A 57222-nucleotide genomic window follows, 5' to 3' on the forward strand; every position below is an offset into this window, starting at 1 on the left:
CCGCGGCCAGTCCGACGTACCCGTCCGGACGGATCAGGAACAGCCCCGGCCCGTAGGCCCGTGCCAGGTGCCCGTCGGCGTCCGTGAGCCGCGCGATCCGCACCAGCGGCCCGGCGACATCCGCCGGAAGCTCGTCCTCCGCCGCACGTCCGACCGCGAACAGGGTGAAGTGCCCGGTGCCGAACAGGTCGAAGAGGCGCACCGGTTCGCCGGTTTCCGTCGCACACGGCGCGTCCGGCGCCCGGTCGCCGGCGTGCGGCGCGTCCTCGGCCGGGGCGGTGCGCGCCTCGCGGCTGAGCGGGCTCTGCCGGTAGTGCAGATCGAGCTGGTGCGCCTCCTTGCCCCGCTGTCCGCTGAGCTTCAGTCCCTCCCGCCCATTGCTCCGGTGGATGCGGGTGCTGAGGCCGAGGACGCCCGCCGCGACGGGCAGCCGCTCCGCCTCGTACGAGTCGAGGAGCGCGTCCGGCGCGCCGTGCCGCAGCACGTGCCCCAGCTTCCAGCCCAGGTTGTACGCGTCCTGGACGCTGGTGTTCAGCCCCTGGGCGCCGGCGGGGGAGTGCACGTGGGCGGCGTCGCCGGCGAGGAACACCCGGCCGTCGCGGAACCGTTCCGCCATGGCCGCCCGGGCGCGGAAGACCGAGGCCCAGTCCACTTCCCGGGCCGTCAGCCCGGTCCGCTCCGCGACCAGCGCCCGGACGGCCTCCGGCGACGGGTCCGGCTCGCCGTCCTGGAAGGCGGCGATCAGCTGGAAGGCGTCCGTCGCGTGCAGCGGGCAGAGGACGAGCATGCCGGCGGGGTGGTCCTGCCAGGTGTGCCAGTGCGTCCGGGGCAGCCCCTCCACGTGGACGTCGGCGACCAGCATCGGCGTGGGGTCGACCGTCTCACCGGTGAACGGGGTGCCCAGCAGGTGTCGTACGGTGCTGCGGCCGCCGTCCGTGCCGACGAGCCAGGAGGCGCGGACGGCGGACGTCGCGCCGCCCGCGGTCTCCAGGTGCGCGGTGACGCCGGCCGCGTCCTGCGCCAGCCCGGTGAGCCGGGTGCCGAACTCGACCGTCCCGCCGAGTTCTCCGAGCCGTTCCCGCAGGATCTCCTGGGTGCGCCACTGCGGCAGCAGCAGCGGCTGCCCGTAGGGCGCGTCGGGCGTGGGCTCGTTCCGGGTGAACATGTCCCACTCGGCGACCATCTTTCCGTCCCGCCAGCTGCTCATCATCGGCGCCGGGCCGCCGTCCGCGAGGAAGCGGTCGACGATGCCGAGCACGCCGAAGAGCTCCAGCGTCCGCGGCTGGATCCCCTTGCCGCGCGACCCGGCGAACCCCCCTTCCCCGGCGTCGATCAGGCGGAACGGGACGCCCTGCTCGGCGAGGACGCAGGCCAGGACGAGGCCGGACGGCCCGGCGCCGACGATCAGCACCTCCGGACCCTCGACGGTCTCCGAGCCGGACGCGACGGACGCGATGGGTGTGACGGACATGGCGCAGCCCCCTTAACGGCGTTCAATTTAACGTTGTTAAGCGTGGCCTGAACGGCGTTAAGCTGTCAAGGTGGGAAATCGACTGGACCGTGAGCAAGTGGTGAGCACCGCGCTGGAGCTGCTGAACGACGTGGGCCTGGAAGGGTTGACCCTGCGCCGCATCGGCAAGGAACTCGACGTCCAGGCGCCCGCGCTCTACTGGCACTTCAAGAACAAGCAGGACCTGCTGGACGCCATGGCCACGGAGATGCTGCGCCGCTTGAACGCCCGGCAGGAGGCGGAGGGCGGATTCGCGACGGCGACGTGGCAGGAGACGCTGGCCGGCAGCCACCGGGTGCTGCGGCAGGTGCTGCTCGGCTACCGCGACGGCGCGAAGGTCTACAGCGGCACCCGCTTCACCGACACGTCGTACGCCGTCCCGATGGAGCGGTACCTCGCGTCGCTGGTCCGGGCCGGTTTCACGCCCCGGGAGGCCGCCCGCGCGTACTACACCGTGTACTGCTTCACGATCGGGTACGTCATCGAGGAGCAGTCGGCGGCGGATGATCCGGGCCGGGGCGTCAAGGGCATCGACGTGAGCGAACGCGCGGAACGGCTGGCGGAGTTCCCGCTCGCCGCCGCGGCGGGGCCCGAGCTGTTCGGGAACGCGGACGCCGGGTTCGAGGCGGGGCTGGCCGCGGTCGTCGCGGGAATCGCGGCGACGCGGGAGCGGGTGGACTGACCCGGGGAGGGCCTCAGCGTCCGTCCGCCGCCGCTTCCCGCGGGGGCGCTTCCAGCCCCCTCCGCAGCAGCGGCGTCAGGCGCCGCTCCACCCCCACGTGCAGCACCCAGGCCAGGGCCAGCATCAGCCCCACCGTCAGCGCCAGCACCCCGTACGACGGGATCCCCAGCCGTCGGTGCAACACCTGCACCACGAGCCACCCCAGGTGCTCGTGGACCAGGTAGAAGGGGTACGTCAGCGCCCCCGCGACCGTCAGCCAGCGCCAGGACGGCCACCGGGCTCCCCGCACCGCCACGGCCGCGACCGCCGCGTACCCGAGGGCGAGCACCGCGATGATGACGACGGGGGAGCGGTACGAGAAGTGGTGCGGGCCCGGCGGGTGCCACAGGCCCGCCACCGCGTAGTGCTGACCGATCAGGAAGCTCACCGCGACGATGCCCCAGGCCGTCAGCGAGTGGCCGTACCGGTGGACGAGGTAGAGGCCGATGCCGCCGATGAAGAACGACGAGTCCTCCGGCATCACCACCACCTTGAGCGCCTCGGCGTGCGCGGCCGTGGTGAGCGCCGACGCGAGCGTCCACACCGCGCAGAAGAGGACGACGCGGTGGCGGGTCGCGCCCGGCAGGACGACGAAGAGCGCGAACAGGGCGTAGAAGCGGACCTCCACCCAGAGCGTCCAGCACACCCCGAGCACCCGCTCGGCGCCTACGGGCTGTTGCAGCATCGTCAGGTTGACGAGGGTGTCGCTGGTGGACACCGAGCCGTAGTGCCGCGCGAACGGGAGCGCGAATGCGGCGGTGACCAGCAGGATCGCCGCCCAGTAGGCGGGGTAGAGGCGGGCGGCGCGGGAGGCGGTGAAGGAGCGGAGGGAGCGGCCCCAGCCGCTCATGCAGATGACGAATCCGCTGATGACGAAGAAGAGTTGGACGCCTAGGCAGCCGTAGGCGAACGCCTGTGACAGGTGGGGGAACTGGTGGCGTGGGGAGCTGCCCCACGCCGTGGATATCTGGCCGCCGCGGCCGCCGTAGTGGTAGAGGGCGACCATGAGGGCGGCTATGAGGCGGAGGCCGTCGAGGGCGGTGAGGCGGGGGTGGCGGCGGGGGGTGGGGCGCCCCGGTCCCTCCCCTTCTCCCCCAGCTACCGCTGGGAGGTGCCCCCAGCTTCCTGGGGCTGCGCCCCAGACCCCCTTTTCGCGGCTTCGCCGCTCGTCCTCAAACGCCGGACAGGCTGAATAGTCAGCCCGTCCGGCGTTTGAGGACAACCGCGCGAAGCGCGGCACTCCGGGCCGGCTCACTTGCGCCCCTTTCCGCGCAACCGCCGCTGAACCGACCGCGCCCTACGCGCGAGCCGACGCACCGCCGGGTTACGGGGGAGGAAGGCGAGGCGGGCGGGAAGGGCGCCGGGCAGGGCAAGGGCGGTGAGGCGGCGGCGTCTGAAGTAGCGGCGGGTGCGGGCGTTCAGGTGGTGCGTGAGGTAGCGCTCGGCGGCCGGCCGCAGGTCGGGGTTGATGCGCGGCTGCATCGCGTAACCGACCGCCGCCAGCAGGTCGTTCGGTCCGGCCGCGTCCGGCGGCGCGGCGTCGCCGGAGGAATCCTCCAGCGCGGGCAGCAGCGCGTCGACGATCGTCACCGGCACCCGGTTGCTGTTCTCGTACGGCGAGAGCCGGTCGAGCAGCAGGTCCGTGCCGGTCCGGGCGGCCGGGAGGCCGTAGAAGGCGCCCGCCGTGACGAGCGCCGTCGAGAAGCAGCCGGCCACCAAGGCGGGTCGCAGCCGCTGGAACAGCGCCTCCGCCAGGGCGGTGCCGTCCAGCACGGTGAGGCGGACGCCGAGCCGGCCGGCCTCGTCCTCCAGCAGCCGCGACCAGCGGGCGGGGGCCGTCGGGTGCGGCTTGAAGACGACGTCCCGGTGACCGCGCCCGGCCGCGCCCCGCAGCATGCGGACGTGCAGCCGCTCCTCCTCCTCGGGGTGAGGATGTCCAGCGCGGAGAGGTACTGGCCGAGGAGCAGCGCGGCGCCTTCCGGGGCGGGCGGCAGCGGGGTGGCGTCGGCCAGTTCGGCCAGCACCTTGGTGACGACGTCGCCGGGGACGATCTCCGGCCGGACCCCGAACTCCCGTAGCAGCAGCGGGCGCAGGCCGGGTACGAGGTCGAGGTGGAGCAGCCGGCGCACGCGGGTGCCGACGAGCGGGTCGAGCTTGTCGCGCGTGGGGCCGTAGCTCATCAGCCCGTCCGCGTAGACGTCCAGCGGGGCGTCGGGGAAGATCCGGGCCACCGCGAGCGCCGGGTCGACCTGGAGGGATTCGAGGACGAGCGAGACGTCGTCCGTCCCGAGGTCCCACAGCAGCCGCAGGTGCCGCTCCCACAGCGGGACGTCGTCGGGGCGTGGCGACCAGCCGCCGGGGTGGAACGGGCTGATCGTGTCGTTCCAGGAGAGGACGTCGTCGAAGCGGGTGCGCAGCCGGTCGAAGCCGGGGGCCAGGTCGAGGCCGGGGCTGGTCTCGGGGACGGCGGCGTTGTCGGCGACGAGCAGCAGCCGGCGGCCGGCGGCGGGGAAGAGGCCGGCGTCGAGGGCGGCGGCGAGGGTCGCGGCACCGTAGAGGGTGGAGGCGAGGAAGATTTGGACCGTGCGCGGGTGGCCGGGCATCAGGCGGGCACCCCCGCCCGGGGCGCGGGGACGGGCCGGCGGCGCAGTCGGCGCAGCCGGGCCGCCCGGTCGGCGTCCATGGCGTTCAGGGCGTCGTTCAGCAATGCCGGGGGCATCCGTTTCATCGCGGCGGCACTCATCGACCGCAGGGCGCGGGCGACTTCGGGTTCGAAGCGTTCGATGGAACCGAGGTGGTGGGAAATGATCGCGCAATAGGTGCGCACGGCTTTCGGCAGCAGCGCGTCGGCGTCGCGGTCCCGCCACGTTTCCTCGATCACCTGGTCGAATGAGCGCAGGAAATCGAGTTGCCGCACATCGCCGATCTGGGTGAGCGAGGAGGCCACTCCGCGGCGGTAGAAGACGCCGAGGAGTCCGATGATCGCGAAACTGCGGGCCTCGCGGTGCAGCCGCCAGATCCAGGGCCGGTCCTCGGCGGTGCGCAGGCCGTCCGGGAAATGCAGGAGTCCGTCGTCCAGCAGTCTGCGGTGGTAGATGCCGGCCCAGGCGTACGGGTAATCGACGGCCGTGGAGCGGTCCGCGGGGAGTATCGCGTCGCGCGGGTCGAGGACGACGCCGCGCCGGCCGTCCGGAACGCGGTGGAGGGTGCGGTTCCGGCCGGTGCACCGCACATGGTCGGTGCGCACGAAATCCACCCCCATGTCCTCGATGACCTGCACCAACCGCGCGTAGTGGCCGGGTGCGAGCCAGTCGTCGCCGTCCAGGAAGGTCACGTACTCGCCGCGGGCCGCGTCCAGTCCGGTGTTCCGCGCGGTGGCCAGGCCGCCGTTCCGTTCATGGCGCTTCAGCACCACTCCGGGTATGTCGTCCCGGGCCCGTTCCAGAAGCGCGGACGTACCGTCGGTGGAACAATCGTCCACGAAAATGAATTCGAAATCCTCGCGAGAGTTCGCTTTCAGGCTGCGCAGCGCGTCCGAGGCATACGTCTGCACATTGAAGAACGGCACGATGACGGAGAGCTTGACCACCCGTGTCACGTTAGGTGACGACCCGGCATTCGTTCTGTCCGATGTCGTAAGCCGGGGTGAACGAAGTGCGGCGGAACGATGAACCGGGTGCGCGCGTCAACCGCTTCGCCGGGTGTCGGCGCGCTGTTTACCGAGTGTTGTGCCCGCGTTGGTCAGCCAAACCGGATCGATTCCTATCGTCGGTCCCGTGCCCTCAGCGCCTTCAGAGCCCGCAGCGTTCCCGACGAACCCACGTCCCGAATCCCCGCCGCGCGTCGCCGTGCTCGCGGACTCCGACACCCGGTGGAAATGGGGAGCGCTCACCGCGCACCGGCTCGTGCCCGGCGCCCGGCTGGACGGCTTCCTGCTGCGCGGGCGGGCCACCCCCACCCGCCGGCAGCTCACCGAAGTCGGCGTGCGGGCCGACGCGTTGCGCGAGGTGACGGCGGCGGAGTTCACGGAAGCGGCCGGCCGGCCCCCGTACGACGTCGTCCTCCTCGCCTGCGTCGGCGGCACCGTCCAGGCGATGCTGCACGCGCTCGCCCGGGCCTGGTCCGACGCCGAGCGACGCCCGGTCGTCGTGACCGGGTACGTCGGCGTGGTCTACGAAAAGCTCGCCGACGGGCTGCTGTTGCGGCACGGCGCCGACGTCGTCCTCGCCAACTCCCGGCATGACGCCGAGCGTTTCCGAGCGGTCTACGAGGGGGTCGGTGCCCCGGCGGACGGTGTCGTGGAGTGCGCCCTCCCGTTCCTCGGGGGGCGCCCGTACGAGCCCGCGCCCCGCGAAGTACGCCCGTACACCGTCGTGTTCGCCGCCCAGCCGTCCGTCCCGGAGAGCCGCGCGGACCGGCTGTACCTGCTGCGGAGAGCCGCCGGACACGCCCGCGCGCACCCCGGCCGGGACGTACTGATCAAACTGCGCAGCAAGCCCGGCGAGCACACGACGCACGTCGAGGAGCACCCGTACCAGAAGCTCGCCACCCGGCTGCCCGGCGGCCTCCCCGCCAACTGCCGCCCGGTGTACGGCAACATGGGCGCGGTCCTCGACCGCACCGACCTGCTGGTCACCGTCAGCTCCACCGCCGCCCTGGAAGCCCTGCACCGGGCTATCCCCACGGCGGTCCTCGCCGACCTCGGCGTCCGCGAACGGCTCGGCAACCACCACTTCCTGGGCTCCGGCTGCCTCACCTCCTGGGACCACCTGGACGCCGGGCGGCTGCCGAAGGCCGAGCCGGAGTGGCTGGCCCGGCAGGGGGTGGCAGCCGACCGGCCGTACGAGCGGGCGTTCGACGCGGCCCGGCGGCGCGTCGCGGACCTCGTCGCCCGCGACCGGCTGCCGTCCCCGAGCCCGTACTACACACCCGAGACGGCCCCCGGCTACCTGCCCGCCGTCCTCGCCCGCCACGGCTTCGGCTCCGACGGGCGCCCGCTGCCCGGCCGCGCCGCGCCCCCGCCCGGCGGGAGCGCCCTGCGCCGCGCCGGCCGCGACGTCCTGCGCGGGGCGGCCCGCGGGGCCTACCGGCACGGCGTGCAGCGGGTGGCGCCCGTCATCCGGCGACTGGGGGAGCTGTGAACCCGCCGGCCGGCCCCCGCCGCCCCGCGCCGGACGGCGCGGCCGGAGCACCCGAACCCGAGGAGTCCCCGATGCCCTCCGTCCTCGCCGTTGTCCCCGCCCGGGGCGGATCCAAGGGGGTGCCCGGCAAGAACCTGGCACCCGTCGGCGGGATACCGCTCGTCGCCCGCGCGGTACACGCCTGCCGGGCGGCCTCGCTCGTCACCGACGTCGTCGTCTCGACCGACGACCCCGCCGTCGCCGCCGCGGCCCGCGCGGCCGGCGCCGAGGTCGTCGAACGGCCCGCCGCGCTCGCCGGGGACACGGCGACCAGCGAGGCGGCGGTGCTGCACGCCCTGGACGCGTACGAGACGGCGTCCGGCCGGGCGGTGGACACCGTCCTCCTCGTGCAGTGCACCAGCCCGTTCGTCACCGCCGGGGACGTCGACGGCGTGGCCGCGCCCGTGCTGCGGCGGGAGGCGGACTGCGCGCTGACGGTGGCGGCGTTCCACGGCTTCCTGTGGCGGGAGGGGCGGGGCGAACGGGAAGTGCCCCCGTCCACCGGCGCCCGGGGCGTCAACCACGACGCGTCCCACCGCCCCCGCCGCCAGGACCGCCCGCAGGACCTGCTGGAGACGGGAGCCGCCTACGCCATGCGCGCCGACGGGTTCCGCGCCGCGCGGCACCGCTTCTTCGGCCGCGTCGAACCCGTCCGCACCGATCCCGCGCGCGTCCTGGAAGTGGACGACCCCGCCGACCTGGCGCGCGCCCGCGCCCTCGCGCCCCTCCTGGACGCCGACGCGCCCGGCACGCACTCCGCACGACACCCCGCCGCGTGCGCTCCCGCCGGCACCCCCGACGCCGCCTCCGGCGGCTTTCCCGGGCGGGACGACATCGACGCCATCATCCTCGACTTCCACGGCCCGCGGGCCGACGGCCGGGTCCCGGCGGACGCCGAGGGCCACGAGTTCGCCGCCGCCCGTCCCTCCCTGCGCGTCCCGCGGCCCTGACAGACCACCGCCGTACCCCGCGTCCGCGCACGCGGAGCCCCGCGGACGCGCGCCTGTACACCCCCGGCCCCGGGCCCGGCGGAGAGGTCCGGGCGCCCCGCACCGCCCGCGAACTCCGCGCCCGTGCACGGACCGTACGACCCGAGGGCCCCGCGCCCAGCGGCCCGCACCACCGTCCCCACACGAAGGAAAACGTCCCCATGGCCTCCACCGCCACCCTCACCAGCCCCGCCGCCCGCACCCGTCACCTCGGTGACCGCCCCGTCGGCCCCGGTCACCCCGTGTACATCACCGGCGAGATCGGCATCAACCACAACGGCGACCTCGGTACCGCGCTCGCCCTCGTCGACGCGGCGGCGGACGCGGGCTGTGACGCGGTCAAGTTCCAGAAGCGGACCCCGGAGGTCTGCACCCCGCGTAGTCAATGGGCACTCGAACGGGACACCCCCTGGGGCCGGATGACGTACATCGACTACCGCCATCGGGTGGAGTTCGGTGAGGACGAATACCGCAGGATCGACGAGCACTGCCGGGAGCGCGGCATCGCCTGGTTCGCCTCGCCCTGGGACGTCGAATCCGTCGCCTTCCTGGAGAAGTTCGACCTCCCGGCCCACAAGGTGGCCTCCGCCTCGCTCACCGACGACGAACTCCTGCGCACCCTGCGCGCCACGGGCCGCACGATCGTGCTGTCCACCGGGATGTCGACGCCGAAGCAGATCCGGCACGCCGTCGAGGTGCTGGGCAGCGAGAACATCGTGCTCTGCCACGCCACTTCCACCTATCCGGCGCGGGCCGCCGAACTCAACCTCCGGGTCATCCACACCCTCCAGGCCGAGTACCCCAACGTCCCCATCGGCTACTCCGGTCACGAGACCGGGCTGCAGACCACCCTGGCCGCCGTCGCGCTCGGCGCGGCCTTCGTCGAGCGGCACATCACCCTCGACCGCGCCATGTGGGGCTCGGACCAGGCGGCCTCCGTCGAACCCGGCGGCCTGCAGCGGCTGGTGCGCGACATCCGGGTGGTCGAGGAGTCCCTGGGGGACGGGGTGAAGCGGGTGTACGACAGCGAACTGGCCCCGATGCGGAAGCTCCGCCGGGTGCCGGGCGTCGTCGCGCAGGCGGACGAACGGGCCGAGGGGGCCGCCGAGGCCGGTGGGAGCGGCCGGACCGACCCCGCCGGCGACCGCGCGCCGGCCGCGGTCTGACGGGCGCCGGCCGATGACCGAACCCGCCGACGACGCGGTGGACCCGGAGCGTTCCCGGCCGCCCGGAGACCCCGCCACCGCACCGGGCTCCGCGCTGGGCTCCGCGCTGGGCTCCGCACCGGGTTGGGGCCCGGATTCCGGCCCGGCCGAGACGCTGGCCTTCGTCGAGAGCCCCGTTCAGCTCCTCAACGTCCTGGAGTGGGCGCACTCTCGCGCCGGCGCGCCCCCAGCACCGCCCCCGCCCCCGCCGGCCTCCTCAGCGCCGGCGTCCCCCGCCAGACCGACCGTGAGGCCGCCGACCGAAACGCCGCCGGCCGCCGCGCGGCGGACCAAGACGCCACACACCGAGACGCCACACACCGAGACGCCACACACCGAGACGCCACACACCGAGACGCCGCGCACCGAGACACAGCCGACCGCCCCGCCGCCGACCGCCCCGACGGCCGAGACGCCGCCGACCGGGACGCCATCGACCGCCGCGCCGCGGACCGAAGCCCCGCCCACCGCCACGCCACCGGCGGCCCCGCCCCCATCGACGCCGTCCGCGGCACCGTCATCGTCGTCCTCGCCCCCCACGACCCCATGACCCGCGGCCAGCTCCGCCGCATGGCCGAGCTGGCCCGCGAGCAGGGGTACCGGCTGCGCTGGGAGGAGGCGCGCGGCGGGGCCGGGGCGCCGGTGCAGACGATCGGCGGGCTGGCCGGACCGCTGCGCGCCGCCCGCCGCGTCGTCATCGGCGACCCGTTCTCGCGCTATGTGCAGCTGTTGCTCACCCTCACCCGGGCCAGGGAGCTGGTGGTGGTCGACGACGGCACGGCCACCATGGAGTTCGTCGGTCAACTCGCGCGCGGGGAACGGTTCGTACGCTGGCACCGCCACCGGGGCGGACGCGGTGGCTGGGGAGCGCGTGACGTCGTCTTCGCGCCGGTGTCCGCTTCGGCGCGCCGGATGCTCACTCCGAACAACCGCCGAAGTGTGGAGTTGTTCACGTCGATGCCGGTCGAACCGCCCCCGGGCGTGGCCGTCACGGCGAACGCCTTCGCGTGGACCCGCGCGGCCTTCGGCCCGCCGCGCCTCACCCGGAGCACGGACCTCGTGGGAACGTCACTGGTCGAGACGGGGATCGTGGACGCGGAGCGCTATCTGGAGGCCGTCGCCGCGCTGGCCGGGGAACACGGCGCCACCCGCTACTTCGCTCATCGCCGCGAGAGCACCGACAAGCTGCGCCTCATATCCGGACGGCTCGGCCTGGAGGTCGTCCGGCCCGCGCTGCCCCTGGAACTGATCGCCCGTCGGGGGCCGATAGGGCGTACGGTGCTGAGCTTTCCGTCCACCGTCGTGCACACGCTGCCGCTCGCGCTGGCCGGCACGGGGGTGACCGTCGCCGTCTGCGACGTCGACCCCGGCTGGCTCACCGCCGACGCCTCGCCGCGTGCCGAGGGCTTCCTCTCCCGCGTCACCGGCAGCGCCCGCGGAGTGCGCCGCCTACCGCGGATAGCGGTCCAGCCGAGTACCACGTGACGGTGTCTCGCAAAGGTACGCCGTAAATACGGGTCATACCCCCCTGGCGACCCATCCATGCGGCTGAACTTTTCATGATCGGAGGGCAGTTGCCCCGTGCGGGGCTCTACTCTTCAAAGGGTGAATCACCTGATGCCCTGCGAAGCCGCACCCGAAACCCCTGTCGACGATCTTGAAGGCGACCTGGCCGGCGCGCTGCCCGGCCGTCTTCCGGCCGATCTGCGCGCCGAACTCATCGCCTTCAGGCGTGACTTGCACATGCACCCCGAGCTGGGGCACCGCGAGTTCCGCACCACCGCGGCGGTCAGGGCCAGACTGGAGAAGGCCGGGCTGCGGCCCCGGACGCTCGCCTCCGGCACCGGGCTGATCTGCGACATCGGGCGGTCCCGGCCGGGCGCCGCGCGCCGTCCGGTGCTGGCCTTCCGGGCCGACCTCGACGCGCTCCCCATCCCCGACACCAAGCAGGTCCCGTACCGCTCCACCGTCCCGGGCGCGGCCCACGCCTGCGGGCACGACGTGCACACCACCGTCGTCCTCGGCACCGGCCTGGTGCTCGCCGCGCTGGCCGAGGAGGGGCTGCTGCCGCACCCCGTCCGGCTGATCTTCCAGCCCTCCGAGGAAGTGCTGCCCGGCGGCGCCCTGGACGCGATCGAGGACGGCGCCCTGGACGGCGTCGGACGGATCGTGGCGGTGCACTGCGACCCCAAGGTCGAGGTCGGCAGGATCGGTCTGCGGACCGGGCCCATCACCTCCGCCTGCGACAAGCTGGAAGTGGCGCTGGACGGCCCCGGCGGCCACACCGCCCGCCCCCACCTGACCACGGACCTGGTGACCGCCGCGGCCAAGGTGGCCACCGAGGTGCCCGCCCTGCTCGCCCGCCGGATCGACACCCGGGCCGGCCTCGCCGTCACCTGGGGGCGGCTGGAAGCCGGGCACGCGGCCAACGTCATCCCGCAGCGCGCCGAGCTCTCCGGGACCGTCCGCTGCCTGGACATCGACGCCTGGCGGGACGCCCCCGACCTGGTGCACGCCGCCGTGGACGAGGTGGCCACGATGCACCGCGCCAAGTCGCAGATCACCTACGTCCGGGGAGTCCCCCCGGTGGTCAACGACGGGGAGATCGCCGGGCTGCTGGGCCGGGCCATGAGGGCGCGGCGCGGGGCGGAGGCGGTGGAGGACACCGAGCAGAGCCTCGGCGGGGAGGACTTCTCCTGGTACCTGGAGCGGGTTCCAGGGGCCATGGCCCGGCTGGGCGTCCGCCCGGTGGGTGACACGGCGCGCCGTGATCTGCACCGCGGTGACTTCGACGTGGACGAGGGGGCCATCCAGGTCGGAGTGGAGCTGTTCACGGCCGCGGCTTTGCTTGATCGGAACCAAATGTAGGTTTGGCGGTCGAGTTCGGTTCGCGACGATCCGATAACGGCTTGGGACTAGCCCTTTTCAGGCCATCTACGCGCGTTACGATCCCTCCGAACCAGCGCCAATGGAGGCGCTTCGAGTGAAGGGGCCCTCGTGCGCCGGGTATCCACCATCACTGTCGCGGGCATTGCCACCGCGGCTCTCGCATTCACCCTCACCGCCTGTGGCGAGTCCTCGACGGAGTCGAGCGGCAAGAAGGACAAGGGCCTCGGTCTCGCCTTCGACGTCGGCGGCCGGGACGACCACTCCTTCAACGAGTCCGCCGCTCGCGGCGCCGACAAGGCCGAGAAGGAGCTGGGCGTTCCGAACCGCCTGATGACGGCCAAGAACGGCGAGACGGAGGCGGAGCGGGAGCAGCGGCTGAACTCGCTGGCCGAGGCCGGGTACAACCCCGTCATCGGCGTCGGCTTCAACTACCAGAAGTCGATCGAGAAGGTCGCGAAGGACCACCCCGACACCACCTTCGCCGTGATCGACTCGGTGGCCCAGGGCAAGAACGTCGCGAGCATCACCTTCGGCGAGCACGAGGGCTCCTACCTGGCGGGCGTCGCCGCCGCCCTGAAGTCCAAGACCCACAAGGTCGGCTTCATCGGCGGTGTGAACAACGCCCTCATCCAGAAGTTCCAGGCCGGGTTCGAGCAGGGCGTCAAGGACACCGACCCCAAGGCGCAGGTGACCTCGCAGTACCTGTACCCGAACAACGACAAGGGCTTCAACGACCCGGCCGCGGCCAAGGACAAGGCCAAGGGCATGCTCGACTCGGGCATCGACGTGATCTACACCGCGGCCGGCCTCTCCGGCAACGGCTCCATCGAGGCCGTCGCGGGGCAGAAGGACGCCTGGGCGATCGGCGTGGACTCCGACCAGTACCAGCTGCCGGGCCTCGCCCAGTACAAGGACCACATCCTCACCTCGGTGGTGAAGAACGTGGACGTTGCCGTCTTCGACCTGGTCAAGAGCGTCAAGGACAAGAAGCCGATCACCGGCCCGAAGACCTACCTGCTCAAGGACGGCGGCGTCTCGCTGGTGACCTCGGGCGGCTTCATCGACGACATCAAGGACAAGATCGAGGCCGCGAAGAAGAAGATCGTGGACGGTCAGGTCAAGGTCAAGACCCAGCCGTGACCGCCGGCCGGCTCCGGCCGGCCGACCGGTTGACCGGGCCCGGCGGGGAACACCCTCGCCGGGCTCGCACATACGCGCCAACGCTACGCGCGTAGCGTCCCGTTGTCGCGTGTAGCGTCACCCCCGCCCGTCCGGAGATCTCCACCGTGCCCCCACCCGGTGGACACCCCGGTGTCACCCCCGCTCCCTTTCCCCGAGGAGAGTGCGCCATCAAAGCGTCCAGCAAAGAGTCCGGCAGCGGCACCGCTCCCGCGGTGGAACTGCAAGGCATCACCAAGCGGTTCCCCGGTGTCGTGGCCAACCACGACATCTGCCTCACGGTCCGCCGCGGCACCGTCCACGCCCTGTGCGGCGAGAACGGCGCCGGCAAGTCCACCCTGATGAAGATCCTCTACGGCATGCAGAAGCCGGACGAGGGCACCATCACCCTCGACGGCGAGCAGGTCAGCCTGCACAGCCCGGCCGACGCCATCGCGCGCGGCATCGGCATGGTGCACCAGCACTTCATGCTCGCCGACAACCTGACCGTCCTGGAGAACGTCGTCCTCGGCGCCGAGAAGCTCCACGGCATCGGCGGCAAGGCCCGCAAGAAGATCAAGGAGATCTCCGACGCGTACGGCCTCGGCGTCCGCCCCGACGTCCTCGTCGAGGACCTCGGCGTCGCCGACCGCCAGCGCGTGGAGATCCTCAAGGTCCTCTACCGCGGCGCCCGCACGCTGATCCTCGACGAGCCGACCGCCGTCCTGGTCCCGCAGGAGGTCGACGCGCTCTTCGACAACCTGCGCGAGCTCAAGGCCGAGGGCCTGACGGTCATCTTCATCTCCCACAAGCTCGGCGAGGTGCTCTCCGTCGCGGACGACATCACCGTCATCCGCCGCGGCACCACCGTCGGCACCGCGGTCCCCAGCGAGACCACGCCCAAGCAGCTCGCCGAGCTGATGGTCGGCGAGGAACTGCCCTCGCCGGAGACCCGTGAGTCCACGGTCACCGACACCCCCATGCTCACCGTCGAGGACCTGCACCTGTCGGCCACCGACTCCGACGGTGTGGTCCGGACCGTCCTCGACGGCATCGGCTTCACCATCCACAAGGGCGAGGTCCTGGGCCTCGCGGGCGTGGAGGGCAACGGCCAGGCCGAACTGGTCGAGACGATCATGGGCATGCGCGACCCGGACCGCGGCAGCGTCGGCCTCGACGGCGCCGAGATCACCCACGCGCCGACCCGCAAGCGGCGTGAGGGCGGCATCGGTTACATCCCCGAGGACCGGCACCGCCACGGCCTGCTGCTGGAAGCCCCCTGTGGGAGAACCGCATCCTCGGCCACGTCACGGAGAAGCCCAACAGCAAGGGCGCGTTCCTCGACAACAAGGCCGCCCGCGCCGACACCGAGCGCATCGTCCGCGAGTTCGACGTCCGTACGCCCGGCATCGAGGTCACCGCGGCCTCGCTCTCCGGCGGCAACCAGCAGAAGCTGATCGTCGGCCGCGAGATGAGCCACAAGCCGAAGCTGCTCATCGCCGCCCACCCCACCCGCGGTGTGGACGTCGGTGCGCAGGCGCAGATCTGGGACCAGATCCGCGAGGCGCGCCGCGAGGGACTCGCGGTGCTGCTGATCTCCGCCGACCTGGACGAGCTCATCGGGCTCTCCGACACCCTGCGGGTGATGTTCCGCGGCCGCCTGGTCGCCGACGCGGACCCCGCCACCATCACCCCCGAGGAGTTGGGCTCGGCCATGACCGGCGCCGCGACCGGGCACCTCGAGCACGCCGAGAACCCCGAGACCCCCGAAGAGCCGCCGGCCCCGGCCGACGGCACCAACGACGACAGCGACAGCGCGGAAGGAGGCGACTCCAAGTGAAGAAGTTCGACAAGAACAAGATCATCCTGGGGATCGCCGCGCCCCTGCTGGCGATCGTGGCCGCCGTCGCGATCACCTCGGTCATCATCGCGGCCACCGGCAAGGACCCGTTCCACGCCTACCAGGTGATGGTCGACTTCGGCTCGAAGAGCGACAGCCAGGTCTGGATCATCAACAAGGCCACCCCGTACTACCTGTCCGCGCTGGCCGTCGCCATCGGCTTCCGGATGAACCTCTTCAACATCGGCGTCGACGGCCAGTACCGCATCGCGGCCTTCTTCGCCGCCGTCGTCGGCGGCGCGCTCACGCTGCCCGGCATCATCCAGATCCCGATCATCATCATCGTGGCGATGGCGGTCGGTGCGGTCTGGGCTGGCATCGCGGGTCTGCTGAAGACCACCCGCGGTGTCAACGAGGTGATCAGCACGATCATGCTGAACGCCATCGGCGCCTCGGTGATCGGCTACTTCCTCCAGGACGGCCGGCTGGCGAAGAAGGAGGGCAACCTGATCCACACGCCCTACCTGCCGGACTCGTCGCACTTCTTCGAGATCCCGACCACGCCCAAGCCGATCTACGGCTTCGTGATCATCGCGGTCGTCGCGGGCCTGGCCTACTGGTTCATCCTGGGCCGCACCCGCTTCGGCTTCGACCTGCGCACCGTCGGCCAGTCCGAGTCGGCCGCCCAGGCCAGCGGCGTCAGCGTCAAGCGCATGATCGTCACCTCGATGCTGCTCTCCGGCGCCGTCGCCGGCCTCGTCGGCATGCCGACCCTGCTCGGCGTCTCGTACAACTACGGCACCGACTTCCCCACGGGCATCGGCTTCACCGGCATCGCCATCGCCCTGCTCGGCCGGAACCACCCCGTCGGCATGGCGCTCGGCGCCCTGCTCTGGGGCTTCCTGGACCGCACCGGCACGCAGCTCGAATTCGAGGGCTACGCCCAGGAGATCGTCGGCGTGATCCAGGGCGTCATCGTCCTCTGCGTCGTCATCGCCTACGAGATCGTGCGGCGCTACGGCCTCAAGACCCAGCAGCGCAAGGTCGGCGAGGAACTCGCCGCCCAGGCCCGCAAGAGCGACAAGGCGGAGGTTTCCGCGTGAGTACCACCTTCACCTCCGGGCTCGCCGACCGGCTGAGCGGCAGGAACAAGGGCGACGGCGGAAAGCGGAAGCTCTCCTACCCCGTCATCATGCTGGGCGTGGCGGGCGCGCTGATCCTGCTCTCCGCGCTGCGCGCCATCACCGGCGCCAACGACCTGACGGGATCCGGCCAGTTCGGCTCGGCGCTCGCGGCCGCGGTGCCGATCGGTCTCGCGGGCCTCGGCGGCCTCTGGTCCGAGCGGGCGGGCGTCGTCAACATCGGCCTCGAAGGCATGATGATGCTGGGCGCCTTCTCGGCCGGCTGGATGGGCTGGCAGCACGGCCCCTGGGCCGCGGCCGCGGCCGGCGTCGTCGGCGGCGCGCTCGGCGGCCTGCTGCACGCGGTGGCCACCGTCACCTTCAACGTGGACCACATCATCTCCGGTGTGGCCATGAACATCCTGGCGCTGGGCATCACCCAGTACTTCGCCAAGCTGTGGTTCGGCGCCGAGGGCAGCGCCGCCCAGCAGGCGGGCGGCAACGACAAGCAGTCGCCCGTCATGAGCAACATGGGCGACTTCTCCGTCCCCGGCCTCGCCGACTGGCTCCACACCGTGGAGAAGCACCACTGGTTCCTCGTCTCGGACGCCGCCGGCATCGTGCGCGGCTTCGTCTCCGAGGTGGACTGGCTGACGATCGTCGCCGCGCTGCTCTTCGTCGGCACGTTCTACGTGCTGTGGCGCTCGGCCTTCGGCCTGCGCCTGCGCTCCTGCGGCGAGAGCCCGGTGGCCGCCGAGTCGCTCGGCGTCAACGTCTACACGTACAAGTACGCGGCGGTCGTCGTCTCCGGCGCCCTCGCCGGCCTCGGCGGCGCGTTCCTCGCCATCGGCACCCACATGTACTCCGACGGCCAGACCGGCGGCCGCGGCTACATCGGCCTCGCCACGATGATCTCCGGCAACTGGCGGCCGGGCGGCGTGGCCATGAGCGCCGGCCTGTTCGGCTTCATGGACAGCCTCCAGCTGCGCTCCGGCGGCCCGACCGTCCACGCGCTGCTGCTGCTGATCGCCGTGCTGCTGGTGGGCTTCGCGGCCTGGCGGTTCAAGGGCGGCAAGATCCGCGCGGCCGTCGCCGCCGCGGTCGTCGCCGTGGCGCTGTTCGTCTGGTTCGCCCTGACGGACACCGTGCCGCTGGAGTTCGTGGACGCCACGCCGTACGTGGTCACGCTGCTGGTGCTGTCCCTGTTCTCGCAACGGCTGCGGATGCCCAAGGCGGACGGCAAGCCCTACCGAAAGGGTCAAGGAAAGTGACCTCTCCCGTCATCTGGGAGGAGCTGCGCGCGCAGGCCCGGGACGCCATGTCCCGGGCCTACGCCCCGTACTCCGAGTTCCCCGTCGGTGCCGCGGCCCTCGTCGACGACGGCCGCGTGGTCACCGGCTGCAACGTGGAGAACGCCGCCTACGGCGTCGCCCTCTGCGCCGAGTGCGGCCTGATCTCCGCCCTCGTCGCCTCCGGCGGCGGCAAGCTGACCGCCTTCACGTGCTGCGACCGCAACGGCGACGTCCTGATGCCGTGCGGCCGCTGCCGCCAGCTCCTCTGGGAGCACGGCGGTCCGGAGCTGGCCGTCGACACGGCCTCCGGGATCCGCCCGCTGGCCGAGCTCCTCCCGGACGCGTTTGGGCCCGCCGACCTCGATCGATGAAGATGTCCTCAAGCTCCCCCAGCTACCGCTGGGAGGGGCCCCCAAGACGGGCTGACGCGTCAGCCCGTCCGGGTCACTTTCCGGCCCCGGGAAGACCTGAGGACGCACAAAAGTAAGGAAAATGTGCTGATGGACGCCATCTCCGTCATCCGCGCCAAGCGCGACCGCGGCCGTCTGACCGACGAGCAGATCGACTGGATGATCGACGCCTACACGCGTGGCGAGGTCGCCGACGAGCAGATGTCCGCACTCGCCATGGCGATTCTGCTGAACGGCATGGACCGTGCGGAGATCGCCCGCTGGACGGCGGCGATGATCAAGTCCGGCGAGCGCATGGACTTCTCCTCGCTGCCCGTGCCCACCGCCGACAAGCACTCCACCGGCGGCGTCGGCGACAAGATCACGCTGCCGCTCGCCCCGCTGGTCGCCGCCTGCGGCGCGGCCGTCCCGCAGCTCTCCGGCCGCGGCCTCGGCCACACCGGCGGCACCCTCGACAAGCTCGAGTCAATCCCCGGCTGGCGGGCGCTGCTCTCCAACGACGAGATGATGGACGTCCTGCGGAACGTCGGCTCCGTCATCTGCGCCGCCGGCGACGGCCTGGCTCCGGCGGACAAGAAGCTGTACGCGCTCCGCGACGTCACGGGCACGGTCGAGGCGATCCCGCTGATCGCCTCCTCCATCATGTCGAAGAAGATCGCCGAGGGCACGGGCTCGCTCGTCCTCGACGTCAAGGTCGGCTCCGGCGCGTTCATGAAGAACATCGAGGACGCGCGCGAGCTCGCCTCCACGATGGTCGGCCTCGGCACCGACCACGGCGTCAAGACCGTCGCCCTGCTCACCGACATGTCGACCCCGCTCGGCCTCACCGCCGGCAACGCCCTCGAGGTCCGCGAGTCCGTCGAGGTCCTCGCGGGCGGCGGCCCCGCCGACGTCGTCGAGCTCACCATCGCCCTCGCCCGCGAGATGCTCGCCGCGGCCGGCCTGCCCGACGCGGACCCGGCCAAGGCCCTCGCCGACGGCTCCGCCATGGACCACTGGCGCCGCATGATCATCGCCCAGGGCGGCGACCCGGACGCGACCCTCCCGGTCGCCCGCGAGCAGCACGTCGTCACCGCCGCTTCCTCCGGCGTCCTCACCACGCTCGACGCCTACGCCGTCGGCGTCTCCGCCTGGCGCCTCGGCGCGGGCCGCGCCCGCAAGGAGGACCCGGTGCAGGCCGGCGCCGGCATCGAGATGCACGCCAAGCCGGGCGACACGGTCACGGCGGGCCAGCCGCTGCTGACCCTGCACACGGACACTCCCGAGAAGTTCGACTACGCCCTCGCGGCCCTGGACGGCGGCGTCGAGATCGCCCCCGCCGGCACGGACTTCACGCCGAACCCGATCGTGCTGGACCGCATCGCCTGACCTGCGGTTTCCTCATTCGGGTGAACGGGACCGGCGGCAAGCCGCCGGTCCCTTCGCCGTATCCGGGGGCTCACGCGGACAACTGGTGGCTGTCCGGCCCGTCCTGGGGAGCACCGGCTTGAGCTCTTGGCACCCGGACGCCCGAGCTCTCGTGCCAGACTCAAGACATGAGCGAACAGGTACGTCTCACCGCCGCCGTCACGCACGAGGACGATTGGTACGTGGCCCGCTGCCTCGAAGTGGAAGTGGCCAGCCAGGGCAGTACGTTCGAGGAGTCTCTGGACAACCTCCGTGAGGCCTTGGAACTGTACTTCGAGGACGAACCTGTGCCCGCTGTGCATGATGTCATCACTGCTCCCGTTCAGGTGCGGGTCGCGTGAGCCCGGCGGTACCGCGGGGATTGTCCGGTACGCAGATCGCCAAAGCCTTGGTCCGCGCTGGATTCACGCATGTGTCCACACGCGGCAGCCATGCGAAGTACCGATGGGAGGAGCGCACGGTCATCGTCCCTCTCCACCATGAGCTGGCGCCAGGTGTCGTACGCTCGATCCTCCGGCAGGCGGACTGGAGCGTCGAAGACCTCTTGGGCAATCTGTGACAGCACGCCGGACAGGCTGTATCAGCCCGTCCGGCGTTTGAGGACAACCGCGTACAGCGCGGTTTCAGGGGGTCTGGGGCGCAGCCCCAGGAAGCGGTGAAGTGGGGGTGCCCCCTCTGGGGGAGGGCCTGGGGACCCTCCCCGCGGGCTCACGCCCGCGCGGCCACCCGCCGTTCCACCAGCGCCCTGCGCGTCGCGTACAGCGTGATCGACGCCGCCGCCACCATCGCGACGAGACCGAGGACGATCACCCCGTCCCAGCCCCCCGCCTGGAAGGCGAGCGCCCCCACCGTGCCGCCCACCGAGCTGCCCAGGTAGTAGGCCGTCTGGTAGAGGGCGGACGCCTGGGCGCGGCCCGTGGTGGCGGTGCGGCTCACCGAGGAGGAGGCGACCGCGTGGCCGGCGAAGAAGCCGGCGGTGATCAGGACGAGGCCGAGGAGGACGGCCGTCAGGGAGGACGTCAACGTCAGCAGCAGGCCCAGGGACGTCGTGCCCATCGCCAGGTAGAGGGCGCCACGCCGGCCCAGCCGGCCGACCAGCTTGCCGGCCGCGGCCGAGGAGGCCGTGCCGACCAGGTAGACGAGGAAGACCGAGCCGACGAGCCCCTGCGGCAGCGAGAACGGCGCCGCGGCCAGCCGGTAGCCGATGACGGTGTAGACCGCGCCGAAGACGGTCATGAAGAGCGCGCCGATCAGGTACAGCCGGACCAGCAGCGGATCGGACAGGTGCCGGCCGAGCGTACGGGCCAGGTCGCGCGGCGCCACCGAACCGGGGGAGAAGTGCCGGGCCTTGGGGATCAGCAGCCGGAACGCCACCGCGCACACCACCGCCAGCACGCCGACCGAGGCCAGCCCCGCGCGCCAGTCCCACGCCTGGGCGACCCAGCCGGCGAGGATGCGGCCGGACATGCCGCCGATCGCGTTGCCCGCCACGAACAGCCCGACCGCGCCGACCAGGGCCCGCGGACGGACCTCCTCCGCCAGGTAGGCCATCGCCGACGCGGGAACGCCCGCCAGCGCCGCGCCCTGCGCCACGCGCAGCCCGGTCAGCCAGCCGAGGTCCGGGGCGAACGGCACCAGCAGCCCCAGCAGCGCCGCGACACACAGGGCGGCGGTCATCATGGCCCGTCGGCCGAACCGCTCCGAGAGGGCGCTGAGCGGGACGACGGCGAGGGCCAGCCCGGCCGTCGCGCCGGAGACCGTCCAACTGGCCTGGTCCGCGGTCACCCCGAGGCCGTCGGAGACCGCCGGGAGCAGGGCCTGCGTGGAGTAGAGGAGGGCGAAGGTGGCGACACCCGCCGCGAAGAGGGCGAAGCTCATCCGGCGGTAGCCGGGGTCGCCGGGCGCGATCCGGGAGTCCGGGGAGGAGGCGGGGGACGACGAGGGAGAGGCATCCGCGCGCGCTATGACGGTGGATGCCCCGGTATCGGCAGGAGGCATGTCCAAACCGTATGCAGGCTGCATCTGATGCGTCCAATGCACAGAATGGCCATAATCCATCCCGTGATGCATGAACGCAGGTCAGCGCAGCCTCTGTCACCGGCACGCAACAGAAAAGACATTCCCGTTACTGGCGCTTCCTTGACGCCCGTCACCCCGGCGGCAGCCGCGGGACCCGCGCCCAGCGCGGACGTCGAAGCCGACTCCTGGGCGGTGACGCTCACTCCGCGGCTCGCCCAGTTCGTCGCCGTGGCCCGGCACGAGCACGTCACCCGCGCCGCCCAGCAGCTCGGTATGCCGCAGTCGACGCTCAGCCGCTCCATGGCCCGGCTCGAACACGACCTCGGCGTCGCCCTGTTCGCCCGCCACGGCCGTACCGTCTCGCTCACCGCCGCCGGCCGTACCTTCCTCGCCACGGTCGAGCGGGCGCTCGGCGAGGTGGACCGGGCCGCCGAGTCCGTCCGGGCGGACGCCGACCCCGCCGCCGGAAAGATCGCGTTCGGCTTCCTGCACACCATGGGTTCCGAGACCGTACCCGAGCTCATCCGCGCGTTCCGCGCCGACCACCCCCGCGTCCGCTTCCAACTCGTCCAGAACTACGGCGAGGCGATGATCGAGCGGCTCCGCGACGGCGACCTCGACCTCTGCCTCACCTCGCCCGTCCCGGACGCGCCGGACCTCGTCGCCCGCCGCCTCGACGAGCAGAAGTTGCGGCTCGTCGTCCCCGACGACCACCCGCTGGCCGTCCGGAAGCGCATCCGCCTCGCGGAGGCGTCCGCCGAGCTGTTCGTCACCCTCGAACCGGGCTACGGGCTCCGCCGCATCACCGACGCCCTCTGCGCCGAGGCCGGGTTCACCCCGAAGATCGCGTTCGAGGGCGAGGACCCCGAGACCCTGCGCGGCCTGGTCGCCGCCGGGCTCGGCGTCGCCCTGCTCCCGCCGCCCGCCGTGCCGCGCCCCGGCGTCGTGGAGCTGACCGTCACCGCGCCGCGCGCCGTCCGTGAGATCGGCGTGGCCTGGCTGGACGGCCACCCCGACACCCCGCCCGTGGCCGCCTTCAAGCGCTTCCTGCTCTCGCGCCGGGGCCGGCTGCTGCACCGCTGAGGTCAGTGGCCCAGCGTCTCGCCGAACCCGCAGGCCAGCGGCATCCGCAAGCCCAGCGGGGGCGGCGCGGCCAGGGCGTCGGCCAACGGGCGGGCGCAAGGGTGCCCGAAGAGGGTGCCCGGACGAAGTCGGCCGTCAGGGCCAGCACTTCGGCGCGGTGCTGCCGCAACCCGTGCCCGTCCGAGTGGACTTCGAACCGGCACACCTCCCTGTTGACCTTCTTGGCCCGCTCGGCGAGCCGGTAGGACAGGTCCGGGTCGGTGCGCTCGTCATTGGTCCCGTGCACCAGCAGCACCCGGCGCCCGACCAGCTGACGCACCGGGTCGGGGTCGAGGACGGCCTCCGGGTCGGGCAGCCAGAGGGCGATGGCGACCGCGCAGGTCACCGCAGGATGCCCGGCCGCCCGCAGCGCCGCCCGGCCGCCCAGGCCCGTACCCACCAGGCAGACCGGCACGTCGCCATAGCGCCGCACCACCTCGTCCGCCGCCCACAGCGCGTCCTCCACCGGATGCGCCGCCGCGCCGTTCCAGCCCCGGTGCCGGTACCGGACGACGTGGGTGGCCAGCCCCTCACCGGCGCCCGCGCGGGTCAGCCGGCGGGCCAGCCGGCCCTGGCCGGGCGGGATCCGGGACGGCGGGCGCCGCCGCCCGACGGCCGGGCCGCCGGGCAGCAGCAGTGCCACCCCGGTGACGGCGTCCCCGCCCCGGCCGGCCCCGAACGGCCTGCTCAGCGCGGGCTCGACGGACCTCCGGCGCTGTGTTCCCTTGCGCCTCGACGGCCCTATGGGCCTGCGTGGTCCCGCGGGACCTTCCCCTGGTGATCCCTGTGCCCCTGGCGATTCTTGCGGCCCTGGCGATCCCTGAGATCCATGCGACCCCTGAGACGACCCTTCTGGCCCCAGCGGATCCGGTTGCGGCAGCGCTTGCTGAACCATGGCAGACAACGATGGCAGAACGAGGGCCGGTGTCCACCCCGCCGACGGGTCACCGTTCCGTATCGTTCGGGTGCATCTACGCGCGTAGGGGCTAGAGTGCCGAAATGACGAGCGACACCACCGCACTCCCGACCCCCGAACAGATCCGCCGCGCCCCCAAGGTGCTCCTCCACGACCACCTGGACGGCGGCCTGCGCCCCGCCACGGTCGTCGACCTGGCCCGGGAAACCGGGTACGACCGCCTCCCCGAGACGGACCCCGAGAAGCTGGGCGTCTGGTTCCGCGAGGCCGCCGACTCCGGGTCGCTGGAGCGCTACCTGGAGACCTTCGCCCACACCTGCGCCGTCATGCAGACCCGCGAGTCCCTGGTCCGGGTGGCCGCCGAGTGCGCCGAGGACCTCGCCGCCGACGGCGTCGTCTACGCCGAGATCCGCTACGCCCCCGAGCAGCACCTGGAGGCCGGACTCACCCTCGAAGAGGTCGTCGAGGCCGTCAACGAGGGCTTCCGCGAGGGCGAGCGGCGGGCCAAGGAGGCGGGCCACCGCATCCGCGTCGGCGCCCTGCTGACCGCGATGCGGCACGCCGCCCGCGCCCTGGAGATCGCCGAACTCGCCAACCGCTACCGCGACTCCGGCGTCGTCGGCTTCGACATCGCGGGCGCCGAGGCCGGCTTCCCTCCCACCCGTCACCTCGACGCGTTCGAGTACCTCAAGCGCGAGAACAACCACTTCACCATCCACGCCGGCGAGGCGTTCGGCCTGCCCTCGATCTGGCAGGCCCTGCAGTGGTGCGGCGCCGACCGGCTCGGCCACGGTGTGCGGATCATCGATGACATCGAGGTCGCCGAGGACGGCACGGTCAAGCTCGGCCGTCTCGCCTCCTACGTCCGGGACAAGCGCATCCCGCTGGAGATGTGCCCGACCTCCAACCTCCAGACGGCGGCGGCCACCTCGTACGAGGAGCACCCGATCGGTCTGCTCCGCAAGCTGCATTTCCGGGCGACGGTGAACACCGACAATCGTCTGATGAGCGGAACCAGCATGAGCCGTGAATTCGAGCACCTGGTCAAGGCGTTCGGCTACACGCTCGACGACATGCAGTGGTTCACCGTCAATGCGATGAAGTCCGCCTTCATTCCCTTCGACGAGCGGCTGGCCATGATCAACGACGTGATCAAGCCGGGATATGCCGAGCTCAAGTCGGAGTGGCTGTTCCGCTAGGAGCGACGGAAACCGTCGGCGCCGCGCATCCGCAGGCAATACGACTGACGGTCAATCGTCCCTGAATACGACTGATACGGCCGGGAATTCAAACGTCCCGGCCGTGTCATTCGGTATGGGCCGGTCGTTCTCGTGACAGGTTGCAAAGCCTCCGGGAAATTACCCTCCACCGTCACGAGGACAGATTTCACATGAAGCAGGGAACCATCAAGACCATCGGTGCCGCCGCCCTCGGCGCTGCCATCGCCGTCACCGCGGCGGGCACCGCGTCGGCCGCGGCTCCCACGGGCCCGCTGGAGAAGGCCACCAACCTGGCCGCCCGCACCAGCAAGCAGCTGCCCATCGAGGACCTCGCCCCGGTGCTCCCCGGCGGACCGGTCATCAGCGCCACCAACCGCGCGCTGGGCTCCTCCGCGCTGCAGAACACGGCCGGCGCCGTGGACCGCGCGGTGTTCCCCCAGAAGGGCCCGGTGGCGCAGGAGGGCCCGGGTGACAACAAGGGCAACGCCGGCCTCCTGGGCCTCGTCCCGGAAGGCGCCCTTCCCAAGGGCCTCTCGACCGGCAACCTGACCTCCGGACACCACTGAGACCCGCGCTCCGAACGGGCGGCACCGACGCCCGTACCCGGCGCCACGTCCGCACACCGGCCGCGCACCCACCCGGGGGCGCGGCCGCCGTGCGGACGTGGCGCCGGCGGGCGTTCCGAAGGCGGCGGGCCGTCACCAGGACTCGGACGAGCGGCGGCCGCCCTCGCTGGGCAGCAGCAGCCACAGCGCCAGGTAGACCAGGAACTGCGGACCGGGCAGCAGGCAGGACACCAGGAAGATCACACGCATCGTGGTGCGCGTGGTGCCGAAGCGGCGGGCGAGTCCCGCGCAGACACCGGCGATCATCCGGTGGTCACGCGGGCGGACCAGGGGAGCGGGCATGGCGGAGCCTCCTCGCGTACGGGCGCACGGGCGTCCGTGCGCACGACCCGGGCCGCGGGCCCGGGACCGGGGGGCGTCTCCCGGTGACTCCACGCTAGGACCGGGCGCCCGGCAGGGCGTCACTCCACGGGGTGACCCCGACCCGGGGGATCGTCGGGGTCGAACCCTGAGACGTCCCATCCTCCCGGAGGAGGGGACGCGGAGGGCGGGCCGCGGCCTCCCGGTCGGCGGGGTCGTCCCGGCGGTCCCGCCGGCGCAGCCGGGCCCGGGCCGCGGGCACCACGGCCAGGTGGGCCACGATCACCCCGGTGACGTTGAGCAGCAGCGCGTCCAGGTCCAGCACCTGCCCCACCACACCGCCCCGGACCACCTGGAGGACCAGGGAGAGCATGGCGGAGGTGAAGACCGTACGGGCCAGCGAGCCCAGCGGCGACGCGTCGAGCCGGCCGCCCGCCCAGGGCAGCAGCACCCCCAGCGGCGCGAACGGGAGCAGCCCCCCGAAGATCGCCCGTGCCGCGTCCCAGGGCCCGAGCGCCAGGTCGGCCCGGAGCGTGGCGAACGGCTCCAGATGCGCGGCGGAGACCCAGGGAGCGGTCAGCGGCCGCATGGCCAGCCAGCCCACCACGACCAGGTGGGCGGCGAGGAGGACGCAGCCCGCGACGCGGTAGCGGTGTCGGAGGGCGGCCGTACCGCCGTAACCATGACGCTGCACGCACCACAGGACGCGGGGCGCGGGGCGCGCGGTTCCGGCCGCCGTCGCGCGGTACCGGTGCCGGTCACCGCGCCGGAGCGTTCAGTCGCCCTGGAGGTTCTCCGGATGGGCCCGGGTGTCGTCCGTGCACACATAGCTCCGGGGCGCCTCCCCGCCGGGCCCGCCGAGCAGCACCGAGCGCCGCCCTTCGGCCGCCGGGGTGCCCGCGAACGTACAGACGATCTGCGCCAGGCCGAGCTGCGGGAGTTCGTCCGGCGGGGTGCTCAGCCGGAGCGTGCCCGCCGGGTCGTCCCGGCGCGGACCGGTGACGGTGAGGCGCTGCGGCACGTCGGTGGACAGCCCCGTCGCCTCCTCGGCGGACGAGGGCTGGCGGCGCAGCTCCTCCAGCAGCGCCCGCGCCACGTCGAGGGTGCGCTCCGCCCCGGGGCCGGTGCGCTGCCGGACCACCGGCGTCAGCTGGGACGCGCACACCAGTTGGACGGTGAGCGACTGGCCCTTGGGCTGGGGCGTCGCCGGGGCCGGCGCGGGCCGGGTCAGGCAGGACGCCCGCGAGGGCGCGCTACCCGCGTCGACGGGGACGGCGGTGCCGCGGATGCCGCAGCCGGCGGCGAGGGCGCACAGGGCGGCGGTGAGCGCGGCCGTCCGCGCCGTGCGCCTCACTTCGTGCCCCCTTGAGCCGGACCGCGGCCGTCCTTGCCGCCGTTCCCGGCGTCCCGTGCGTCCCGTGCGTCGCGCGCGTTCTTCGTGCCCTTCTTGTCCTTCGCGTCCTGCGCCCGCGCGTCCTTCGAACCCGTGCCGTTCGCGCCCGTACCATTCGCGTCCTCGTCCCCGTCGCCGGTCGCGGACACGTCCCGTGGCAGCGTCAGCGTGAAGACCGCGCCGCCCTCGGGCGAGTTGGCGGCCGTGATCTCGCCGCCGTGGATGTGGGCGTTCTCCAGTGCGATGGACAGGCCGAGGCCGCTGCCCTCGGAGCGCGGGCGCGAGGCGCTGGCCTTGTAGAAGCGGTCGAAGACGTGCGGCAGCACGTCCTCGGGGATGCCGGGGCCGTGGTCGCGGACCTCGATGATCAGCTCGTGGTCCACCGGGCGCACCCGCACCCGCACCGGCGAGCCGCCGTGCTTGAGGGCGTTGCCGATCAGGTTCGCCAGGATGACGTCCAGGCGGCGCGGGTCGAGGCGGGCCATGATGCCGCGCTCGGCGTCCAGTTCCACGGCGTCCAGCCAGGCGCGGGCGTCGATGCAGGCGGTCACCTGATCGGCGACGTCCACGTCGTCCAGGACGAGCCGGGCCGTGCCCGCGTCGAAGCGGGTGACCTCCATCAGATTCTCCACCAGGTCGTTCAGCCGCCGGGTCTCGCTCACCACGAGCTGCACCGCGGGCGCGATCATCGGATCGAGGGAGTCCGCCTCGTCCTCCAGCACCTCCGTCACCGCCGTGATGGCGGTCAGCGGGGTGCGCAGCTCGTGGGACATGTCGGCGACGAACCGCCGGCTCGCCGCCTCGCGGGCGCTGAGCTCCTCGACCCGCTGCTCCAGCGACGCGGCGGCCCGGTTGAAGGTCCGCGACAGCTCCGCCAGTTCGTCCGTGCCCGAGACCTGGAGCCGGGTGTCCAGCTTGCCCTCGCCCAGCCGGCTCGCCGCCTCGCCGAGCCGCTGCACCGGCCGCAGCACCGTCGAGGCCGCCGCCTGCGCGAGCAGGGCCGAGCCGATCAGGGCCAGGCCGGTGGCGATCCCCAGCGACCAGGCGAGCGAGTTGAGGTCCGCGCGCTCGTTCTCCAGCGACTTCAGCAGGTAGCCGGTGGGGCCGCCGCCGATCACCTTGGCGCCGCCGACCAGGTACGGCTTGCCGTCGAGGGTGATCCGCTGCCAGTACAGGTGGTACGGGTACGGGTTCGAGTCGTCGACCTTGCGTTCCCGGTTGACCGCGGTGACCAGCGTCTTCGGCACCGTCTCCAGCGTGAACAGATCGCGGTCGGACGGCGCCGCGCAGCTGCCGCCGCCCTTGACCTTCCCGATCAGCAGGACCGCGTACTTCTGCGAGGTCCCGGCCATCCGGTCGGCGGCGTCCTGGAGTTCGGGACAGGTCGGCGACAGCGGGAGCGAGCCGGTGTTGTCCTGGAGCGACTTGCGGAAGTCGTCCAGCGCCGCGTTCTGCGTCCTGGTGAGGACCGCGTCGCGGTTCAGCCAGTAGGCGATCGCCGACGCGGACACCGCCGCCGCCAGCGCCACCAGGGCGAAGACCAGCATCAGCCGCAGCCGCAGGCTGATCCACCGCATGCTGATCCTCATCAGACTCCCGGTGGCCCGGCCCTGGCCGGTCTCTTCCGTCACTGCGCTCTCTCTGTTCGTATGTGTCGAACTCTGCCCGTGTGGTGTCACGGCTTGGACGTGTGCTGTCACGCCCTGGCGGCCGCGCTGTCACACGGCCGGGTATGTCACGAGGTCACTGCGGCGAGTCCAGCCGGTAGCCGACCCCGCGGACCGTACGGATGAGGGTGGGGGAGGACGGCACGTCCTCGACCTTGGCGCGCAGCCGCTGCACACAGGCGTCCACCAGCCGCGAGTCGCCGAGGTAGTCGTGCTCCCAGACCAGCCGCAGCAGCTGCTGGCGGGAGAGGGCCTGGCCCGGGCGGCGGCTGAGCTCCAGCAGCAGCCGCAGCTCGGTCGGGGTGAGCTGGAGGTCCTCCCCGTTCTTGGTGACCGTCATCGCCGAGCGGTCGATCACCAGCGAACCGAACGTGGCCGAGTCGTTCGACTCCCGCTCGCCCCGGCGCAGCACCGCGCGGATCCGGGCGTCCAGCACCCGGCCCTGCACCGGCTTGACCACGTAGTCGTCCGCGCCCGACTCCAGGCCGACCACCACGTCGATGTCGTCGTTCCGGGCCGTGAGCAGGATGATCGGCAGCTGATCGGTGCGGCGGATGCGGCGGCAGACCTCGAAACCGTCGATCCCCGGCAGCATCACGTCCAGCACGATCAGGTCCGGCCGCTGCTCGCGCAGCAGCTTCAGGCCGTCCTCGCCGGACGCCGCCGTCACCACGCGGTGACCCTGGCGGGACAGGGAGAACTCAAGGGCCGTACGGATGGCGTCGTCGTCCTCGATCAGCAACAGGAAAGGCACAGTGGTCATTCTGGCCTACCGCAGGGCGGTAGTTCGACTTCCGCTCCCGCGGCCCGCCGCCGACCCCCGGCCCGCGGCCCGGCGCGGCCCGTCGCGAAGGCACCGCCCGCTGTTGCACGGCTGTGACAGTCGGCGGACAACGCCATGAAACTGGCCCACCAAGCTGGTGGTCACCGGGCGAGAAGCAGTCCGGAACCACACCGGACCCAGCTGGCTCCACCGACGGGGGGCGCGACATGAACACACTGCACAGCACCACCACCAGCGCAGTTCGCACGCGCCTTCACGACGCCGGGCGGAGCTCCGAGAAGTCCGGTGCCGCGGGCGTACGGGGGTGTGCCCGCGGCACCGGACGCCGGACGCCGGGGATGTACCTGACGGCCATCGACGCCGCCGTGTACGGCGAGCCGGCCGCGCCGCGGGACGGCGAACACGCCCCGGAGGCGGCCACGGCGTTCGAGGCGGACCACGCCAAGGCGTCCCGCGCGGAGGCGGAGTTCACCGCTTACGTCCAGGAGCGCCGGGCCTCCCTCTACGCGACCGCCTACCACCTCACCGGCGACCGCTACGAGGCCGAGGACCTGCTGCAGAGCGCGCTGTTCTCCACCTACCGCGCCTGGGACCGGATCACGGACAAGGCGGCGGTCGGCGGCTACCTGCGCCGCACCATGACCAACCTGCACATCAGCGCCTGGCGCCGGCGCAAGCTCAACGAGTACCCGACCGAGGAGCTGCCGGAGACGGCGGGCGACCAGGACGCGATGCGCGGCACCGAACTGCGCGCGGTCCTCTGGCAGGCGCTCGCCCGGCTGCCCGAGCTCCAGCGGACGATGCTGGTCCTGCGCTACTACGAGGGCCGTACGGACCCCGAGATCGCGGAGATCCTGGACATCAGCGTCGGCACGGTCAAGAGCAGCATCTGGCGCTCGCTGCGCCGGCTGCGCGAAGACGAGGCCATCGGCTCCGGCCGTGGCGTCGAGGAGTCGTTCGGCGAGCTCGTGGCCTAGGACGACTCGGGGGGAACGGGGGAATCGAGGGGGAGAAAAAAGGGGGATAGAGGGGGGAACCACGGGGGAAAGGGGAGCGGGCGGACGGCCGGGGGGTCTGTCCGCCCGCTCCCGCGTTCCCGGGGGCGGGCAGCCCCGCGTCAGACCGTGGCGCCCGGCCGTTCGACCCGTTCCGGCGTGCGCACCTTCTCGCAGTGCCCGGCCGCCGCGGCCGCGATCCGGCCCATCGCCGCGTCCCGGCCGCAGGCGAACGCGCCCAGCGCGGTGTGCCGGGCCACGATCCCCCGCTCGTCGCGCATCAGCCGCAGTCCCCGGCGGATCAGGTAGAGGACCGGCTTGCGGGCCTCGCGCAGGTCGCGCAGCAGCCGGCGGCGGAAGGTCGTCGAGGGGCGGCCGCGCAGACACAGGGCGTCGGCCAGTACGCCCAGGTCGCGGCAGCGGTCGATGATGTCGGCGGCGAAGATGCCCTCCGCCACGAACAGCGGGGTGCGGCCGATGTCCAGCGTGCTCTCGCCGGTCCGCGCGCTGGTGGAGATGTCGTAGAGCGGCACGCCGGTGCGCCGCGTCCGGCAGAGCGCCTCGATCGCGGCGACCGCCGCGTCCGCGTCCCAGGACAGCGGTGAGTCCCAGTCCGGGCCCGCGCCGTCCGGGAGCTGGGGGAGCGTGGGGTCCGTGCCCTCCTTGTAGAAGTCGTCGAGGTTGAGCACCGGAAGTCCGGTGCGGGCGGCGAGGGACGACTTGCCGGAGCCGGAGGGGCCGGTCAGCAGGATCACACGGGCGCACGGCGCCTGGGGCGGGAGGGCAGTCACGGAACACCAGTGTGACGCATTGGGCCGGACGGGGGACCCCCCTGGGTCGCCGGATGCGCCGCGTGTGACCGCTCAACTACGCTGCGTGGCTGAATGGTTCCGGTTCCCGGCTCGGCAGGTGGTCATGGCCTCGCACGCACGTCACGCGTTCCGTCCGTCCTCACGTCTCGCGCGCCCCCTGGTCCGGACGGGGCTGACGCTCACCGCGGGGGCCGCCATCGCCGTCACCGGGGCGGCCGAGGCGAGCGCCCACCCGCATGCCCGGCCGAGTGCCCATCCGAGCGCCCGCCCGGCCGCCCGTCCGGGCAGCACGGCGCAGGCCCAGCTCGGGCCGATCGATCTGGCCGCCGCCGCGGAGGGGGCGCGGATCGGCCTCCAGAAGTCGGTGGAGCCGCTGATCCCGGTGCTGCGGATGCTGCCCGTCAACCCGCTCGCGCGGACGGGCTCGGACCCGCTGAACAACGCGGTCGGTACGCAGGTGGGGGACTTCAAGCCGGTCAGCACGCGGGCGGTGACGGGCTCCCTGTCGGACGGCGGGAAGCTTCAGGACGTCCCGGGGCTGAACCTGCTGCCGCGCTGAGACGCCGGGGGCGCGGGAAGACGGGGGACGCGAGACGCCGGGGGCGCGAGAAGGCGGGGAAAGCGCCGGGGGCGCGAGAAGGCGGGGGAGCAGGGAACGCGAGAGGGCGGGACCGTACGGGTCCCGCCCTCTCGGCGTGCCGCTCAGTACGACGAACCGCCCGCGCCCAGCGACCCCGTCGGGTGCCAGACGGTCTTGGTCTCCAGGAACGCCATCAGCCGCTTGGTGCCCGGCGCCGCCGCCCAGTCCACAGCCTGTGGACGGAGAACGCGCTTCAGGTTGTCCGCCGCGGCCGCCTCCAGCTCGGTCGCGAGCTCGGCGCCCGCCCCGGCCAGGTCGATCGCGTTGACGTCCTGGTGCGCGGCCAGCGACGGCATGATCTCCGCCGCCCGGCCGGACAGGATGTTGACGACGCCGCCCGGCACGTCGGAGGTGGCCAGTACCTCGCCGAGGGAGAGCGCCGGCAGCGGCGCCTTCTCGGACGCGACCACGACGACCGTGTTGCCGGCCGCGATCGCCGGGGCGATCACCGACACCAGGCCAAGGAACGACGACTCCCGCGGCGCGACCACGGCCACGACGCCCGTCGGCTCGGGGGACGAGACGTTGAAGAACGGCCCGGCCACCGGGTTGGTGCCACCCGCGATCTGGGCGATCTTGTCGGTCCAGCCGGCGTACCAGACCCAGCGGTCGATCGCGGCGTCCACCTGCGCGGCGGCCTTGGCCTTGGACAGGCCCTCGGCGTCGGCGACCTCGGCGACGAACTGGTCCCGGCGGCCCTCCAGCATCTCGGCGACGCGGTAGAGGATCTGGCCGCGGTTGTACGCGGTCGCGCCGGACCAGGCGGAGAACGCCTTGCGCGCGGCCACGACGGCGTCACGGCCGTCCTTGCGGGACGACAGGGGCGCGTTGGCGAGCCAATTGCCCTTCGAGTCGGTCACCTCGTACACCCGTCCGCTCTCGGACCGGGGGAACTTGCCCCCGACGAACAGCTTGTAGGTCTTGAAGACACTGAGTCGCTCAGACATCGAGGTAAGCCTCCAGACCGTGACGGCCACCCTCGCGACCGAAGCCCGACTCCTTGTACCCGCCGAAGGGCGAAGTCGGATCGAACTTGTTGAACGTGTTGGCCCAGACGACGCCGGCCCGCAGCTTGCCCGCGACGGCGAGCATGCGCGACCCCTTCTCCGTCCAGATGCCGGCCGACAGCCCGTACTGCGAGTTGTTGGCCTTGGCGACGGCCTCCGCCGGGGTGCGGAACGTCAGGACGGACAGCACCGGGCCGAAGATCTCCTCGCGGGCGATCCGGTGGGCCTGGGTGACGTTGGTGAACACCGTCGGCGCGAACCAGTAGCCGGACGACGGCAGTTCGCAGGACGGGGCCCAGCGCTCGGCGCCTTCCGCGACACCGCTGTCGGCGAGCTCGGTGATGCGGGCGAGCTGCTCGGCGGAGTTGATCGCGCCGACGTCCGTGTTCTTGTCCAGCGGGTCGCCGACGCGCAGCGTCGCCATCCGGCGCTTCAGGGCGTCCATCAGCTCGTCCTGGATCGACTCCTGCACCAGCAGGCGCGAACCGGCGCAGCAGACCTGCCCCTGGTTGAAGAAGATGCCGTTGACGATGCCCTCGACGGCCTGGTCGACCGGGGCGTCGTCGAAGACGATGTTGGCGCCCTTGCCGCCCAGTTCGAGGGTGAGCTTCTTGCCCGTGCCGGCGACGGTCCGGGCGATGGCCTTGCCGACGGCGGTGGAGCCGGTGAAGGCGACCTTGTCGATGCCGTCGTGGCCCACCAGCGCGGCACCCGTCGTGCCGTCACCGGTCAGGATGTTGACGACGCCCTTGGGCAGCCCGGCCTGGCGGCAGATGTCCGCGAAGAACAGGGCGGACAGCGGGGTGGTCTCGGCCGGCTTGAGGACGACCGTGTTGCCCGCGGCGAGCGCCGGGGCGATCTTCCACGCGAGCATCAGCAGCGGGAAGTTCCACGGGATGACCTGGCCCGCGACGCCCAGCGGCCGCGGGTCGGGGCCGAAGCCGGCGTGCTCCAGCTTGTCGGCCCAGCCCGCGTAGTAGAAGAAGTGCGCGGCGACCAGCGGGAGGTCCGCGTCGCGGGTCTCCTTGATCGGCTTGCCGTTGTCCAGCGTCTCCAGGACGGCGAGCTCGCGGGAGCGCTCCTGGATGATGCGGGCGATGCGGAAGAGGTACTTGGCGCGCTCGGAGCCGGGCAGCGCCGACCACTTCTCGAACGCCTTCCTGGCCGCCGTGACGGCCGCGTCCACGTCGGCCTCGGTGGCCTGCGCGACCTCGGAGAGAACCTCCTCGGTCGACGGCGAGACGGTCTTGAAGACCTTGCCGTCGGACGCCTCGCGGAACTCGCCGTCGATGAACAGCCCGTAGGAGGGGGCGATGTCGACGACCGCGCGGGACTCGGGGGCCGGGGTGTAATCAAACGCGGTGTTCATAGCGTTCATAGCGGTCAGTCCACCGTCACGTAGTCGGGGCCGGAGTAGCGACCGGTGCTCAGCTTCTGGCGCTGCATCAGCAGGTCGTTGAGGAGGCTGGACGCGCCGAAGCGGAACCACTGGTTGGTCAGCCACTCGTCGCCCGCGGTCTCGTTCACCAGCACCAGGAACTTGATCGCGTCCTTGGTGGTGCGGATGCCGCCCGCCGGCTTGACGCCGACCTGGACGCCGGTCAGCGCGCGGAAGTCGCGGACGGCCTCCAGCATCAGCAGCGTGTTGGCGGGGGTGGCGTTGACGGCGACCTTGCCGGTCGAGGTCTTGATGAAGTCGGCGCCGGCCAGCATGCCGAGCCAGGAGGCACGGCGGATGTTGTCGTACGTCGACAGCTCGCCGGTCTCGAAGATCACCTTCAGCCGGGCGGCGGTGCCGTCCGGGCGGCGGCACGCCTCCTTGACGGCCTTGATCTCCTCGAACACGGAGAGGTAGCGGCCGGCGAGGAACGCGCCACGGTCGATCACCATGTCGATCTCGTCGGCGCCCGCGGCCACGGCGTCCGCCGTGTCGGCCAGCTTCACCGGCAGCGCGGCGCGGCCGGCCGGGAACGCGGTGGCGACCGAGGCGACCTTGACGTCCGAGCCCTTCAGGGCCTCGGCCGCGGTGGCCACCATGTCGGGGTAGACGCAGATCGCGGCCGTGCGCGGGGTGCCGCGGTCCGTCGGGTCCGGGTTGAGGGCCTTGGCGCACAGCGCCCGGACCTTGCCCGGGGTGTCCGCGCCCTCCAGGGTCGTCAGGTCGATCATCGAGATCGCCAGGTCGATGGCGTAAGCCTTCGCCGTCGTCTTGATCGAGCGGGTGCCGAGCGCGGCGGCGCGGCCCTCCAGCCCGACCGGGTCGACGCCCGGGAGGCCGTGCAGGAAGCGGCGCAGCGCACCGTCGGAGGCGGTCACATCCGCCAGCGAGGCCAGTCGCTCCGCGGCTTCGTTGCCGTGGGAAGGAACAGTGGGCATGGTCACCCGATGAGCATATCTACGCGCGTAGCGCGTGTCACCCCCTGCGGGGTGTCGGAGCGGTGTCGAAGTGGTCTGGGGGTGGTTCGGAAGCGGCGCCGGAGCGGTGCCCGGCTGTGCGCCGAAGCGGGGCCGAAGTGAGGTTGAAGTGGGGTCGATGCGAGGCCGAGGCGGGGCCGAAGTGGGGTCGATGCGAGGTGGAAGCGGGGTCGAAGCGGGGTCGAAGCGGGGCGAAGACCATCGGAGGAACTTCCTCCGTTTACTGTCGAACGTCCGTGACATACGAAAGACCGTGCGATGACACGCGATCCATAGATTTTTCCCAGCACGACCGCCCGACTCACCGGCCCCACACCTTGAGGAAAGCGGCATACGGATCGCCTATCCCGTCCAGCGCTCGTCACCAGGAGCCACGCATGTCCCGTCGCCGTAACACCCTGCGCATCACCCTCGCCTCGGCCGCCGTCGCGGGGGTCGTGCTCGCCCCGGTCTCCTCCGCCTTCGCGTCGTCCCACACCCCTGCCGCCGCGTCGGCGAAGCCCTCGGCGGCCCGGACCGCCAAGGCGCACAAGGACTTTCCGCCCGTTCCGTCGGGCAAGTGCGTGTACAAGAAGTCGCTGAGCATCGGAGCGGGCGCGTCCGCCGACCTCTACAACACCACCGGCGGCCCGCAGGTCTTCCTCATGACCACCGACGAGCGCGGCCGTCCCGAGGTCTTCGGCCACCTCGACCGCAAGCACCCGTCGCTGCCCAAGGACGCGGGCATCATTGCCAAGATCGTCAATGCGGGCAGCGCGCAGCCGAAGTTCGTGTTCCAGACGCAGGGCGGCCCCGGCAGCCACCCGGAGACGGTTCCGTTCCGCAAGCTGCCCAAGGGCTGCGTCGCGGTGCACCACGTCAAGTAACACTCCGCTTCACCCTCCATCACCCCGGCAGTACCCCGGCACCGGGGCGGACCGTCGTCACCAGCGGCCCGCCCCGGTGCCGTCGTTTCCCTTTTGACGTGTGCGTTCCCGCTGGTACGGGCGGTACGGCGTTGCCGTACTGCAACGTCCGGGAGGCCCGCAGTCCGGCAGAATCGGGCCATGACGAGTTCACCAGAAGCGCCGGAGTTCGCCGAGCGCCGCTACCGCTCGGCCGCCGGCATCGCGAGCGGCGTCCTGCTGCTGGCGCTGGCCGCCTGGCTGGGCGGCGACGCGATCGTGCGGGGCAGCGGCCGGACGCCCTGGCTGGCGCTGGCGGGGCTGTTGTTCCTGGTGCCGCTGGTCATCGCGTTCACCGTGCGTCCCGCGGTCTGGGCCTCCGAGGACCGCCTCCTCGTCCGCAACCCCTTCCGGACGATCACCCTCCCGTGGTCCCGCGTCGCCGCCGTCCGCGCCGGATACTCCAGCGAGGTGCTGACCGAGACCGCGAAGTACCAGCTCTGGGCCATCCCCGTCTCCCTCCGCCAGCGCAAGCGCGCCGCAGGACGCCAGCAGCGCGCCGCGGCGGAGGGCATCAGCGACCGGGTCACCCTCCGCCCTTCCGACACCCCGGACCGCTCCCCCTCCGACCAGGCCATCGAAGACCTCCGCGACCTCGCCGAGCGGTGTGCCCGACGGGAGGGCGCGCAGGGGGAGACGTCGGTCCGGTGGGCTTACGAGCTGATCGTGCCGTCGTTGGTGGGGCTGGTGTTGTGTGTGGTGCTGTACACGGTGATCTGACGGTGACGGTCTGATCGCGGTGATCTGACGATGACGGTCTGATCGCGGCGGTCCGACTGCGGCGGTTCGACCGTGACGATCTGGCTGATCCAGGCGATCTGGACGATCTGATGGTCACCCCACCGCGACGGTGACGGCCTTCTCCCGACATCTGCGACAGAGCACGCCGGGGTGGGCGGCACGGACGGCGCGTTCGCAACCGTCGCAGTTCTGGAAGGGGAGAGGCTTCGGCACGGCCTCCTGAGCGGGGCGCGGCGGCCGGAGCGGCCCTTCGGGCAGCGCGGGCGGCAGCCCGTGTACGAGCCGGTGCCGCAGCAACCGCGCGGGCCGGACGATCCGCCCGACGGGCAGATCGGCGGTCAGCGCCCGGACGACGTGGACGGGCCCGACACCCCGGTCCAGCCAGGCCCGTACGGCGGGGGCGAGTTCGCGGACGTCGGCGGCGGAGAGCAGCAGGCGCGGATCGTAGCGGCGGAGGACGGCGAGCAGATCGGCGGCGGGCCGATCGGTGACGGGCTGATCGGTGACAGGTTGGTCGGCGATGGGCCGATCGGCGGGTGCGGTGCCCGGATACGTACTCGGCCGCTCGCCCGGCCGGTCGGCGTAGGGCTCACCGCCGCCCGGCCCACCGGCTTCGCGCTCGGTACGTTCACCGAGCCGTCCGGCGGGCAGTTCCCGCGCCCACGCACCGCCGCCACCTGCCTCGTCGCCGGGGACCCGTCCACTGGGCGCCGGCTCCCGGACACCGGACGACGTGCCGCCGACGCCCGGCGGTACGGCCTTCGGCGCGGGCGCGGGCGCGGGCGGGGGCGGCGAGGCCGGGGACGCGGAGGTGGACGCGGACGGCGTGGGCGGGGACACCGACGGGACGGGCGGCCGTCGCCCGATCACCCCCACCGGTCCCGCCGCCCCCACTGGTCCCGCCGCCCCCGCCGGACCCGTCGCCCCCACCGGTCCCGGCCGCCGCAACTCCCGTACACACTCCCGCGCCACCGCCCGCGGGTGTTCGTTCCACCGTGTGACGGTGACGACCTGCCCGCCCTCCGTCCGGACGCGCCACCGCTCCAAATACCCGGCGGCCTCCAACTCCCGCAGACCGCGCCCGATCACCACCTCGCCCTCACGGAAGCGGCGGGCGAGGTCCTTGATGCCGATGGGAGCGCCGTCGGGGAGCGACTGCACGTACACCCCGATCCCGATCGCGACCAGCGACAGTTCGCGGTGCTGCGGGAGGTGGTTGCCGACGACGGTGAAGTGACTCGTGTGCCGGTGCCGCAGGTGGATCACTCCACCGTGCGAACGCCCGACGCGCGCGGAAGCCCGCGCGCTAGACTGCGCCTCAGTCATGGGGAAGCTGCTTCTTCCTCGGTGATCAGGCCCTCGCCCGGGATGCCCGTCCCGGCGGGGGCCGTCTGCGTTTGTGGGGCCGTTCGCCGCGACCGTACCGCGCCGCTCGGCGCACGATCCACCGCGTCACCCGATGGGGTGACGGGGGAGGGTTTGGTTGGGTATGGCTTTCCCAACTTCCTTTTCCTACAGGCATCCGGCCGCCCCGGGAGGCGGCCCGCCGGGTCTCGGTTTGCCCGATCCGGCGCGGGCCTCCTCCGTCACCCTCGGGCCAATAATCACGTGGCGGATGGTCGTCACCGTGCGAGCGCGTCGTGGCTGACCGGTGGGGGGAGCCGTCCACGCCGGCGAGTGGCGGACCAATCCCAACTCCTGGCCCTCGGATACCCGTTCAGTCAGTCGAGATCGTCTTGAGGGCGAGGGTCCGCAGCGGTGCGAGGCGTACGCGGGCCGGGCCGTGGTAGACGGCGTTCGTGCAGATCACCAGGTAGCGCCCGGTCGAGGGGGCGAGGTACAGGCTGGTGCCGGTGAAGCCGTGGTGATACGCGACGGACCCGCCGGCGGCGAGAATCCACGACAGACCACGGTCGAGGCCCGGTTCGATCGGAGCGTGGGGGACGAGACTGGAGCGGAGCCAGTCACCCAGCGGGTCGCTTTCGTCGGCGGACAGCAGGGCTTGGGCGTAGGTGGCGAGGTCGGCTGGGGTGGAGAACACTCCGGCGTGACCGGCCACGCCTCCCATGAGCCCGGCGTTGTCGTCGTGAGCGGCGCCCCAGATGCGCGGGGCGCCGGGAAGTCGCTGTTCGGTGGGGGCCACGCCGGAGGTACGGGCGACCGGGCCGTAGGACGTGCTGCGCATGCCGAGCCTGCCCCACATGTCGGTTGCCAGTTGGTCGAGGGGCCGGCAGTGAAGGTGGGTGAGGGCGAGGCCGAGGAGGATGTAGCCGCGGTTGATGTAGCGGTGGGCGCCGGGGGTGTCCTCCAGCGGTTCGCGGCACAGGAGTTCGTGCAGCGGCAGGTCCGCGCCACGGTAGTGGTCCAGCCGGGTGGAGGCGCGGAGGCCGGAAGTGTGCGTGATCAACTGCCGTACGCCGGCTTCCCCGCTGGGGGCTTCCCCGTTCATCACCGGAAGGCTGTCGCGGATGGGAGCGTCCAAGTCGATCAGCCCGTCCTGGACGGCCCGGCCGACGAGCGGCCAGGTGGCCACGACCTTCGTCAGCGACGCGATGTCGTAGACCGTGTGCGCGGAGGGCGGCTGTGATCCGCACTCGGGAGCGACCACGCCGGCCACCATGACCTCCTGGCCGTGACCGACGGTCCCCGCGACGACGACACCGCCCGGACTCGCACCGTCGGCCACCACTTCTCGCAGCGTCTCCCCGAGGCGGGCGGTGTCGTCGGCGCTGAACGGTACGGGCATCTAGACCTCCGGTTCGATGGTGACCTCGGCGCCCAGCCTGGCCAGGTTCGCGAGCAGATGGCCGTAGCCGCGCCGCAAGTGGTGCAGACCCCGGATCGTAGAGGTGCCGTCGGCGGCCAGGGCGGCGATCAGCAGTGCCGCCACCGCTCGGATGTCGGCAGCCTGCACGTCTGCGGCGTGAAGCCGTCGGGGGCCGTGCAGGCGGATTATTGACCCCGTGACGGTGACCTCCGCGCCGAAGGCCCGCAGCGGGACGACATGAGTGTCCCGCCGGGGGTACACCCACTCACCGATCAACGACGGCCCGGCGGCCTGGGTGAGCAGCGCTGCCAACTGTGGGGCGGTGTCGGTGGGGAAGCCGGGATGCGGCCCGGTGGCGACCTCCACGCCGGACAGTTCCCTCACGAGCTGCACGCGGACGGTCTGGCCGTCGGCGGCGAGGGCGATGCCCGCGTGGGCAAGTGTGGTGATCAACCCGACGGGGAGGTGGTCGAGGGTGATGCCGTCCAGGGCCACGCACCCCCCGGTCGCGGCAACCGCCATGGCGACGGTGGCGGCCTCGATGCGGTCGCCCACGATCGCGAAGGTGCCGCCGTCGATCCGGTCACTCCCCGATACGTGTAGCCCTTCGACGTCCCAGTGGATCGCGACGCCCCGAACGGCGAGGAACCGGCAGGTCTCGATCACCTCGGGCTCGATGCTCGGGCTCGTGATCAACGAGGCACCCGGGATGCGTGCGGCCAGGAGCACTGCCGTCACCGTCGCTCCCAGACTCGGCCCGTATGGGGTGTTCACGTCCACGGTGAAAGCACGCAGGCCGCGTCGCCCAGACAGAACCCGGAGTTCTGTCGGTGTCGAGACGACCTCTGCCCCGGCGGCCCGCATCGCCGCCAGATGGCGGTCGATCAACCGTGGACAGAACGCGTCACCACCGGGGTACGGAAAGGTGACCTCCCCGGCACGGGCAAGGACAGCGGATGCCAGGACGGCCGTGGTGCGGACCTGCCGGCCGAGTGCGTCCGGAACCACCGGCCTCAGCGTTTCGGCCGGACTGACCACGAATTGGTTGCCGTCGAACATGGCTTCGGCGCCGATGTGCCGGAGGATCCGGGCACAGACGCCGGTGTCCACGATGTCCGGCGCCCGCACCAGGACCAGCGGGGTATCGGCCAGGAGCGCCGCCGCGTACAGGTGAAGGGCGATGTTCTTGCTGCCCTGCACTGGATACCGGCCGGTCAGGGCTCGGTTTCCGGTGACTTTCACGAGACCGTCAGACGAGGTGGTCATGGTCACCTGACCCGTGAACCGGCAGGCAGGAAGCCGCCGATGTGGTTGTGGGGATAGACCACACTGCCGGGGCCGATCAGCGTCCCCGGTGACAGCACCGTCCCGGCGGGCAATGCGACCTCGTCACCGATGACCGCACCGAATTTCGTCTGGCCGCTGCTGATCCGGCGCCCGTCCAGGGTGACGGTGATTTCCTCGATCGCCGGTTCGACGACCGGACCACGGTCGCAGCGCAGGCCGGTCGTGGAGCAGAAGGCTCCGAGGTTGACGCGGTACCCGACCACCGAGTCGCCGACGAAGCAGGGGTGCTTGGCGAAGACGTGTCCGGCCAGCAGGCTACGGGTGATGTCCGCCCCGAAGCCGATCCGGCAGCCGGGGCCGATCACGGCGTAGTCCCGCACCAGAGCGCCGGCCCCGATGACCGCACCGGAGCAGACCAGGACGGGGCCGACCACTTGGGCTCCGGCTTCGATTCGTGCTCCCTCCTGCACGATGACGTCGCCCTGGCACAGCGCTCCGTTCTCGATCGTGCCGCCCCGGTCTGCGTCCAGGCCGCACGCGGTGGGGTCGTCCAGGTCCGCGACCATGGCCGGCTTGACGTCGAACACGGTCCGGCAGCGTGCCATCAGCCGTGCGAGGTAGGGGCTGAGCGCGTTGAGGTTGAGGTAGTAGCCCGTGCTGAGCCGCACGTCTTCCGCCGTCGCCGCGGAATCGGGAAGGTGCTGCTGCATGGGGATGCCTCCATAGCGTCGAAGGGCTGATGTGCAGGAAGTGCGCGCGCCAGGGGCGCGACTGGAAGTGGAGGGACGCTGAGGGCTCCGGCACCCCGAAGCAGGTTCGCCGCCGGGCACCGGAGCCGGATCAAGCAGGGGTGTCAGTGATCGGGTCGGTGTCCGGGGCTACGACTGCGAAGCCCGGGTGCAAGGACTCGGCGCGCATGTCTCGATCGACGATCACCGCCAGGAGGGCGAAGGCGGTAGCTTGTTGCGCCCAGCCAGACGGCCACGGCCACGGCTTCCGGGTCGATTCGGCGCCGGTGGGGCCCATCACCGCGACACCTCCGAACGGGCCCGTTCACGAGCGGCCATGGCTCGTTCGACCTGGAGGGCCACCGCGTACAACTGGCCGGGTTCGAGGATCAGTTCCGTACGAACCGCGCCTCCGTCACGAAGACGCACCTCAACCGCGAACCGGGTCTCCTCCGTCGCGTGGTCGTATCGGGCGTCCCGCTGCATCAGGACCACGCGATCGACCATGGGGGCGCTACCGGATTCGCGAGGCCCCCGAAGCCCCTGGTCGGCAACCGCGCTGTGCGTCACCTCATCCAGGGGCATGCCGGTCCTGGCTGTTCCTGTGCCATGCATCGTGGGATCACCGTCTCTTCTGCTCGCCAGGTCCGCCGAACAGGGACGGGCCAGCGGCCGGGCTGTGGGCATGGGTGTCATGCCGAGGCTTGGACGATCGGTCGGCGATGTCAGTTAAGGGCCGGGCGACAAGCGCGGTAACCCCACGCAGGGGGCACCCATGATGGGTACATTCCGTGGGGGGTACTACCAACTCAGGGGACAAGAATGGAACTTCCGGCGTCACCGGCAGCGCTTCCACCAGCACTTCTGAATGATCGGCGTGTCGCCGAAGCGCTGGCCCGCCGTGATGTCGGCGCCTTGTTCGCACTCGCTCACGAGGCGGGCATCAGTTTCAACCGCATCAGCGAAGCATGCGGCATCCGTGCCGAACGCGTGAGCCAGATAGCGAAGGGGCATGGGACCGTCACGTCCCTTTCCGGCCTGGAGCGGATCGCTGACGGGCTCCGGATCGCCGGCCGGTGTTTAGGCTTGGCCGAGAGGCCGTGGGAGAGCGCGGGTACACGAACTCCCCAACAGTATCGGGAAGATGGAGAAGATCCGATGAAGCGCCGCGACGTAGTCCGCGGCGCGCTCGCTGCCGGTCTGGCAGGTTCCGGGCTCGCCGCTTTGACCACCACACGCCACGACATCGACGCCGCTCTGGCCGCCGACCATACGTCGTCCGATCTCGGCTTCTGGGAGAGCACCGCCGAGCGGTACGGATACGGCTACCACGGCCAGGCGCCGGCCGACGTACTGGCCGATCTCGCCGGGGACTTCGGCGAGCTGAGGGCACTTCTGGCGCGACCGCAGACAGTCAAAGGCCGGGCCACGCTGTGCTACGTGACCGGCCGGATGGCGGGCATGGTCGCCATCGTCCTGCATGATCTCGGCCAGGACCGCGAAGCCCATCGATGGTTCCGCACGGCCGGCCGGGCCGCCGAGCAGTCGGGGGACAACCTCCTGCACGCGTGGGTCCTGGGCCGCGAGGCGATGGTGCCTCTCAACTACGGGGCTCCGCAGGCGGCCGCGCACCTGGCCGAACAAGCCCGGCACCTGGCGGGAGACAAGCCCAGTGCCGCCGCTGCGTTGGCCTCGGCCGTTGCTTCGCGCGCTTACGCCAGTGGCGGCCACCGGGAGAAGGCCCTGCATGCGGTGGCCGACGTCGAAGCTCTTGCGGAGCGGCTCACGCCCCAGCAGCATGCCGACACCTGGTTCGGCTACCCGATGCAGAAACATCATGTCCACATGAGCCAGGCCCTGACTCTGCTCGGGGAGACCGACCGGGCCTACGAGACCCAGGGACGGGCGCTTGAGCTGTCGCGCATGCCGTCGCACATGACCCGCGCTCTGATCGCCATCGATCAGGCGGTTTGCCGGGCCCATGACGGTGACCGAGCCGAAGCGGCGCACATCGCCGCCCAGGCGTACGGTGGTCTGCCGACCTCCTATCAGACCGGTCTCACCCGGACTCGGGCGCTCGCCCTGTACCGGACACTCCCCAGGGATACCCCCGGTCGCGATCAACTCGCGGGTGCGTTGGGAGTCGCCGGCTGACCCGCGGGCGGGGGCGTCGCCGGAGCCGGCGAATCAGGCGCGGTTCCACCAAGATCAGGATGATGTGGACCGCGTCGCCGGTAGCGGCAGCGCCGCGGCGGCGATGTACATGGACGACCTCGGGCGGACCTGCCGGCGGCTCGCTGACTGCCTCGACGAGTGAGGCGCCGGTGCGCGCCGGCCGTGGAGCCCGGATGCGTGACCCGGAGGGCACGGCGGCTCGGCGCGCAGCCCGGCCCCGCCCCGTATTACGCTGGCAACAGGGCACGACGGTGCCCGTGGAGTCGCCATGACCGGCACAGACAACCGATGGTTTTTCGAGCCGGGGCATACCGGCGTCCAGTTCCGGGCGCGGCACATGATGGTCACGTATGTGCGCGGACACATCAAGGATGTGCACGGTTCGCTCGTGTGCGATCCCGAGGATCCCGAGCACGCGCGGGTTGAGGCGACGATCGACGCCACGCAGGTCTGGACGGGGCAGCCGCAACGCGACGCACACCTGCGAAGTGCGGACTTCTTCGACGTCGAGCACCATCCGACCTGGACGTTCGCGAGCACGCAGGTGCGGAGGCTGAGCTCGACGGAGTTCGGTCTCGACGGGGATCTCACCGTGCGGGGCGTGACGCGGCCGGTGTCGCTCGACGTGACGTACCTGGGGCAGTGGGACACGCCCTGGTGGGAGGACGGCCGGGACCAGGGGCCGCGGCGGCGGGCCGGGTTCACTGGCCGGACACGGATCAACCGGCAGGATTTCGGCGTCAGTTGGAACGACACCGTCGACCGGGGCGGCGTCGTGGTCAGCGACCTGATCGACGTCCGCGTGGACGTGGAGGCCGTGCTCGACGCGGACGCGGCCGAGGGTGCCGTTCCGTAGCGCGCGGGCGGGCTCAGCCCGCCAGCGGGCCGCCGATCGTGGACGGGTCGGCGGCGGGTGCCTCCGGCGGGGCGGTGGGCGTGCGGACCGGTTTGCCGAGGTCTGAGAGGGTGAGCAGGGTCGACACCTCGCCGCCGGTGCCCGCGGACATGCCGAAGCGAGTGCGGACGACGCGGCCTTGGCGGTCGACCCAGACGTCCGCGCGGGGCAGGAGGTAGCGCCGCATGTCCTCCCAGTGGGACGCGAGCTTCGTGCGCTGCGCCGCCACCATGCGGTAGGTGAGCGTCTTGAGGTCCGGTTCGGCGCGGTAGTGCACCGTGGGCGCGCCGTTCACCTTCTCCTCGCCCACCTTCCTGGCGGACGGCAGCATCGCCACCTGGCGGAGGACGTGCGTCGGGTCGTTCATGGGCGCGCGGAAGAGGTAGTGCGCCTCTGTCCCGTCCCGGCGCAGGGACCGCCAGGACGTCTTGCCGGTGGGCTCCTGCGGCATCCGGAAGTACACCGTGCGGCCGGTGAAGATCTCGTCGAGGGGGACGGGCGGTGTGCCGTCGCCCTGCAACTCCACCCGCAGCTTGCCCTTGCCGCCGGCCAGGTCGAGGGCGCCCCGGATGGTGAGGCCCACTGTCGTCGTGTCGTCGCTCATGTCGATGCGCTCGTCGATCCGCGCGGTGGTGCGCGCCGTCGCGGCCGCCGCGGCCCGGACCGTCGCGCCGTCGTTCACCGGAGTGGGGGCGGGAGCGGAGCGGGACGCCGAGGCGCCGGCGGCCGGTTTCCGTGCCTCCTCCTCGCCGCCGCTCCCGCCTCCGCCGCACGCGGTGCACAGCATGAGCGCACCGACGACCGACACCGTTGAACGTCGCATCACTGACCCCCCAGTGGTTGACAGAGCACCCCCGAGCCCCGCGAATCGAACGTTCACTCTAACGGCGGTCGGCGTCAGACGGCGGCGCATTATGACGGCGTATGACGGCGAAGGCCCCGCCCCCGGTGTCCGGGAGTGGGGCCCACAAGGCGTCGACGGGCCGCGTCAGATGCCCGCCGCCTCCGCCAGGTCCTTCTTGACCGACGCGAGGACGTCCGCCGCGCGGCGCCGCGCGGTCGGCAGGTCCGCCGCGGAGCCGACCGGGATGACGACCTCCAGGTAGCACTTGAGCTTGGGCTCGGTGCCGCTCGGGCGGACGATCACCCGGGCGGCCGAGACGGTGCCCTCGGTGTCACCCGAAAGGTGGTACCGCAGGCCGTCGGTCGGCGGCAGGGCCTCGGAGCCCTCCGCCAGGTCCTCGGCCGAGGCGACCGCGAGACCGGCCAGGGCGGTCGGCGGCTGCTCGCGCAGGCGGCGCATGGCGGCGGCGATCAGGGACAGGTCCTGGACGCGGACGGAGAGCTGGTCCGTGGCGTGCAGGCCGTGCTCGACCGCCAGGTCGTCGAGGAGGTCGGTCAGGGACCGGCCCTGCTCCTTGAGGCCGGCGGCCAGTTCCGCGACGAGCAGGGCGGCGGTGATGCCGTCCTTGTCCCGGACGCCCGCCGGGTCCACGCAGTAGCCCAGCGCCTCCTCGTAGGCGTAGCGCAGGCCGTCGACGCGGGCCAGCCACTTGAAGCCGGTGAGCGTCTCGGTGTAGTCGACGCCGGCGCTTGCCGCGGCGATGCGGGAGAGCAGCGACGAGGAGACGATCGTCGTCGCGAACGTGCCCGTCGCGTCCTTCCGGCCCAGGTGGGCGGCGAGCAGCGCGCCGACCTCGTCGCCGCGCAGCATCCGCCAGCCCGCGTCGGCGGACGGGTCGGGGACGGCGACGGCGCAGCGGTCGGCGTCCGGGTCGTTGGCGATGACGATGTCCGGCGCCTCGCCCCGGCCGGCCGCGGCGCGGGCCGTGGCGAACGCCAGGTCCATCGCGCCCGGCTCCTCCGGGTTGGGGAACGCGACCGTCGGGAAGTCCGGATCCGGCTCGGCCTGCTCGGCGACGACGACCGGCGCCGGGAAGCCGGCGCGGGCGAAGGCGGCGGTCAGGACGGTCCGGCCGACGCCGTGCATCGGCGTGTAGACCACGCGCACGTCGCGCGCCGAGCCCTCGGTGAGGACGGCGTCGGTGCGCTTCAGGTACGCCTCGACGACCGCGTCGTCCAGCGTCTCCCAGCCCGACTCGGGGCGCGGCACGTCGTCCAGGCTCGCCACGGCGGCGATCTCGGCGGCGATGCCCGCGTCGGCCGGCGGCACGATCTGCGAACCGTCGCCCAGGTAGACCTTGTAGCCGTTGTCGCGCGGCGGGTTGTGGCTCGCGGTCACCTCGACGCCGGCCACCGCGCCCAGGTGGCGGATGGCGAAGGCCAGGACCGGGGTGGGCAGCGGACGCGGCAGCAGCGCCGCCTTCAGGCCCGCGCCGACCATGACGGCCGCGGTGTCGCGGGCGAAGTCCGCGCTCTTGTGGCGGGCGTCGTAGCCGATGACGACGGTGCCGTTGGCGTGACCCTGCGCCTTGAGGTACGCGGCGAGGCCCGCGGCCGCCCGGATGACCACGGCGCGGTTCATCCGCATCGGGCCCGCGCCCAGCTCGCCGCGGAGGCCGGCGGTGCCGAACTGCAGGGTGCCGGCGAAGCGGGACGCCAGCTCGGGCAGGTTCTCGGCGTCGACGAGCGCGGCGAGCTCCGCGCGCGTCTCGGGGTCGGGGTCCTCGGCGAGCCAGGTCCGGGCTCGGGTGAGGAGGTCGTCTCGCTCCTGCTCCACGATGTTCCTCCGGGGTTGTCTGAGTTGCGTGTGCGGGCCGCTGCGCGGTGCTGTTTCAGGGCGGTGCGATGCGGGGTGTTGTGTGGTGCTGTGCCCCGCGGGCGGGGCGTGCCGGGTGGGACGGTCGGGGTGGTCGGGGGACGGCCGTGGGGCGGCGGGTTCATGGCTGTTACGGGTGTTCCCCGAAACGCCGCGAAGATCGCCCGGGGCTGCCCGGAGCGGTCGGGAACCGGCCGTAACGGTCGGGTACCGGCCGTCGGGAGCCGTCGGAAGGCCGCCGGCGCCTCGATCGGACCCGTTCGCCGCCTCGGCCTCCGGATGCGGCCGTACGGCCCGGGGCGCTCCCGCCGTCCGCCGCCGGGTGCGCCCCGGGCCGTACGGCCGCGTCCGGACGGACCGCCCGGGCCCGTACGGTCGCCCGGACGCGTACGGCCGCCCCGACCCGTAGCGCCCGGCACCGTGGCGTTCAGGCCCGTAGAGCCCGGACCCGTACGGCCGCGTCCGGATCCGTAGCGCCCGGGCCCGTACGGGCCGCCCGGGAGCGGCGCGACGCGCCGGAGGCGCGGGCCCGCCCACGGCGCGCCGCCGTGGGTGGATCCGCGCCTCCGGACGGCCGTCACGCGACGCGTCCCGTCACAGGCGGGGCAGCACCTGCGCCAGCAGCGAGCCCATGCGGGCGGCCGAGTCGCGGCCGGCCTGGAGCACCTCTTCGTGGTTGAGGGGCTCGCCGGTCATGCCCGCGGCCAGGTTGGTGACGAGGGAGATGCCGAGCACCTCGGCGCCCGCCTCGCGCGCCGCGATGGCCTCAAGGGTGGTGGACATGCCCACCAGGTCGGCGCCCAGCAGGCGCGCCATGCGGACCTCGGCCGGGGTCTCGTAGTGCGGGCCGGGGAACTGGGCGTAGACGCCCTCCTCCAGCGTCTCGTCGACCTCCTTGCACAGGGCGCGCAGGCGGGACGAGTACAGGTCCGTGAGGTCGACGAAGTTGGCGCCGACGATCGGCGAGGTCGCCGTGAGGTTCAGGTGGTCGCTGATCAGCACCGGCTGGCCGGGGCGCATGCCGTCGCGGAGACCGCCGCAGCCGTTCGTCAGGACGACGGTCTTGCAGCCGGCGGCGACGGACGTGCGGACGCCGTGGACGACGGCGGCGACGCCGCGGCCCTCGTAGTAGTGCGTGCGGCCGAGGAAGACCAGCGCGCGCTTGTCGTTGATCTTGTACGAGCGCACGGTGCCCGCGTGGCCGGCGACGGCGGCGGCGGAGAAGCCGGGGAGCTCGGTGACCGGGAACTCGGTCTCGGGCGCGCCGAGCGCCTCGGTCGCGGGAACCCAGCCGGAGCCCATGACCAGGGCGACGTCGTGGGTCTCGGCGCCCGTGAGCTCGCGCAGTCGGGCGGCGGCGGCGTCGGCCGCGGAGTACGGGTCGGCCTGGATGTCCGGAGTAACTGATGCGTTCACGCGGACGAGGGTAACCGGTCGGCGCCTACGCGCGTAGATGTCGCAGGTTACGGTCTTGCGACTGTTGCTTTGTCGCATTCGACGAGACTGGCGGGTGGGCCGCGGGGTGGGGGTGCCCCGGTCCCGCCCTCTCACCGTTTCTCGCAGGGGCTGCGCCCCCGCACCCCCGAGCGCACCTGCGGCGCGCGTCCTCAAACGCCGGACGGGCCGACAGTCAGCAAGGCCGCTTCCTGAGCTCCATCACATAGTCGTGCGGCGCCCCCGCCGACTCCGCCGCGTCCGCGATCTCGCCCAGGTAGCGGGCCGAGGGGAGGCCCCCCTCGTAGCCGTTGAGGACGTATATCCAGGCGGTCTCGTCGCCGTCCAGGGTGTGCACCCGGACCCGCATCCGCCGGTAGATGCCGAGGCCGACGCCCTCCCAGCGGTCCATCGACTCCTCGTCCATCGGGGCGATGTCGTAGAGGGCGACGAAGACCTGCGACCGCGGCTCCTCCACCACGGTGGCCAAGGCGCCCTCCCAGCCCATCTGCTCCCCGCCGAAGGTCAGGCGCCAGTCGGCGAGCCAGCCCGTGCCGCGCAGCGGCGAGTGGGGGGCGCGGCGCGTCATCAGCCGCGCGTCGAGGTTGCCGGCGTACGCGGCGTAGAGCGACATGGTTCTGAGGGTACGGGAGTGAGGCGGGACCGCATTTGGGATGGCAGTCTCGTAGGGACCGCCCGCTTCCGGTTCCGGCGCCCCATCCGGAGGCGCGGGGACCACCGGAGGCCCCGGAAGGAGTCGCTTTGATGGGTGCGGGACAATGGAGTACGTGACTCGGATCGTGATCATCGGTGGCGGACCCGGCGGCTATGAGGCGGCGCTCGTCGCCGCGCAGCTCGGTGCGGAGGTGACCGTCGTCGACTGCGACGGTCTGGGCGGGGCGTCGGTGCTCACCGACTGCGTGCCCTCGAAGACGCTCATAGCGACGGCGGAGGTGAGGACCTCCTTCGACTCGTCGTACGAGGAGCTGGGCATCACCGTCGAGGACGGCGCCGACATCGGGGTGGACCTGGGGAAGGTCAACCGCCGGGTGAAGCGGCTGGCGCTGGCCCAGTCGCACGACATCACCGCCTCCGTGACCCGCGCCGGCGGCCGGGTGCTGCGCGGCCGGGGCCGGCTCGACCCGGTGCGGGAGGCCGACGGCACCCGCCGGGTGATCGTGCGGACGGGCGACGGCGAGGAGACGCTGATCGCGGACGCCGTCCTGATCGCCACCGGCGCGCACCCCCGGGAGATCCCGGACGCGCTGCCGGACGGCGAGCGGATCCTCAACTGGACCCAGGTCTACGACCTGGAGGAGCTGCCCGAGGAGCTCATCGTGGTGGGCTCGGGCGTCACCGGCGCCGAGTTCGCCGGCGCGTACCAGGCGCTGGGCTCGGAGGTCACCCTGGTCTCCTCGCGCGACCGGGTGCTGCCGGGCGAGGACCCGGACGCCGCCGCCGTGCTGGAGGACGTCTTCCGGCGCCGCGGCATGAACGTCATGGCGCGCTCGCGGGCGCAGGCCGCCAAGCGGGTGGGCGACCGGGTGGAGGTCACCCTGGCCGACGGACGCGTCATCAGCGGTACGCACTGCCTGATGGCCGTCGGTTCGATCCCCAACACCGCCGACATGGGCCTGGAGGAATCCGGCGTCCGGCTGACGGAGTCGGGCCACATCCGGACGGACAAGGTCTCGCGCACCAGCGCCCCGGGCGTCTACGCGGCCGGTGACTGCACCGGTGTGCTGGCGCTCGCCTCCGTCGCCGCCATGCAGGGCCGGATCGCGATGTACCACTTCCTGGGCGACGCGGTGGCGCCGCTCAATCTCAAGGCTGTATCCGCGAACGTATTTACGGATCCGGAGATTGCTACGGTCGGGTATTCGCAGGCGGACGTCGACAAGGGGCTGATTGACGCCCGGGTCGTCAAGTTGCCGCTGCTGCGCAATCCCCGCGCGAAGATGCAGGGAATCCGGGACGGATTCGTCAAGTTGTTCTGCCGCCCGGGTACGGGGATCGTGGTCGGCGGCGTGGTCGTCGCGCCGCGGGCCAGCGAGCTGATTCATCCGATCTCGATCGCGGTCGACAACAATCTGACCGTGGAACAGATCGCGAACGCGTTCACCGTGTACCCGTCCCTGTCCGGGTCTGTCGCGGAAGTGGCGCGTCAGCTGCACACGCGGAAGGCCCAGCGGGAGGGCTGAGGCCGGATGGCGGGGCGGGGACCGGAGGGAGACCGGATGGGGCGGTTCTCCTTCCGGTTCCCTATACCACTTCTTGGGGCGTGCGGCGAACAACTTCCGTTAGTTGGTGCAACCTGCTGAAAGCAGATGGTCGTTGGCGTTACTGTCGGTTTCGTGTTCGCTGCAGAACGTCGTCAATTGATCCTCGAAATGGTGCGCGCCAACGGAGCGGTATCGCTGCGTGAGCTCGCCCGTGTCGTCCAGACCTCCGAAGTGACCGTACGGCGTGACGTACGGGCGCTCGAAGCCGAAGGGCTGCTCGACCGCCGGCACGGCGGTGCGGTGCTGCCGGGCGGTTTCACCAGGGAGTCCGGCTTCCCGCAGAAATCCCATCTAGCGACCGCGGAGAAGACGGCCATCGCCGATCTCGCGGCGAGCTTCGTCGAGGAGGGCGAGGCCGTCGTCGTCGGCGCCGGTACCACCACGCAGGAGCTGGCCCGCCGGCTCGCGCGGGTGCCGGGGCTCACCGTGGTGACCAACTCCCTGCTCGTCGCCCAGGCGCTCGCCCACGCCAACCGGGTCGAGGTCGTGATGACCGGTGGCACCCTGCGCGGCTCCAACTACGCGCTGGTCGGCAGCGGCGCCGAGCAGTCCCTGCAGGGGCTGCGGGTCTCCCGGGCGTTTCTCTCCGGGAGCGGCCTGACCGCCGAACGCGGCCTGTCCACCTCCAACATGCTCTCCGCCAGCGTCGACCGGGCCCTGGTGCAGGCGGCGGCCGAGGTCGTGGTCCTCGCGGACCACAGCAAGCTCGGCACCGACACCATGTTCCAGACCGTCCCGACGGACGTGATCACCAGACTCGTGACCGACGAGCCGCCGCCGCACGACGAGCGCGCGGCGACGGAGCTCCAGGCGCTCGCCGACCAGGGCGTGCACATCTCCGTCGCCGGCCCCGGCGCGCAGTCGGGCCCGCACGGTGAGCCGGGCCCGCCCGCCCGCCGCCGGGAGGCGCCGCCCCTGCCCGGGCAGCGGCGGGCCCACCCGCTGGGCGGCGAGGGTGCCCGGCACGGCGCCCACGGCGGCCCGCACGGCCAGCCCTACCCCGGGCCCGCGCAGGGCGGTCCGCCGGGGATGCAGGCGCAGCTCCGGGGCGCGGGACCGCTCGGGGAGCAGCCGTCGGCCCGCGTCGCGGACCTGGCGCCGCGGCGGCGCTGAGCGGCCGCGGGTCGCAGAACCGCCCGTTCGGGTGAAAGCCGAACGGTGACCACCGGGAAACGCGAACCCGCCGGACCCGTCAGCCCGCGCAGGGCTCGGGCCGGATGCCCCGCAGTGTCAGCGTGAGCAGGCGGTCGGCCAACTCCGGGTCCTCCGGCGTCTGTTCGACCGCCAGCGCGATGGCGTTGGTCAGCTGCAGCAGATCGGTCACGCTCACGTCCGCGCGGACCGCCCCGGCCCGCTGCGCCCGGGCGAGCAGTGTGCCGCCCGCCTCCCGCATGGGCAGGCTGCACCGGGCGAGCGCGGACGCCTCGTCGGACTGGGCGGCCATCAGGGCCCGGGCCAGCCCCCGGTAGGTGCTGGCGTGCGCGATGACGGCCCGCAGCCAGTCGACGAGCGCCCGGCACGGCTCGGGCGCGGCCAGCAGCTCCCGCGAGCGCGCCAGCAGCCCGTCGACCTCGCCCTGGAAGACCGCGCACATCAGCGCCGTGCGGTTGGGGAAGTGCCGGTAGAGCGTCCCGATCCCCACCCCGGCCCGCCGTGCGACGTCCTCCAGCGAGGCGTCCGTCCCGTGCGCGGTGAAGGCGGTCCGCGCCTCCGCGAGCAGCCGCTCGTAGTTGCGCCGGGCGTCCGCCCGCATGGGTCGTGCTGACGTCCGTGCCGTCTCGGTCGTCATGTCCGTCCGTCCCTCCGGTCGCTCCCCGCGGTGTCAAGGATGTCATGGGGGCGGGTGGCGTTCGGCGGGGCCATTTCATACGAGTGGGCGGCTGTGCGCACGGTCGCTTGCCGGTCTGGGACGCGTCGACCGACGGTGAACGCGCGAGGGCCCCGGTCCGCATCCTGTTGATGCGGCCGGGGCCCTCTCGCGTGTACCGACCCGTCAGTCCTTGATCTCGCAGATCACCGCGCCCGACGACACCGAGCCGCCGATCTCCGCCGTGATGCCCTTGACCGTGCCCGCGCGGTGCGCGTTGATGGGCTGCTCCATCTTCATGGCCTCCAGGACGACGATCAGGTCACCCGCGTCGACCTGCTGGCCCTCCTCGACCGCCACCTTGACGATCGTGCCCTGCATGGGCGAGGTCAGGGCGTCGCCCGAGGCGGCCGAGCCGGCCTTCTTGGCGGCGCGGCGCTTGGGGCGGGCGCCACCGGCGGCGGCGGTGCGGGCGATGGTCATGCCCAGCGAGGACGGGAGGGAGACCTCCAGGCGCTTGCCGCCGACCTCGACCACGACGGTCTCGCGGCCGGGCGCCTCCTCCTCGTCCTCGGCCGCGGTGCCCGCGAACGGGGGGATCGTGTTCTGGAACTCGGTCTCGATCCAGCGCGTGTGCACCTTGAACGGAGTGCCGTCGGCGGGGGCGAACGCCGGGTCGGTGACCACCGCGCGGTGGAACGGGATGGCCGTGGCCATGCCCTCCACCTGGAACTCGCCGAGCGCGCGGGCGGCCCGCTGGAGGGCCTGCTCGCGGGTGGCGCCGGTGACGATCAGCTTGGCCAGCAGGGAGTCCCAGGCCGGGCCGATGACGCTGCCGGCCTCGACGCCCGCGTCCAGCCGGACGCCCGGGCCGGACGGCGCGTCGAAGCGGGTGACGGTGCCCGGGGCGGGCAGGAAGTTGCGGCCCGGGTCCTCGCCGTTGATACGGAACTCGAACGAGTGACCCCGCAGCGGCGGGTCGTCGTAGCCGAGCTCCTCGCCGTCGGCGATGCGGAACATCTCGCGGACCAGATCGATGCCGGAGACCTCCTCGGTGACCGGGTGCTCGACCTGGAGCCGGGTGTTGACCTCCAGGAAGGAGATCGTGCCGTCCTGGCCCACCAGGAACTCGCAGGTGCCGGCGCCCTCGTAGCCCGCCTCGCGGAGGATCGCCTTCGACGCGCGGTAGAGCTCGGCGTTCTGCTCGTCGCTCAGGAACGGCGCGGGCGCCTCCTCGACGAGCTTCTGGTGCCGGCGCTGGAGGGAGCAGTCGCGGGTGGAGACCACGACGACGTTGCCGTGCTTGTCGGCCAGGCACTGCGTCTCGACGTGCCGCGGGCGGTCCAGGTAGCGCTCGACGAAGCACTCGCCGCGGCCGAAGGCGGCGACCGCCTCGCGGACGGCGGAGTCGTAGAGCTCCGGCACCTCCTCCAGCGTGCGGGCGACCTTCAGGCCGCGCCCGCCGCCGCCGAAGGCGGCCTTGATGGCGATCGGCAGGCCGTGCTCCTCGGCGAAGGCGACGACCTCGTCGGCGCCCGAGACCGGGTCGGCCGTACCGGCCACCAGCGGCGCGCCGGCGCGCTGGGCGATGTGACGGGCCGCCACCTTGTCGCCCAGGTCGCGGATGGCGTGCGGCGGCGGGCCGATCCAGGTCAGGCCCGCGTCGAGGACGGCCTGCGCGAACTCGGCGTTCTCGGAAAGGAAGCCGTAACCGGGATGGATCGCGTCCGCCCCGGACTCCGCCGCGGCGGCGAGCACCTTGGCCATGTCGAGGTAGCTGGCCGCAGGAGTGTCACCACCCAGCGCGTAAGCCTCATCGGCCACCCGGACGTGCAGGGCGTCCCGGTCCGGATCGGCGTAGACCGCCACACTTGCGATCCCGGCGTCCCGGCACGCACGAGCAACGCGGACAGCGATTTCGCCACGATTGGCGATGAGCACCTTGCGCACGATGGCTCCCTCCTTGAAACAAGGTGAGTTTAGGTACTGGCGACACTCTGTGCCGACCCGACGTCGAGGGTGACCTTGCCCACACGGAGCGTGAAGCGCACGTTCCGCGCACCCCGGAGACCCTTGATGTCCCACGGTACGCCGCCTGTACCCGGGTGACGGGCGAATCGGGATGTGGTCAAGGTCTCGGCGATCATCCGGGTGCGCCGGTGCGCATTCTTTGTGGGGACCCTACGAACGGACGGCGGAAAGTTTGCGAGACGGCCCGTTCGGGCGACGCGGCGCCCGGGGCGGGTGTGAAGGGGCGTGAGGAGCGGGTCGAATGGTGACGGGGGAGAGTGGTGTGAGGCGTTCAGGAGTGGTGCGGCCGGTGTTCAACTGCCGTTTCCCTGGCGCGAGTCCGGGCCGCCCCCTGGGACGTGCGGGTCGCACACAGGCGGGAGAGGCGTGAAGTGCGTGCGATTTCCGGGGTGTTCCCCGGGGTGAGGGGGTGTGAGGGAGTCGGGAGTAGTGACCGATATGGCACGACATCGTTGAAGAAGTCATGATCAAGCGCATCGCAGCAGCCGCCGCCCTGGCCGGGGCCGCCCTCTCCGTGACCACCGCCGCGTCCGCCGCACCGCTGCCGTTGCCGCAGCCGAAGGAGCCGACGGCGAGCGCGGGCGACGTCACCGCTCCGCCGGCCGCCACCGCCCCGCACCGGACGGCCACCGCGCAGAACGCACAGAACGCGCAGAGCATGCAGAAGGCGCGGAAGACGGAGCAGGCGCGGAACGCGGCCACCGGGCAGAAGGCGGCCGCCGCGCGGAAGGCGACCTCGGCGCACAGGACGGCGGGAGAGGCGAAGGCGGCCGGCGCGGCGAAGGCGCCCGGTGCCGCCAAGACGCCGGATACCGCCAAGACGCCTGGTGCCGTGAAGAAGACCGGCGCCGTGAAGAAGAGCGATGCGGAGAAGAAGAGCGGTGCGGTGAAGGCGACCCGTGCCGCGAAGGCGGCCCCCGTACGGTCGGCGGCCGGCCCGCGGCACGCCGCCGGTGCGCGGCATGCGGCGGGACCGCGGCACGCGGCCGGTCCGCGCCACGCCGCGGGTCCGCGGCACGCGGCCGGGCGGCAGCAGCAGAGCGCGCCGCAGCAGGCGCCGATGTCGCCGCAGACGTCCATGGCACAGGCTCAGCCCCAGGCCCAGCAGCCGATGCAGCCCCCGGCCCCCACCCCGCCGCAGCAGCCCCCGGCGCCCACCCCGCCCCAGGCCACCGCGCCGCCGCAGAACCCGCCCACCAGCATCTACCCGGACGCGGTCAACGAGCTGGGCAAGCTGAGCCAGATCAGCCAGCTGAAGAAGGTCGGCCAGGCCACCAAGCAGCTTCCGCTCTGACCGTTTCGGTCGCTCTGATCACGCGCGTCGAAACGTCGGTCTCGTCACGAGCGTCGCAACGTCCGTCTTGTCACGCGCGTCTCAACTGCCATCACGCCCGTCACGTCCGTCTCGTCACGCCTGCCTCATCGCGTCCGTCCCGCCACCTCCAGGCCCAGGCCACCCGGCGGTCCCCAGGCCGCCGCGCCGACACGTGGTACGGGCGTCACACCCACAGATCGGTGATCGCGGTCCCGAGCTCCGCCAGCAGCCTGCGGAGGAGCGGCAGGGACAGGCCGATCACATTCCCCGGGTCGCCGTCGATCCCCTCGACGAAGGGGGCCGACCGGCCGTCCAGGGTGAAGGCTCCGGCCACGTACAACGGTTCGCCGGAGGCCACATAGGCGGCGATCTCGGCGTCGGTCGGCTCACCGAAGCGGACCGTCGTCGAGGCGGTCGCCGAGGTGCGCCGGCCGGTCGCCGTGTCGATCACACAGTGAC

At 72.3% G+C, this 57222-nt stretch carries 48 protein-coding genes and 5 pseudogenes (2 of these 53 running past the window's edge); 26 read left to right on the plus strand and 27 right to left on the minus strand.

Annotation, left to right across the window (positions count from 1 at the left end; all coding sequences use genetic code 11):
• Window positions 1–1471: the 5' portion of an FAD-dependent monooxygenase gene (locus ACQEVS_RS20795; RefSeq protein ID WP_433022505.1), read on the minus strand. 50 nt of this gene lie to the left of the window's left edge; only the first 1471 of its 1521 coding nucleotides appear in the window; it begins with the start codon at window positions 1469–1471; the stop codon falls past the left edge of the window.
• 70 nt (window positions 1472–1541) lie between these two features.
• Between ACQEVS_RS20795 and ACQEVS_RS20800 the strand changes: the two genes are divergently transcribed.
• Entirely contained in the window at window positions 1542–2192 is a 651-nt protein-coding gene (locus ACQEVS_RS20800; protein ID WP_433022507.1) for a TetR/AcrR family transcriptional regulator C-terminal domain-containing protein, read from the plus strand.
• A gap of 13 nt (window positions 2193–2205) precedes the next feature.
• Here ACQEVS_RS20800 and ACQEVS_RS20805 read toward each other — a convergent pair.
• From ACQEVS_RS20805 to ACQEVS_RS20815, 3 genes and pseudogenes are all read right to left on the minus strand, one after another.
• A pseudogene (locus tag ACQEVS_RS20805) lies at window positions 2206–3318 on the minus strand (acyltransferase family protein); the annotation flags it as partial.
• Window positions 3319–3482: 164 nt separating this feature from the next.
• Window positions 3483–4834 (minus strand): annotated as a pseudogene (locus ACQEVS_RS20810) (polysialyltransferase family glycosyltransferase).
• Window positions 4834–5820: a glycosyltransferase family 2 protein gene (locus ACQEVS_RS20815; protein WP_433022509.1), complete on the minus strand. Its 987-nt coding sequence runs from the start codon at window positions 5818–5820 to the stop codon at window positions 4834–4836. Before ACQEVS_RS20815 ends, ACQEVS_RS20810 begins: the two are co-directional and overlap by 1 nt.
• 259 nt (window positions 5821–6079) lie before the next feature.
• Here ACQEVS_RS20815 and ACQEVS_RS20820 point away from each other — a divergent pair, with 259 nt between their 5' ends.
• The 13 genes and pseudogenes from ACQEVS_RS20820 to ACQEVS_RS20880 all read left to right on the plus strand — a co-directional run bounded on the left by ACQEVS_RS20820 (window position 6080) and on the right by ACQEVS_RS20880 (window position 20281).
• Entirely contained in the window at window positions 6080–7372 is a 1293-nt protein-coding gene (locus ACQEVS_RS20820; RefSeq protein WP_433027751.1) for a DUF6716 putative glycosyltransferase, read from the plus strand.
• Between the two features lie 71 nt (window positions 7373–7443).
• Window positions 7444–8328 (plus strand): annotated as a pseudogene (locus ACQEVS_RS20825) (cytidylyltransferase domain-containing protein); the annotation flags it as partial.
• Between the two features lie 233 nt (window positions 8329–8561).
• Window positions 8562–9566, plus strand: coding sequence for an N-acetylneuraminate synthase family protein (locus ACQEVS_RS20830; protein WP_433022511.1), 1005 nt, complete (start codon window positions 8562–8564; stop codon window positions 9564–9566).
• A gap of 471 nt (window positions 9567–10037) precedes the next feature.
• Window positions 10038–11090: a hypothetical protein gene (locus tag ACQEVS_RS20835; protein ID WP_433027754.1), complete on the plus strand. Its 1053-nt coding sequence runs from the start codon at window positions 10038–10040 to the stop codon at window positions 11088–11090.
• A gap of 132 nt (window positions 11091–11222) precedes the next feature.
• Window positions 11223–12473, plus strand: a complete 1251-nt coding sequence (locus ACQEVS_RS20840) for an amidohydrolase (protein WP_433022513.1) — start codon at window positions 11223–11225, stop codon at window positions 12471–12473.
• 129 nt (window positions 12474–12602) lie between these two features.
• Window positions 12603–13634 carry a BMP family lipoprotein gene (locus ACQEVS_RS20845; protein WP_433022515.1) on the plus strand — a complete coding sequence of 344 codons (1032 nt, stop codon included), beginning with the start codon at window positions 12603–12605 and terminating at the stop codon, window positions 13632–13634.
• Window positions 13635–13888: 254 nt separating this feature from the next.
• Window positions 13889–15492, plus strand: a pseudogene (locus ACQEVS_RS20850) (ABC transporter ATP-binding protein).
• Window positions 15489–16595, plus strand: a complete 1107-nt coding sequence (locus ACQEVS_RS20855; RefSeq protein WP_433022517.1) for an ABC transporter permease — start codon at window positions 15489–15491, stop codon at window positions 16593–16595. The pseudogene ACQEVS_RS20850 and the gene ACQEVS_RS20855 overlap by 4 nt, the downstream one beginning before the upstream one ends.
• The gene (locus ACQEVS_RS20860; RefSeq protein ID WP_433022519.1) at window positions 16592–17884 is read left to right on the plus strand and encodes an ABC transporter permease; all 1293 of its coding nucleotides are present in this window, start codon (window positions 16592–16594) and stop codon (window positions 17882–17884) included. Before ACQEVS_RS20855 ends, ACQEVS_RS20860 begins: the two co-directional genes overlap by 4 nt.
• Window positions 17881–18276, plus strand: coding sequence for a cytidine deaminase (locus ACQEVS_RS20865; protein ID WP_433022521.1), 396 nt, complete (start codon window positions 17881–17883; stop codon window positions 18274–18276). Before ACQEVS_RS20860 ends, ACQEVS_RS20865 begins: the two co-directional genes overlap by 4 nt.
• Window positions 18277–18399: 123 nt before the next feature.
• On the plus strand, window positions 18400–19683 hold the full coding sequence (locus ACQEVS_RS20870; RefSeq protein ID WP_433022523.1) for a thymidine phosphorylase: 1284 nt from the start codon (window positions 18400–18402) through the stop codon (window positions 19681–19683).
• 167 nt (window positions 19684–19850) lie between these two features.
• The gene (locus tag ACQEVS_RS20875; RefSeq protein WP_433022525.1) at window positions 19851–20063 is read left to right on the plus strand and encodes a type II toxin-antitoxin system HicB family antitoxin; all 213 of its coding nucleotides are present in this window, start codon (window positions 19851–19853) and stop codon (window positions 20061–20063) included.
• Window positions 20060–20281 carry a type II toxin-antitoxin system HicA family toxin gene (locus ACQEVS_RS20880; protein ID WP_433022527.1) on the plus strand — a complete coding sequence of 74 codons (222 nt, stop codon included), beginning with the start codon at window positions 20060–20062 and terminating at the stop codon, window positions 20279–20281. Before ACQEVS_RS20875 ends, ACQEVS_RS20880 begins: the two co-directional genes overlap by 4 nt.
• 149 nt (window positions 20282–20430) lie before the next feature.
• Here ACQEVS_RS20880 and ACQEVS_RS20885 read toward each other — a convergent pair whose 3' ends face one another.
• Window positions 20431–21720: an MFS transporter gene (locus ACQEVS_RS20885; RefSeq protein WP_433022529.1), complete on the minus strand. Its 1290-nt coding sequence runs from the start codon at window positions 21718–21720 to the stop codon at window positions 20431–20433.
• A 141-nt stretch (window positions 21721–21861) separates the two neighbouring features.
• On the opposite strand from ACQEVS_RS20885, the gene ACQEVS_RS20890 reads away from it, so the two are divergent.
• The gene (locus tag ACQEVS_RS20890; protein WP_433022531.1) at window positions 21862–22824 is read left to right on the plus strand and encodes a LysR substrate-binding domain-containing protein; all 963 of its coding nucleotides are present in this window, start codon (window positions 21862–21864) and stop codon (window positions 22822–22824) included.
• A gap of 2 nt (window positions 22825–22826) precedes the next feature.
• Here the strand turns inward: ACQEVS_RS20890 and ACQEVS_RS20895 are convergent.
• Window positions 22827–23506, minus strand: a pseudogene (locus ACQEVS_RS20895) (alpha/beta hydrolase family protein).
• A gap of 356 nt (window positions 23507–23862) precedes the next feature.
• On the opposite strand from ACQEVS_RS20895, the gene ACQEVS_RS20900 reads away from it, so the two are divergent.
• Together ACQEVS_RS20900 and ACQEVS_RS20905 are read left to right on the plus strand one after the other, a co-directional pair.
• On the plus strand, window positions 23863–24978 hold the full coding sequence (locus tag ACQEVS_RS20900; RefSeq protein WP_433022533.1) for an adenosine deaminase: 1116 nt from the start codon (window positions 23863–23865) through the stop codon (window positions 24976–24978).
• A 191-nt stretch (window positions 24979–25169) separates the two neighbouring features.
• Window positions 25170–25565 carry a hypothetical protein gene (locus ACQEVS_RS20905; RefSeq protein WP_433022535.1) on the plus strand — a complete coding sequence of 132 codons (396 nt, stop codon included), beginning with the start codon at window positions 25170–25172 and terminating at the stop codon, window positions 25563–25565.
• 132 nt (window positions 25566–25697) lie between these two features.
• Here the strand turns inward: ACQEVS_RS20905 and ACQEVS_RS20910 are convergent, their stop codons facing one another.
• From ACQEVS_RS20910 to afsQ1, 5 genes are all read right to left on the minus strand, one after another.
• Window positions 25698–25907: a PspC domain-containing protein gene (locus tag ACQEVS_RS20910; protein WP_433022537.1), complete on the minus strand. Its 210-nt coding sequence runs from the start codon at window positions 25905–25907 to the stop codon at window positions 25698–25700.
• Between the two features lie 94 nt (window positions 25908–26001).
• On the minus strand, window positions 26002–26619 hold the full coding sequence (locus ACQEVS_RS20915; protein ID WP_433022539.1) for a VanZ family protein: 618 nt from the start codon (window positions 26617–26619) through the stop codon (window positions 26002–26004).
• Window positions 26620–26700: 81 nt separating this feature from the next.
• Complete coding sequence (locus ACQEVS_RS20920; RefSeq protein ID WP_433022541.1) at window positions 26701–27279, minus strand: hypothetical protein; 579 nt, start codon at window positions 27277–27279, stop codon at window positions 26701–26703.
• Window positions 27276–28895 (minus strand): ATP-binding protein, encoded by a 1620-nt coding sequence (locus ACQEVS_RS20925; RefSeq protein WP_433027757.1) that lies wholly within the window; start codon window positions 28893–28895, stop codon window positions 27276–27278. Before ACQEVS_RS20925 ends, ACQEVS_RS20920 begins: the two co-directional genes overlap by 4 nt.
• Before the next feature lie 166 nt (window positions 28896–29061).
• Window positions 29062–29739, minus strand: a complete 678-nt coding sequence (afsQ1, locus tag ACQEVS_RS20930; RefSeq protein WP_004943811.1) for a two-component system response regulator AfsQ1 — start codon at window positions 29737–29739, stop codon at window positions 29062–29064.
• Window positions 29740–29975: 236 nt separating this feature from the next.
• Here afsQ1 and ACQEVS_RS20935 point away from each other — a divergent pair, with 236 nt between their 5' ends.
• Window positions 29976–30746, plus strand: a complete 771-nt coding sequence (locus tag ACQEVS_RS20935) for a SigE family RNA polymerase sigma factor (protein WP_433022543.1) — start codon at window positions 29976–29978, stop codon at window positions 30744–30746.
• A gap of 140 nt (window positions 30747–30886) precedes the next feature.
• On the opposite strand, the gene ACQEVS_RS20940 is transcribed toward ACQEVS_RS20935, so the two are convergent.
• Window positions 30887–31555: an ATP-binding protein gene (locus ACQEVS_RS20940; protein ID WP_433022545.1), complete on the minus strand. Its 669-nt coding sequence runs from the start codon at window positions 31553–31555 to the stop codon at window positions 30887–30889.
• A gap of 85 nt (window positions 31556–31640) precedes the next feature.
• On the opposite strand from ACQEVS_RS20940, the gene ACQEVS_RS20945 reads away from it, so the two are divergent.
• Window positions 31641–32135, plus strand: coding sequence for a hypothetical protein (locus tag ACQEVS_RS20945; protein ID WP_433022547.1), 495 nt, complete (start codon window positions 31641–31643; stop codon window positions 32133–32135).
• Between the two features lie 143 nt (window positions 32136–32278).
• Here the strand turns inward: ACQEVS_RS20945 and ACQEVS_RS20950 are convergent, their stop codons facing one another.
• From ACQEVS_RS20950 to deoC, 3 genes are read right to left on the minus strand one after another with little or no spacing between them, the layout of a single operon-like run.
• Window positions 32279–33163: an aldehyde dehydrogenase family protein gene (locus ACQEVS_RS20950; protein WP_433022549.1), complete on the minus strand. Its 885-nt coding sequence runs from the start codon at window positions 33161–33163 to the stop codon at window positions 32279–32281.
• The gene (locus ACQEVS_RS20955; RefSeq protein ID WP_433027761.1) at window positions 33156–34592 is read right to left on the minus strand and encodes an aldehyde dehydrogenase family protein; all 1437 of its coding nucleotides are present in this window, start codon (window positions 34590–34592) and stop codon (window positions 33156–33158) included. Before ACQEVS_RS20955 ends, ACQEVS_RS20950 begins: the two co-directional genes overlap by 8 nt.
• Window positions 34593–34606: 14 nt before the next feature.
• Window positions 34607–35599, minus strand: coding sequence for a deoxyribose-phosphate aldolase (deoC, locus tag ACQEVS_RS20960; protein ID WP_433027764.1), 993 nt, complete (start codon window positions 35597–35599; stop codon window positions 34607–34609).
• 416 nt (window positions 35600–36015) lie between these two features.
• Between deoC and ACQEVS_RS20965 the strand changes: the two genes are divergently transcribed.
• On the plus strand, window positions 36016–36504 hold the full coding sequence (locus ACQEVS_RS20965; protein ID WP_433022551.1) for a hypothetical protein: 489 nt from the start codon (window positions 36016–36018) through the stop codon (window positions 36502–36504).
• 180 nt (window positions 36505–36684) lie between these two features.
• Window positions 36685–37302, plus strand: a complete 618-nt coding sequence (locus ACQEVS_RS20970) for a PH domain-containing protein (RefSeq protein WP_433022553.1) — start codon at window positions 36685–36687, stop codon at window positions 37300–37302.
• A gap of 114 nt (window positions 37303–37416) precedes the next feature.
• Here ACQEVS_RS20970 and ACQEVS_RS20975 read toward each other — a convergent pair whose 3' ends face one another.
• From ACQEVS_RS20975 to ACQEVS_RS20995, 5 genes are all read right to left on the minus strand, one after another.
• A complete protein-coding gene (locus ACQEVS_RS20975) occupies window positions 37417–38649 on the minus strand; it encodes a hypothetical protein (RefSeq protein WP_433022555.1) in 1233 nt (410 codons plus the stop codon).
• A 391-nt stretch (window positions 38650–39040) separates the two neighbouring features.
• On the minus strand, window positions 39041–40069 hold the full coding sequence (locus ACQEVS_RS20980) for a serine hydrolase domain-containing protein (RefSeq protein WP_433022557.1): 1029 nt from the start codon (window positions 40067–40069) through the stop codon (window positions 39041–39043).
• Window positions 40070–41356, minus strand: coding sequence for a UDP-N-acetylglucosamine 1-carboxyvinyltransferase (locus ACQEVS_RS20985; RefSeq protein ID WP_433022559.1), 1287 nt, complete (start codon window positions 41354–41356; stop codon window positions 40070–40072).
• 2 nt (window positions 41357–41358) lie between these two features.
• On the minus strand, window positions 41359–42087 hold the full coding sequence (locus ACQEVS_RS20990; protein ID WP_433022561.1) for a hypothetical protein: 729 nt from the start codon (window positions 42085–42087) through the stop codon (window positions 41359–41361).
• Window positions 42088–42402: 315 nt separating this feature from the next.
• Window positions 42403–42612, minus strand: coding sequence for a hypothetical protein (locus ACQEVS_RS20995; RefSeq protein WP_433022563.1), 210 nt, complete (start codon window positions 42610–42612; stop codon window positions 42403–42405).
• Between the two features lie 315 nt (window positions 42613–42927).
• On the opposite strand from ACQEVS_RS20995, the gene ACQEVS_RS21000 reads away from it, so the two are divergent.
• Both ACQEVS_RS21000 and ACQEVS_RS21005 read left to right on the plus strand, forming a co-directional pair.
• Window positions 42928–44259, plus strand: coding sequence for a hypothetical protein (locus tag ACQEVS_RS21000; protein ID WP_433022565.1), 1332 nt, complete (start codon window positions 42928–42930; stop codon window positions 44257–44259).
• A 289-nt stretch (window positions 44260–44548) separates the two neighbouring features.
• Window positions 44549–45136, plus strand: a complete 588-nt coding sequence (locus ACQEVS_RS21005; protein WP_433022567.1) for a YceI family protein — start codon at window positions 44549–44551, stop codon at window positions 45134–45136.
• Window positions 45137–45149: 13 nt separating this feature from the next.
• Here ACQEVS_RS21005 and ACQEVS_RS21010 read toward each other — a convergent pair whose 3' ends face one another.
• The 4 genes from ACQEVS_RS21010 to ACQEVS_RS21025 form a co-directional block, all read right to left on the minus strand.
• The gene (locus ACQEVS_RS21010; RefSeq protein ID WP_433022569.1) at window positions 45150–45998 is read right to left on the minus strand and encodes a hypothetical protein; all 849 of its coding nucleotides are present in this window, start codon (window positions 45996–45998) and stop codon (window positions 45150–45152) included.
• A 165-nt stretch (window positions 45999–46163) separates the two neighbouring features.
• Complete coding sequence (locus ACQEVS_RS21015; protein WP_433022571.1) at window positions 46164–47855, minus strand: phospho-sugar mutase; 1692 nt, start codon at window positions 47853–47855, stop codon at window positions 46164–46166.
• Between the two features lie 633 nt (window positions 47856–48488).
• Window positions 48489–49310 carry a purine-nucleoside phosphorylase gene (locus ACQEVS_RS21020; RefSeq protein WP_433022573.1) on the minus strand — a complete coding sequence of 274 codons (822 nt, stop codon included), beginning with the start codon at window positions 49308–49310 and terminating at the stop codon, window positions 48489–48491.
• 214 nt (window positions 49311–49524) lie between these two features.
• Entirely contained in the window at window positions 49525–49962 is a 438-nt protein-coding gene (locus tag ACQEVS_RS21025) for a gamma-glutamylcyclotransferase (RefSeq protein ID WP_433022575.1), read from the minus strand.
• A 145-nt stretch (window positions 49963–50107) separates the two neighbouring features.
• On the opposite strand from ACQEVS_RS21025, the gene ACQEVS_RS21030 reads away from it, so the two are divergent.
• Entirely contained in the window at window positions 50108–51529 is a 1422-nt protein-coding gene (locus ACQEVS_RS21030) for an NAD(P)H-quinone dehydrogenase (RefSeq protein ID WP_433022577.1), read from the plus strand.
• Window positions 51530–51718: 189 nt separating this feature from the next.
• Complete coding sequence (locus ACQEVS_RS21035) at window positions 51719–52723, plus strand: DeoR/GlpR family DNA-binding transcription regulator (RefSeq protein WP_433027767.1); 1005 nt, start codon at window positions 51719–51721, stop codon at window positions 52721–52723.
• Between the two features lie 79 nt (window positions 52724–52802).
• Here the strand turns inward: ACQEVS_RS21035 and ACQEVS_RS21040 are convergent, their stop codons facing one another.
• Window positions 52803–53399, minus strand: a complete 597-nt coding sequence (locus ACQEVS_RS21040) for a TetR/AcrR family transcriptional regulator (RefSeq protein ID WP_433022579.1) — start codon at window positions 53397–53399, stop codon at window positions 52803–52805.
• Window positions 53400–53603: 204 nt separating this feature from the next.
• Complete coding sequence (locus ACQEVS_RS21045) at window positions 53604–55367, minus strand: acetyl/propionyl/methylcrotonyl-CoA carboxylase subunit alpha (protein WP_433022581.1); 1764 nt, start codon at window positions 55365–55367, stop codon at window positions 53604–53606.
• Between the two features lie 544 nt (window positions 55368–55911).
• Here ACQEVS_RS21045 and ACQEVS_RS21050 point away from each other — a divergent pair.
• The gene (locus ACQEVS_RS21050) at window positions 55912–56742 is read left to right on the plus strand and encodes a hypothetical protein (protein WP_433022583.1); all 831 of its coding nucleotides are present in this window, start codon (window positions 55912–55914) and stop codon (window positions 56740–56742) included.
• Between the two features lie 205 nt (window positions 56743–56947).
• On the opposite strand, the gene ACQEVS_RS21055 is transcribed toward ACQEVS_RS21050, so the two are convergent.
• Window positions 56948–57222: the end of a Maf family protein gene (locus ACQEVS_RS21055; protein ID WP_433022585.1), read on the minus strand. The gene runs 367 nt beyond the window's last position; the window shows 275 of its 642 coding nt (coding positions 368–642); its start codon lies off the right edge, out of view; the stop codon is at window positions 56948–56950.

Origin of the sequence: Streptomyces sp. CA-181903 (assembly GCF_050937075.1) — a bacterium.
In the GTDB taxonomy this organism is placed as follows: Bacteria; Actinomycetota; Actinomycetes; order Streptomycetales; family Streptomycetaceae; genus Streptomyces.

Coding starts and splice junctions, on each gene's coding strand:
- ACQEVS_RS20830 (WP_433022511.1), top strand. CDS start 8,562: ATGGCCTCCACCGCCACCCTCACCAGCCCCGCCGCCCGCACCCGTCAC.
- ACQEVS_RS20840 (WP_433022513.1), top strand. CDS start 11,223: ATGCCCTGCGAAGCCGCACCCGAAACCCCTGTCGACGATCTTGAAGGC.
- ACQEVS_RS20875 (WP_433022525.1), top strand. CDS start 19,851: ATGAGCGAACAGGTACGTCTCACCGCCGCCGTCACGCACGAGGACGAT.
- ACQEVS_RS20885 (WP_433022529.1), bottom strand. CDS start 21,720: ATGCCTCCTGCCGATACCGGGGCATCCACCGTCATAGCGCGCGCGGAT.
- ACQEVS_RS20900 (WP_433022533.1), top strand. CDS start 23,863: ATGACGAGCGACACCACCGCACTCCCGACCCCCGAACAGATCCGCCGC.
- ACQEVS_RS20905 (WP_433022535.1), top strand. CDS start 25,170: ATGAAGCAGGGAACCATCAAGACCATCGGTGCCGCCGCCCTCGGCGCT.
- ACQEVS_RS20910 (WP_433022537.1), bottom strand. CDS start 25,907: ATGCCCGCTCCCCTGGTCCGCCCGCGTGACCACCGGATGATCGCCGGT.
- ACQEVS_RS20925 (WP_433027757.1), bottom strand. CDS start 28,895: ATGCGGTGGATCAGCCTGCGGCTGCGGCTGATGCTGGTCTTCGCCCTG.
- ACQEVS_RS20935 (WP_433022543.1), top strand. CDS start 29,976: ATGAACACACTGCACAGCACCACCACCAGCGCAGTTCGCACGCGCCTT.
- ACQEVS_RS20950 (WP_433022549.1), bottom strand. CDS start 33,163: ATGTCTGAGCGACTCAGTGTCTTCAAGACCTACAAGCTGTTCGTCGGG.
- ACQEVS_RS20955 (WP_433027761.1), bottom strand. CDS start 34,592: ATGAACACCGCGTTTGATTACACCCCGGCCCCCGAGTCCCGCGCGGTC.
- deoC (WP_433027764.1), bottom strand. CDS start 35,599: ATGCCCACTGTTCCTTCCCACGGCAACGAAGCCGCGGAGCGACTGGCC.
- ACQEVS_RS20965 (WP_433022551.1), top strand. CDS start 36,016: ATGTCCCGTCGCCGTAACACCCTGCGCATCACCCTCGCCTCGGCCGCC.
- ACQEVS_RS20970 (WP_433022553.1), top strand. CDS start 36,685: ATGACGAGTTCACCAGAAGCGCCGGAGTTCGCCGAGCGCCGCTACCGC.
- ACQEVS_RS20975 (WP_433022555.1), bottom strand. CDS start 38,649: ATGACTGAGGCGCAGTCTAGCGCGCGGGCTTCCGCGCGCGTCGGGCGT.
- ACQEVS_RS20980 (WP_433022557.1), bottom strand. CDS start 40,069: ATGCCCGTACCGTTCAGCGCCGACGACACCGCCCGCCTCGGGGAGACG.
- ACQEVS_RS20985 (WP_433022559.1), bottom strand. CDS start 41,356: ATGACCACCTCGTCTGACGGTCTCGTGAAAGTCACCGGAAACCGAGCC.
- ACQEVS_RS20990 (WP_433022561.1), bottom strand. CDS start 42,087: ATGCAGCAGCACCTTCCCGATTCCGCGGCGACGGCGGAAGACGTGCGG.
- ACQEVS_RS20995 (WP_433022563.1), bottom strand. CDS start 42,612: ATGGTCGATCGCGTGGTCCTGATGCAGCGGGACGCCCGATACGACCAC.
- ACQEVS_RS21000 (WP_433022565.1), top strand. CDS start 42,928: ATGGAACTTCCGGCGTCACCGGCAGCGCTTCCACCAGCACTTCTGAAT.
- ACQEVS_RS21005 (WP_433022567.1), top strand. CDS start 44,549: ATGACCGGCACAGACAACCGATGGTTTTTCGAGCCGGGGCATACCGGC.
- ACQEVS_RS21010 (WP_433022569.1), bottom strand. CDS start 45,998: ATGCGACGTTCAACGGTGTCGGTCGTCGGTGCGCTCATGCTGTGCACC.
- ACQEVS_RS21025 (WP_433022575.1), bottom strand. CDS start 49,962: ATGTCGCTCTACGCCGCGTACGCCGGCAACCTCGACGCGCGGCTGATG.
- ACQEVS_RS21030 (WP_433022577.1), top strand. CDS start 50,108: ATGGAGTACGTGACTCGGATCGTGATCATCGGTGGCGGACCCGGCGGC.
- ACQEVS_RS21035 (WP_433027767.1), top strand. CDS start 51,719: ATGGTGCGCGCCAACGGAGCGGTATCGCTGCGTGAGCTCGCCCGTGTC.
- ACQEVS_RS21040 (WP_433022579.1), bottom strand. CDS start 53,399: ATGACGACCGAGACGGCACGGACGTCAGCACGACCCATGCGGGCGGAC.
- ACQEVS_RS21050 (WP_433022583.1), top strand. CDS start 55,912: ATGATCAAGCGCATCGCAGCAGCCGCCGCCCTGGCCGGGGCCGCCCTC.